59 protein-coding genes (1 of these 59 cut by a window edge) are annotated in these 55,093 nt (G+C 66.5%); 30 read left to right on the top strand and 29 right to left on the bottom strand.

The window, feature by feature from the left end; genetic code table 11:
- The 11 genes from AC2FNJ_RS10910 to AC2FNJ_RS10960 all read left to right on the top strand — a co-directional run.
- The coding region (locus AC2FNJ_RS10910) for an NnrU family protein (RefSeq protein WP_496764261.1) at positions 1-444 on the top strand (444 nt) is incomplete at its 5' end.
- Positions 445-455: 11 nt separating this feature from the next.
- Positions 456-662, top strand: coding sequence for a DUF1737 domain-containing protein (locus AC2FNJ_RS10915; protein ID WP_496764262.1), 207 nt, complete (start codon positions 456-458; stop codon positions 660-662).
- Positions 662-1,690 carry a MaoC family dehydratase gene (locus AC2FNJ_RS10920; RefSeq protein ID WP_496764263.1) on the top strand — a complete coding sequence of 343 codons (1,029 nt, stop codon included), beginning with the start codon at positions 662-664 and terminating at the stop codon, positions 1,688-1,690. The genes AC2FNJ_RS10915 and AC2FNJ_RS10920 overlap by 1 nt, the downstream gene beginning before the upstream one ends.
- Before the next feature lie 80 nt (positions 1,691-1,770).
- The gene (locus tag AC2FNJ_RS10925) at positions 1,771-2,433 is read left to right on the top strand and encodes a DUF1194 domain-containing protein (protein WP_496764264.1); all 663 of its coding nucleotides are present in this window, start codon (positions 1,771-1,773) and stop codon (positions 2,431-2,433) included.
- Positions 2,434-2,646: 213 nt separating this feature from the next.
- The gene (sdhC, locus tag AC2FNJ_RS10930) at positions 2,647-3,033 is read left to right on the top strand and encodes a succinate dehydrogenase, cytochrome b556 subunit (RefSeq protein ID WP_496764265.1); all 387 of its coding nucleotides are present in this window, start codon (positions 2,647-2,649) and stop codon (positions 3,031-3,033) included.
- 12 nt (positions 3,034-3,045) lie between these two features.
- On the top strand, positions 3,046-3,417 hold the full coding sequence (gene sdhD, locus AC2FNJ_RS10935; RefSeq protein WP_496764266.1) for a succinate dehydrogenase, hydrophobic membrane anchor protein: 372 nt from the start codon (positions 3,046-3,048) through the stop codon (positions 3,415-3,417).
- A 19-nt stretch (positions 3,418-3,436) separates the two neighbouring features.
- The gene (gene sdhA / locus AC2FNJ_RS10940; RefSeq protein WP_496764267.1) at positions 3,437-5,242 is read left to right on the top strand and encodes a succinate dehydrogenase flavoprotein subunit; all 1,806 of its coding nucleotides are present in this window, start codon (positions 3,437-3,439) and stop codon (positions 5,240-5,242) included.
- Positions 5,243-5,254: 12 nt separating this feature from the next.
- Positions 5,255-6,034, top strand: a complete 780-nt coding sequence (locus AC2FNJ_RS10945; RefSeq protein WP_496764268.1) for a succinate dehydrogenase iron-sulfur subunit — start codon at positions 5,255-5,257, stop codon at positions 6,032-6,034.
- Positions 6,035-6,209: 175 nt separating this feature from the next.
- The gene (locus AC2FNJ_RS10950; protein WP_496764269.1) at positions 6,210-6,356 is read left to right on the top strand and encodes a hypothetical protein; all 147 of its coding nucleotides are present in this window, start codon (positions 6,210-6,212) and stop codon (positions 6,354-6,356) included.
- Positions 6,357-6,455: 99 nt separating this feature from the next.
- Complete coding sequence (locus tag AC2FNJ_RS10955; protein WP_496764270.1) at positions 6,456-6,647, top strand: hypothetical protein; 192 nt, start codon at positions 6,456-6,458, stop codon at positions 6,645-6,647.
- A gap of 91 nt (positions 6,648-6,738) precedes the next feature.
- On the top strand, positions 6,739-7,593 hold the full coding sequence (locus AC2FNJ_RS10960; RefSeq protein WP_496764271.1) for an urea carboxylase-associated family protein: 855 nt from the start codon (positions 6,739-6,741) through the stop codon (positions 7,591-7,593).
- 176 nt (positions 7,594-7,769) lie between these two features.
- On the opposite strand, the gene deoD is transcribed toward AC2FNJ_RS10960, so the two are convergent.
- From deoD to AC2FNJ_RS10975, 3 genes are all read right to left on the bottom strand, one after another.
- A complete protein-coding gene (gene deoD / locus AC2FNJ_RS10965) occupies positions 7,770-8,486 on the bottom strand; it encodes a purine-nucleoside phosphorylase (protein WP_496764272.1) in 717 nt (238 codons plus the stop codon).
- 18 nt (positions 8,487-8,504) lie between these two features.
- Complete coding sequence (locus AC2FNJ_RS10970) at positions 8,505-8,822, bottom strand: H-NS histone family protein (protein ID WP_496764273.1); 318 nt, start codon at positions 8,820-8,822, stop codon at positions 8,505-8,507.
- A 104-nt stretch (positions 8,823-8,926) separates the two neighbouring features.
- Positions 8,927-10,909, bottom strand: coding sequence for a protein meaA (locus AC2FNJ_RS10975; protein WP_496764274.1), 1,983 nt, complete (start codon positions 10,907-10,909; stop codon positions 8,927-8,929).
- Between the two features lie 129 nt (positions 10,910-11,038).
- On the opposite strand from AC2FNJ_RS10975, the gene AC2FNJ_RS10980 reads away from it, so the two are divergent.
- The 6 genes from AC2FNJ_RS10980 to AC2FNJ_RS11005 all read left to right on the top strand — a co-directional run bounded on the left by AC2FNJ_RS10980 (position 11,039) and on the right by AC2FNJ_RS11005 (position 17,962).
- On the top strand, positions 11,039-12,409 hold the full coding sequence (locus tag AC2FNJ_RS10980) for a 1-acyl-sn-glycerol-3-phosphate acyltransferase (protein WP_496764275.1): 1,371 nt from the start codon (positions 11,039-11,041) through the stop codon (positions 12,407-12,409).
- Positions 12,410-12,546: 137 nt separating this feature from the next.
- Positions 12,547-13,833 (top strand): crotonyl-CoA carboxylase/reductase, encoded by a 1,287-nt coding sequence (gene ccrA / locus AC2FNJ_RS10985; protein ID WP_496764276.1) that lies wholly within the window; start codon positions 12,547-12,549, stop codon positions 13,831-13,833.
- Positions 13,834-14,202: 369 nt separating this feature from the next.
- Positions 14,203-14,922: a helix-turn-helix transcriptional regulator gene (locus AC2FNJ_RS10990; RefSeq protein WP_496764277.1), complete on the top strand. Its 720-nt coding sequence runs from the start codon at positions 14,203-14,205 to the stop codon at positions 14,920-14,922.
- A gap of 82 nt (positions 14,923-15,004) precedes the next feature.
- Positions 15,005-15,643, top strand: coding sequence for an acyl-homoserine-lactone synthase (locus AC2FNJ_RS10995; RefSeq protein WP_496764278.1), 639 nt, complete (start codon positions 15,005-15,007; stop codon positions 15,641-15,643).
- Between the two features lie 61 nt (positions 15,644-15,704).
- Entirely contained in the window at positions 15,705-17,237 is a 1,533-nt protein-coding gene (locus tag AC2FNJ_RS11000; protein ID WP_496764279.1) for an ATP-dependent DNA helicase, read from the top strand.
- Entirely contained in the window at positions 17,234-17,962 is a 729-nt protein-coding gene (locus AC2FNJ_RS11005; protein ID WP_496764280.1) for an SDR family oxidoreductase, read from the top strand. The genes AC2FNJ_RS11000 and AC2FNJ_RS11005 overlap by 4 nt, the downstream gene beginning before the upstream one ends.
- On the opposite strand, the gene AC2FNJ_RS11010 is transcribed toward AC2FNJ_RS11005, so the two are convergent.
- From AC2FNJ_RS11010 to AC2FNJ_RS11070, 13 genes are all read right to left on the bottom strand, one after another.
- Entirely contained in the window at positions 17,959-18,723 is a 765-nt protein-coding gene (locus AC2FNJ_RS11010; RefSeq protein WP_496764281.1) for a TIGR02186 family protein, read from the bottom strand. The genes AC2FNJ_RS11005 and AC2FNJ_RS11010 overlap by 4 nt on opposite strands.
- 2 nt (positions 18,724-18,725) lie before the next feature.
- A complete protein-coding gene (locus AC2FNJ_RS11015) occupies positions 18,726-19,649 on the bottom strand; it encodes a sulfite exporter TauE/SafE family protein (RefSeq protein WP_496764282.1) in 924 nt (307 codons plus the stop codon).
- Positions 19,650-19,739: 90 nt separating this feature from the next.
- Positions 19,740-20,705, bottom strand: a complete 966-nt coding sequence (locus AC2FNJ_RS11020; RefSeq protein WP_496764283.1) for an ABC transporter permease — start codon at positions 20,703-20,705, stop codon at positions 19,740-19,742.
- Positions 20,705-21,799, bottom strand: coding sequence for an ABC transporter permease (locus tag AC2FNJ_RS11025; protein ID WP_496764284.1), 1,095 nt, complete (start codon positions 21,797-21,799; stop codon positions 20,705-20,707). The genes AC2FNJ_RS11020 and AC2FNJ_RS11025 overlap by 1 nt, the downstream gene beginning before the upstream one ends.
- A 1-nt stretch (position 21,800) precedes the next feature.
- Entirely contained in the window at positions 21,801-23,330 is a 1,530-nt protein-coding gene (locus tag AC2FNJ_RS11030; protein WP_496764285.1) for an ABC transporter ATP-binding protein, read from the bottom strand.
- 129 nt (positions 23,331-23,459) lie between these two features.
- Complete coding sequence (locus AC2FNJ_RS11035; RefSeq protein WP_496764286.1) at positions 23,460-24,458, bottom strand: BMP family lipoprotein; 999 nt, start codon at positions 24,456-24,458, stop codon at positions 23,460-23,462.
- A 160-nt stretch (positions 24,459-24,618) separates the two neighbouring features.
- Positions 24,619-25,032, bottom strand: coding sequence for a GNAT family N-acetyltransferase (locus tag AC2FNJ_RS11040; protein ID WP_496764287.1), 414 nt, complete (start codon positions 25,030-25,032; stop codon positions 24,619-24,621).
- Positions 25,029-25,619 carry a tRNA (adenosine(37)-N6)-threonylcarbamoyltransferase complex dimerization subunit type 1 TsaB gene (tsaB, locus tag AC2FNJ_RS11045; RefSeq protein WP_496764288.1) on the bottom strand — a complete coding sequence of 197 codons (591 nt, stop codon included), beginning with the start codon at positions 25,617-25,619 and terminating at the stop codon, positions 25,029-25,031. The genes AC2FNJ_RS11040 and tsaB overlap by 4 nt, the downstream gene beginning before the upstream one ends.
- On the bottom strand, positions 25,609-26,172 hold the full coding sequence (locus AC2FNJ_RS11050) for a NifU family protein (RefSeq protein WP_496764289.1): 564 nt from the start codon (positions 26,170-26,172) through the stop codon (positions 25,609-25,611). The genes tsaB and AC2FNJ_RS11050 overlap by 11 nt, the downstream gene beginning before the upstream one ends.
- A gap of 69 nt (positions 26,173-26,241) precedes the next feature.
- A complete protein-coding gene (locus AC2FNJ_RS11055; RefSeq protein ID WP_496764290.1) occupies positions 26,242-26,835 on the bottom strand; it encodes a 2-hydroxychromene-2-carboxylate isomerase in 594 nt (197 codons plus the stop codon).
- 9 nt (positions 26,836-26,844) lie between these two features.
- Entirely contained in the window at positions 26,845-27,300 is a 456-nt protein-coding gene (locus AC2FNJ_RS11060; RefSeq protein ID WP_496764291.1) for a universal stress protein, read from the bottom strand.
- 70 nt (positions 27,301-27,370) lie between these two features.
- Complete coding sequence (locus AC2FNJ_RS11065) at positions 27,371-28,234, bottom strand: branched-chain amino acid aminotransferase (RefSeq protein ID WP_496764292.1); 864 nt, start codon at positions 28,232-28,234, stop codon at positions 27,371-27,373.
- Between the two features lie 63 nt (positions 28,235-28,297).
- A complete protein-coding gene (locus tag AC2FNJ_RS11070) occupies positions 28,298-28,756 on the bottom strand; it encodes an Lrp/AsnC family transcriptional regulator (protein ID WP_496764293.1) in 459 nt (152 codons plus the stop codon).
- A 130-nt stretch (positions 28,757-28,886) separates the two neighbouring features.
- Here AC2FNJ_RS11070 and AC2FNJ_RS11075 point away from each other — a divergent pair, with 130 nt between their 5' ends.
- From AC2FNJ_RS11075 to AC2FNJ_RS11085, 3 genes are all read left to right on the top strand, one after another.
- Positions 28,887-29,936 (top strand): Glu/Leu/Phe/Val family dehydrogenase, encoded by a 1,050-nt coding sequence (locus AC2FNJ_RS11075; protein ID WP_496764294.1) that lies wholly within the window; start codon positions 28,887-28,889, stop codon positions 29,934-29,936.
- 183 nt (positions 29,937-30,119) lie between these two features.
- A complete protein-coding gene (locus AC2FNJ_RS11080) occupies positions 30,120-30,608 on the top strand; it encodes a peptidase associated/transthyretin-like domain-containing protein (protein ID WP_496764295.1) in 489 nt (162 codons plus the stop codon).
- A 5-nt stretch (positions 30,609-30,613) separates the two neighbouring features.
- The gene (locus tag AC2FNJ_RS11085) at positions 30,614-31,246 is read left to right on the top strand and encodes a ferric reductase-like transmembrane domain-containing protein (RefSeq protein WP_496764296.1); all 633 of its coding nucleotides are present in this window, start codon (positions 30,614-30,616) and stop codon (positions 31,244-31,246) included.
- A 21-nt stretch (positions 31,247-31,267) separates the two neighbouring features.
- Here the strand turns inward: AC2FNJ_RS11085 and trpS are convergent, their stop codons facing one another.
- The gene (gene trpS, locus AC2FNJ_RS11090; RefSeq protein WP_496764297.1) at positions 31,268-32,290 is read right to left on the bottom strand and encodes a tryptophan--tRNA ligase; all 1,023 of its coding nucleotides are present in this window, start codon (positions 32,288-32,290) and stop codon (positions 31,268-31,270) included.
- Between the two features lie 89 nt (positions 32,291-32,379).
- On the opposite strand from trpS, the gene AC2FNJ_RS11095 reads away from it, so the two are divergent.
- Positions 32,380-33,066, top strand: coding sequence for a rhomboid family intramembrane serine protease (locus AC2FNJ_RS11095; RefSeq protein ID WP_496764298.1), 687 nt, complete (start codon positions 32,380-32,382; stop codon positions 33,064-33,066).
- A gap of 17 nt (positions 33,067-33,083) precedes the next feature.
- On the opposite strand, the gene AC2FNJ_RS11100 is transcribed toward AC2FNJ_RS11095, so the two are convergent.
- From AC2FNJ_RS11100 to AC2FNJ_RS11120, 5 genes are all read right to left on the bottom strand, one after another.
- Positions 33,084-33,275 carry a YgaP family membrane protein gene (locus AC2FNJ_RS11100; protein ID WP_496764299.1) on the bottom strand — a complete coding sequence of 64 codons (192 nt, stop codon included), beginning with the start codon at positions 33,273-33,275 and terminating at the stop codon, positions 33,084-33,086.
- A gap of 72 nt (positions 33,276-33,347) precedes the next feature.
- Positions 33,348-33,932 carry a Crp/Fnr family transcriptional regulator gene (locus AC2FNJ_RS11105; protein WP_496764300.1) on the bottom strand — a complete coding sequence of 195 codons (585 nt, stop codon included), beginning with the start codon at positions 33,930-33,932 and terminating at the stop codon, positions 33,348-33,350.
- Complete coding sequence (gene murJ, locus AC2FNJ_RS11110) at positions 33,929-35,470, bottom strand: murein biosynthesis integral membrane protein MurJ (RefSeq protein ID WP_496764301.1); 1,542 nt, start codon at positions 35,468-35,470, stop codon at positions 33,929-33,931. The genes AC2FNJ_RS11105 and murJ overlap by 4 nt, the downstream gene beginning before the upstream one ends.
- Complete coding sequence (locus AC2FNJ_RS11115; protein WP_496764302.1) at positions 35,467-38,283, bottom strand: [protein-PII] uridylyltransferase; 2,817 nt, start codon at positions 38,281-38,283, stop codon at positions 35,467-35,469. The genes murJ and AC2FNJ_RS11115 overlap by 4 nt, the downstream gene beginning before the upstream one ends.
- Complete coding sequence (locus AC2FNJ_RS11120; RefSeq protein ID WP_496764303.1) at positions 38,243-39,415, bottom strand: penicillin-binding protein activator; 1,173 nt, start codon at positions 39,413-39,415, stop codon at positions 38,243-38,245. Before AC2FNJ_RS11120 ends, AC2FNJ_RS11115 begins: the two co-directional genes overlap by 41 nt.
- A gap of 87 nt (positions 39,416-39,502) precedes the next feature.
- On the opposite strand from AC2FNJ_RS11120, the gene rsmI reads away from it, so the two are divergent.
- The 3 genes from rsmI (at position 39,503) to gshB (ending at position 41,727) form a co-directional block, all read left to right on the top strand.
- Entirely contained in the window at positions 39,503-40,360 is an 858-nt protein-coding gene (gene rsmI / locus AC2FNJ_RS11125) for a 16S rRNA (cytidine(1402)-2'-O)-methyltransferase (RefSeq protein WP_496764304.1), read from the top strand.
- 1 nt (position 40,361) lies between these two features.
- Positions 40,362-40,733: a YraN family protein gene (locus tag AC2FNJ_RS11130; protein WP_496764305.1), complete on the top strand. Its 372-nt coding sequence runs from the start codon at positions 40,362-40,364 to the stop codon at positions 40,731-40,733.
- A gap of 61 nt (positions 40,734-40,794) precedes the next feature.
- Positions 40,795-41,727, top strand: a complete 933-nt coding sequence (gshB, locus tag AC2FNJ_RS11135) for a glutathione synthase (protein ID WP_496764306.1) — start codon at positions 40,795-40,797, stop codon at positions 41,725-41,727.
- Here the strand turns inward: gshB and AC2FNJ_RS11140 are convergent.
- From AC2FNJ_RS11140 to cobU, 4 genes are read right to left on the bottom strand one after another with little or no spacing between them, the layout of a single operon-like run.
- Entirely contained in the window at positions 41,724-43,238 is a 1,515-nt protein-coding gene (locus AC2FNJ_RS11140) for a YifB family Mg chelatase-like AAA ATPase (RefSeq protein WP_496764307.1), read from the bottom strand. The genes gshB and AC2FNJ_RS11140 overlap by 4 nt on opposite strands.
- Before the next feature lie 47 nt (positions 43,239-43,285).
- Positions 43,286-44,008 carry a glutathione S-transferase gene (locus AC2FNJ_RS11145; RefSeq protein ID WP_496764308.1) on the bottom strand — a complete coding sequence of 241 codons (723 nt, stop codon included), beginning with the start codon at positions 44,006-44,008 and terminating at the stop codon, positions 43,286-43,288.
- 58 nt (positions 44,009-44,066) lie between these two features.
- Positions 44,067-44,645 (bottom strand): histidine phosphatase family protein, encoded by a 579-nt coding sequence (locus tag AC2FNJ_RS11150; protein WP_496764309.1) that lies wholly within the window; start codon positions 44,643-44,645, stop codon positions 44,067-44,069.
- Positions 44,642-45,163 (bottom strand): bifunctional adenosylcobinamide kinase/adenosylcobinamide-phosphate guanylyltransferase, encoded by a 522-nt coding sequence (gene cobU, locus AC2FNJ_RS11155; RefSeq protein WP_496764310.1) that lies wholly within the window; start codon positions 45,161-45,163, stop codon positions 44,642-44,644. Before cobU ends, AC2FNJ_RS11150 begins: the two co-directional genes overlap by 4 nt.
- A gap of 101 nt (positions 45,164-45,264) precedes the next feature.
- Here cobU and AC2FNJ_RS11160 point away from each other — a divergent pair, with 101 nt between their 5' ends.
- The 5 genes from AC2FNJ_RS11160 (at position 45,265) to AC2FNJ_RS11180 (ending at position 49,796) form a co-directional block, all read left to right on the top strand.
- Positions 45,265-46,143: an RNA polymerase factor sigma-32 gene (locus AC2FNJ_RS11160; protein ID WP_496764311.1), complete on the top strand. Its 879-nt coding sequence runs from the start codon at positions 45,265-45,267 to the stop codon at positions 46,141-46,143.
- Complete coding sequence (locus tag AC2FNJ_RS11165; protein ID WP_496764312.1) at positions 46,140-46,970, top strand: ChaN family lipoprotein; 831 nt, start codon at positions 46,140-46,142, stop codon at positions 46,968-46,970. Before AC2FNJ_RS11160 ends, AC2FNJ_RS11165 begins: the two co-directional genes overlap by 4 nt.
- Before the next feature lie 78 nt (positions 46,971-47,048).
- Complete coding sequence (gene coaBC, locus AC2FNJ_RS11170) at positions 47,049-48,245, top strand: bifunctional phosphopantothenoylcysteine decarboxylase/phosphopantothenate--cysteine ligase CoaBC (RefSeq protein WP_496764313.1); 1,197 nt, start codon at positions 47,049-47,051, stop codon at positions 48,243-48,245.
- A 52-nt stretch (positions 48,246-48,297) separates the two neighbouring features.
- A complete protein-coding gene (gene dut / locus AC2FNJ_RS11175; RefSeq protein WP_496764314.1) occupies positions 48,298-48,753 on the top strand; it encodes a dUTP diphosphatase in 456 nt (151 codons plus the stop codon).
- The gene (locus tag AC2FNJ_RS11180) at positions 48,753-49,796 is read left to right on the top strand and encodes a HesA/MoeB/ThiF family protein (protein WP_496764315.1); all 1,044 of its coding nucleotides are present in this window, start codon (positions 48,753-48,755) and stop codon (positions 49,794-49,796) included. The genes dut and AC2FNJ_RS11180 overlap by 1 nt, the downstream gene beginning before the upstream one ends.
- A 72-nt stretch (positions 49,797-49,868) precedes the next feature.
- On the opposite strand, the gene AC2FNJ_RS11185 is transcribed toward AC2FNJ_RS11180, so the two are convergent.
- Entirely contained in the window at positions 49,869-51,080 is a 1,212-nt protein-coding gene (locus AC2FNJ_RS11185; protein WP_496764316.1) for a trans-sulfuration enzyme family protein, read from the bottom strand.
- Between the two features lie 141 nt (positions 51,081-51,221).
- On the opposite strand from AC2FNJ_RS11185, the gene AC2FNJ_RS11190 reads away from it, so the two are divergent.
- Positions 51,222-53,237 (top strand): M3 family metallopeptidase, encoded by a 2,016-nt coding sequence (locus AC2FNJ_RS11190; protein WP_496764317.1) that lies wholly within the window; start codon positions 51,222-51,224, stop codon positions 53,235-53,237.
- Positions 53,238-53,309: 72 nt separating this feature from the next.
- On the opposite strand, the gene AC2FNJ_RS11195 is transcribed toward AC2FNJ_RS11190, so the two are convergent.
- The gene (locus tag AC2FNJ_RS11195; RefSeq protein ID WP_496764318.1) at positions 53,310-54,242 is read right to left on the bottom strand and encodes an NAD(P)-dependent oxidoreductase; all 933 of its coding nucleotides are present in this window, start codon (positions 54,240-54,242) and stop codon (positions 53,310-53,312) included.
- Between the two features lie 16 nt (positions 54,243-54,258).
- On the bottom strand, positions 54,259-55,093 hold the 3' portion of the coding sequence (gene rodA, locus AC2FNJ_RS11200) for a rod shape-determining protein RodA (protein WP_496764319.1). 305 nt of this gene lie beyond the right edge of the window; 835 of the gene's 1,140 nt are visible here — the last part of the coding sequence; its start codon lies beyond the right edge, outside the window; it ends in the stop codon at positions 54,259-54,261.

The raw sequence follows: 55,093 nt of genomic DNA on the forward strand, positions 1-55,093 counted from the left end.
GTCGCGGGCGCGCTGGCCGTGTCGATCCTGCTGATGATCTTCGGCTATCGCATGACCGACAGCGTCTTTGTCTGGGCGCCGCCCTATTTCCTGATCCACGTCAACAACCTGCTGGTGCTGATCGCCATCTGGATGCTCAGCCCCGCCGGAACCAAGGGCCTGCTTCTCAACCGGATGCGCCACCCGCAACTGACCGGCTTTGCGCTGTGGGCCTTCGCGCACCTGCTGGTGAACGGCGATCTGGCCTCGATCATCCTGTTTGCGGGCCTGCTGGTCTGGGCGCTGGTGGAAATGGTCGTCATCAACCGCGCCGAACCCGACTGGACACCGGGCGAGCCGGGCACGCTGGGCAAGGACGCGATGTTCTTTGCCGTCTCCATCGTTCTGTTCGGCATCATCGGCTATATCCACGGGCTGGTCGGCCCGTCCCCCTTCCCGACGTAAGGAACCGCACCATGTCCACACTCTACCGCCTCCTGACCGAGGAGGACACGTCGGCCTTCTGCCACAAGGTGTCCGAGGCGCTGGCCAAGGGGTGGGAACTGCACGGCTCTCCGGCCTATGCCTTTGACGCCGCCAACGGGGTGATGCGCTGCGCCCAGGCCGTGACCAAGGAGGTCGAGGCGCCATATTCACCCGACATGAAACTGGGACAGCAATGATGGCGAAAACCAATCCGGGCCGGTTCTTCGAAGACTATTCGGTGGGCCAGATCCTGCACCATGCGGTGCCGCGCACAGTGACCGTGGGCGAACGCGCGCTCTATCACGCGCTCTATCCCGCCCGCCACGCGCTCTATTCCTCGGACGAATTCGCGCGCAATTGCGGCCTGCCGCAAAGCCCGATCGACGATCTGGCCGCGTTCCACGTGGTCTTCGGCAAGACCGTGCCGGACATCTCGCTGAATGCCGTGGCCAATCTCGGCTATGCCGAAGGGCGCTGGCTGCGACCGGTCTATCCCGGCGACACGCTGCGCTCGGAATCCGAAGTGATCGGGGTGAAGCAGAACTCCAATGGCAGGACCGGCGTCGTCTGGGTCCGCACCCGCGGCCTGAACCAGCGCGACGAGGTGGTGATCGAATACGTCCGCTGGGTGATGGTGCGCAAATCGGACCTCGACGCGCCCGCGCCCGAGACCGTGGTGCCCGATCTGAAACCGGCGGTGGACCCGCAGGATCTGGTGGTGCCCGAGGGCCTCGATTTCTCGCGCTACGATTTTGTACAATCCGGAGAGTCGCACCGCTGGGATGCGTACGAAACGGGAGAAACGATCGATCACGTCGATGGCGTGACCGTGGAAGAGGCCGAGCACATGCTCGCCACCCGCCTCTGGCAGAACACCGCCAAGGTGCATTTCGACCTCACCTTCCGCCCCGACGGCCGCCTGATCTATGGCGGCCACGTCATCTCGATGGCCCGCGCCCTCTCCTTCAACGGCCTCGCCAACGCGCAGATGATCGTCGGTCTCAACGGCGGCGCCCACGCCAACCCCTGCTTCGCCGGCGACACGATCAAGGCGTGGAGCGAGGTTCTGGACAAGGCCGACACCGCCGCGCCCGGCATCGGCGCCATCCGCCTGCGCCTTGTCGCGACCAAGGGCTCAGAGCCCTTCAAATTAAGGACGGAAGACGGCAAATACCGGCCCGAAGTGCTGCTGGATCTGGACTATTGGGCCTTGATGCCCAAGTGACCCAGGGGACGGATCCGCGCGCCCCGGCGGCCTGACAGTCATTTGATTGCCGGAGGTATTTTTGGTGCTACTCTTGCGTCATGAACCTCTTGCGCTGTCTTGCCTTCAGTGTCGTTCTGGCGCCGCCCGCCGCGGCCTGCGATCTGGCATTGGCGCTGGCCGTCGATGTCTCGGGATCGGTGGACTCCAACGAATTCCGCATCCAGATGGACGGCCTCGCCGCCGGCCTGCGCGACCCGCTGGTTTCCGAAGCCCTGGTGCGCGGACAGTCGAAACTGATGCTGATCCAATGGACCGGCGCATCCCGCCAGCAGGTCACCATCCCCTGGACCACCATCGACAGTTTCGAGGCGCTCGACGCCTTCGCGCATTCGGTGGCCAAGGATACCCGCGTCTGGCGTAACTTTTCCACGGCCATCGGCGAGGCGCTGGAAGCGACGATGGCGAGATTCGCCGAAGTGTCGCACTGCGCCCGTCTGCTGATCGACATTTCCGGCGACGGGGTGTCCAACGAGGGGATAGAACCGAACAGGCTTCACGGCGCCTTGCGCGAACTTGGCATAACGGTCAATGCCATCGCCATCGAGGAGAGCGAACCGGACCTGACCGCGTATTTCTTTGAGAACGTGATCGTGGGCGAGGGGGCGTTCGTGGTGTCGGCGGCCGGGTTTCGCGACTACCCCGAGCGCATTCGCAGAAAATTGCTGCGCGAAGTGACGCGGCAGACCGCATCGCGCAAATGACGGTTCAGATTCGTGATCACAAGCCAGGTCGTTTGATAACGCTCACAAGGGGTTGCGCGCGAAGCCCCTGTGATCACGCAGTTCCGCGCTGTGATCACAAACCTGATTTTTCTGACGCTTTGCACAGTTTTTCCGTCTTTTTTGCACCTGCAGCGCGTGACAGAGTTGGAAAATGCGGTAAAAACTTCCCCAGCCAACCGGAAAGGAGCCACCATGGCCGATGTCAATCGGGGCAATCGCCCGCTTTCACCGCATCTGACGATCTATCGTCCGCAGCTGACGTCCGTCACCTCGATCCTGACCCGCATCACCGGCAACGCGCTGATCGTGGCGGCCCTGCTGATCGTGTGGTGGTTTCTGGCTGCCGCGACCTCGCCCGAGGCCTTCGCCCGCGCCGACTGGTGGATCACCTCGCTGCTGGGCGATCTGGTGATGGCGCTGTCGCTGTGGGGCCTGTGGTATCACATGCTGGCCGGCATCCGTCATCTGATCTGGGACAACGCCATGGGCCTTGACCTTCCGGTTGCGGAAAAACTGGGCTGGGCCGTGGTGATCGGCTCGTTCGTCCTGACCCTCATCACCCTGCTGATCGTCGCATAACGGAGGCCCATGATGCGTTATCTCACCGACCGCAAACGCGCCGTTGGCCTGGGCTCGGCCAAAACGGGAACCGCGCATTTCTGGGCCATGAAGGTCAGTTCGGTGGCGCTGCTGATCCTCGTGCCGCTGTTCGTGTTCACCTTCGGTCCGATGCTCGGAGAGCCGCACGATGCGGTGCTGGAGTACTTTTCCCGTCCGTTCCCGGCCATCGTGACCGCGCTGACGCTGCTTGTCGGTTTCAAGCATTTCGCCGACGGCGCCCAGGTGATGATCGAGGATTACGTGCACGGAACGATGCAGAAGGTTCTGATCATCGGCGTCATCTGCCTTTCCTATGCCGCAGCCGCGACCGGCGTTTTCGCCATCGCGCGCATTGCCCTCTAACGACCGGAGCTGATCGAACATGGCTGCTTACGAATATGAAACCCATGACTATGACGTGGTCGTTGTCGGCGCCGGCGGCGCCGGTCTGCGGGCGACGCTGGGCATGGCCGAACAGGGCCTGCGCACGGCCTGCGTGACCAAGGTTTTCCCGACCCGTTCGCACACCGTGGCGGCACAGGGCGGCATCGCCGCATCGCTGTCGAACATGGGCCCCGACCACTGGCAGTGGCACATGTATGACACCGTCAAGGGTTCGGACTGGCTGGGCGACACAGACGCGATGGAATACCTGGCGCGCGAGGCGCCCAAGGCTGTGTACGAGCTTGAACATTACGGCGTGCCCTTCAGCCGCACCGAGGAAGGCAAGATCTATCAGCGCCCCTTCGGCGGCCACACGACCGAGTTTGGTGAAGGCCCGGCGGTACAACGCACCTGCGCCGCCGCCGACCGGACGGGTCACGCGATCCTGCACACGCTCTATGGCCAGTCGCTGAAGAACAACGCGGAATTCTACATCGAGTATTTCGCGATCGACCTGATCATGTCCGAGGACGGGCAGTGCCAGGGCGTCGTCTGCTGGAAGCTGGACGACGGCACCATGCATGTCTTCAACGCCAAGATGGTGGTGCTGGCCACGGGCGGCTATGGCCGCGCCTATTTCAGCGCGACCTCGGCCCATACCTGCACCGGCGATGGCGGCGGGATGGTGGCCCGCGCGGGTCTGCCGCTGCAGGACATGGAATTCGTGCAGTTCCACCCGACCGGCATCTACGGCTCGGGCTGCCTGATCACCGAAGGCGCGCGCGGCGAGGGCGGATACCTGACCAACTCGGAAGGCGAGCGGTTCATGGAGCGCTACGCGCCCCAGTACAAGGATCTGGCCCCGCGCGATTACGTCTCGCGTTCGATGACCATGGAGATCCGCGAAGGGCGCGGCCATGGTGAAGAAGGCGATCATATCCACCTGAACCTCAGCCATCTGCCACCCGAAGCCCTGGCCGAGCGTCTGCCGGGCATCTCGGAATCGGCGCGGGTCTTTGCGGGCGTGGACGTGACCAAGGAACCGATCCCGGTTCTGCCGACCGTTCACTACAACATGGGCGGCATCCCGACCAACTATTGGGGCGAGGTGCTCAACCCCACCGCCGACAACCCCAACGCCGTGGTGCCGGGCCTGATGGCCGTGGGCGAGGCCGGCTGTGCCTCGGTACACGGGGCCAACCGTCTGGGCTCGAACTCGCTGATCGACCTGGTGGTGTTCGGCCGCGCCGCCGCGATCCGCGCGGGCAAGGTCGTGGACCCCGCGGCGCCGAACCCCGAGCTGAACAAGGCATCGGTGGACAAGGCGCTGGACCGGTTCGATGCGCTGCGCAATGCCAGCGGATCGGTGCCGACCGCCGATCTTCGGCTTGAGATGCAGAAGACCATGCAGGACGACGCCGCCGTTTTCCGCACCGCCGAAACGCTGGCCCAGGGCGTCGGGAAAATGACCGCGATCGCGGCCAAGATGGACGATCTGAAGGTCTCGGACCGCTCGCTGGTCTGGAACAGCGACCTGATGGAAACCCTGGAACTGACCAACCTGATGCCGAACGCCCTGGCCACCATCGTGGGGGCCGAGGCGCGCAAGGAATCCCGCGGCGCCCACGCGCACGAGGATTTCCCCGAGCGCGACGACGACAACTGGCGGGTGCATACCGTGGCCCGCGTCGATGGCAACAAGGTCGAACTCAGCTACCGCCCGGTGATCACCGACCCGCTGACAACCGAAGAGCAGGGCGGCATCAGCCTTGCAAAGATCGCGCCCAAGGCGCGGACCTTCTAAGGAGAGGAACCCATGGTCCAACTGACCCTCCCGAAGAATTCGCGCATCACCACGGGCAAGACCTGGCCCAAACCCGACGGCGCGACCAACATCCGCAAATTCCAGATCTACCGCTGGAACCCGGAAGACGGGCAGAACCCGCGCGTGGACACCTATTTCGTCGACATGGACACCTGCGGCCCGATGGTTCTGGACGCGCTGATCAAGATCAAGAACGAGATCGACCCGACCCTGACCTTCCGCCGGTCCTGCCGCGAAGGCATCTGCGGATCCTGCGCGATGAACATCGACGGGATCAACACGCTGGCCTGCATCTACGGCATGGACGAGATCAAGGGCGACGTGAAGATCTATCCGCTGCCGCACATGCCGGTGGTCAAGGATCTGATCCCGGACCTGACCCATTTCTATGCCCAGCATGCGAGCATCATGCCCTGGCTGGAAACCAAGACCAACCGACCGGCCACGGAATGGAAGCAGTCGATCGAGGACCGCAAGAAGCTGGACGGATTGTATGAATGCGTGATGTGCGCCAGCTGTTCCACCGCCTGCCCCAGCTACTGGTGGAACGGCGACCGGTATCTGGGCCCCGCCGCGCTGCTGCATGCCTATCGCTGGATCATCGACAGCCGCGACGAGGCCACCGGCGAGCGTCTGGACCAGCTTGAGGATCCGTTCAAGCTCTATCGCTGCCACACGATCATGAACTGCACCAAGACCTGTCCCAAGGGTCTGAACCCGGCCAAGGCCATTGCCGAGATCAAGAAGATGATGGTCGAACGCACGGTTTGACGCCTGCAGACCGCACATGCCACCCGGGTCGCAACCGACCCGGGTTTTTTTGTCGGGTCGCCAGTCTCATGCACGGGGCGCATGTCCAGATTGCAAAAGGATCGGGTGAAATCCGGCGCGTCCGGTTCTAGCTTCCTGGCAGGGAGGGATCGAACGCCAGAATCGGGTGACGCTCATGCAATCCGCTGACAGGAAACAGAAAATCTCGGCCGCCGAGGCCCTGAAACTGCTTGAACAGGCTTGGGCCTACTACTTGCCGGAACCCAAGCCTTCCGCCGCCGGGCGCGAACCCGGGCTGTTCGACTACGCGAACGCAGCCTAGCGACTCGGCCCCCGATGACCGGTGTTCCACGATCGGACCCTCGGGTGTGGAACACCGGAAACGCTTGCACTCGACGGTGGCGCCGGCACATCCTCGGCTATGCCCGCCCTGATCCTGATCCTCGCAATCGGTGTCTTTGCCTATTTCGCCTGGCGCGCCCGGACCGGATCGCGGACCCGCGAATGCCGCTGGCGCCAGCACAAGGCCGAGGGCTGCTGGACCTGCGCCTATTGCGGTGCGCGTAGGGAGGGAGCCGACGCGCCGCGGCGTTGCCTGCGGTCGCAGACCTGAGAACCGGGTTGTGACCGGTGCGCGAACGCCGGCCTCTTTCCCTGCCGGGCAATCGGTGCCAATCTGCGCGCAGATGCCACAGAGACCGACCATGACCACCAGACATCCGCCCCAAGATGCCGCCGCGCGCCGCGCGGCCGCCCCGGTTATCTGCTATCCCACGGATACGCTGCCCAAGCCCGATCTGGCGTTGCTGGGCGCGGCGCGGCAGACCGTCACCAAGACCGGTGAGGTTCTGGTCCCGCCGCGCGACGCGCGGTGTTTCGAGGTGCCGGCCGGGCATTTCTTTCGCATCACCTCGGTCGAAGGCCCGCAGGTGGGCGATCTGAACCTGTGGAACCTGAACGATCTGTCAGAACGGTTCTACTCGGGCAAGACGCGCGCCTTGCACGGAACCCACGTCACGACCGGCGACCGCCTGTGGTCCAGCTTTCCCCATCTGCGGCCAATGGCAACCATCGTCGAGGACACGCTGGACTGGTATGGCATCGACCCGTTCGGCGGGTCCGTGCATGACGTGATCGGCACCCGGTGCGATCCCTATACCGTCAACCTGCTGGCCGGGACGCAGTACCACCAGTGTTGCCATTCGAACCTGACCCGTGCGCTGGCGGACCGGCTTGAAATGCCAACGGCCGAGGCCGAATCGTACGTGCATGACGTGCTCAACGTCTTCATGTGTACGGGCTTCACGCGCGATACCGGGCAGTATTTCATGAAAGCTTCGCCGGTGCGCCCGGGAGACTTCCTCGAATTCTTCGCCGAGATCGATCTTCTGGGCAATCTCAGCGCATGCCCGGGCGGCGACTGCTCCTCCGAGCATTCGTCGGACGTGGCCGCCTGTTTTCCTCTATTGGTAGAAGTATTTGCACCGAAAGGCCGTGCGCTGGAAGGCTGGAAACGTCCCGAGCCGAACGGCTACGATCGCAGCCATGGCAGAAAATAGGGGCGCTGCCCCTCTTGCCCTTCGGGCAATTCACCCCGGGGTATTTCGGACCAGAAAGAAGCCGGGGTTTCGCTTTCCTGCTTCTTTCTGGTTTCAAATACCCCAGGGAGTTTGAGGGACAGCGTCCCTCAACAGAAAATTGATAATGCGCGCCGAAGGCGCTCGAATGGAATGGATTATCCGGCCGTATCCGGAAACGCGGTGTGCAGGGCGATCTCGACCATGTCGCCAAAGCTTTTTTCTCGGTCCTGCGGGGTCAAAGCGGCACCGGTCAGCAGGTGGTCGGACACGGTCAGTATCGCCAGGGCACGGCATTTGTGGCGGGCCGCAAGGATGTAGAGCTCGGCTGCCTCCATCTCGACCCCGAGGATGCCGTGGCGCACCATCTGCTCGTTGAGGTCGGGGCGTTCGTCATAGAAGACATCCGACGAATAGATCCCGCCGACATGCGTCGGCGAACCTTTGGCCTCCGCGGCGCGCGCCGCCGATTGCAGCAGGCTCCAGTCGGCGCAGGGGGCGAAGTTGAGTTCCCGCAGGATGCCACGGGATGGCGTGCTGAGTGTGGTCGATGTCATCGCCAGGATGATATCGCGCAGTTTCACGCTGTCCTGCATCGCGCCGCAGGAGCCGATGCGGATCAAGGTATTCACCCCGAAGTCCCGGATCAGCTCGTTGACGTAGATGGAAAGCGAGGGCATGCCCATTCCGCTTCCCTGAATGCTGACCCTGTTGCCGTTCCAGAAGCCGGTAAAGCCCAGCATGCCGCGAACATCGTTGACCTGCCGGATGTCGGTCAGAAAGGTCTCTGCCGCCCATTTGGCCCGATAGGGATCGCCGGGCAGCAGTACGGTTTCCGCATAGTCGCCCTTGCTTGCGCCGATGTGAATTGTCATCCCGTGCCGTCGCCCCGGTCAGATTTCCAGGTCGGAGATGTCGGCGCCGGCCTTGAGCGCATCGTGGATCCATTGCGGTTTGCGGCCGCGTCCGGTCCAGGTTTGTTCGGGATTGGCCGGGTTGCGGTATTTGGCCCTGGCCTTGGCGCCTTTGCCGCCGCGCCGGGTTTCGCCCGACAGTTCGGACAAGGAAAAACCGTATTGCGCGGCCGCCCGTTCCGCCGCTTCCAATGCTTCCCGGCGTTCCTTCTGCTCGGCTTCTTTCAGGGCAATTTCGATTTTGTCGCGCAATTCCGTCAATTCCTTGCGCGACATCTTTTTCAGGTCGATTGCCATAAGGTCTCCGTTTCGGCGCAGGCCGATCATCGTGGTGAGTGGTGCCCCACGTACATACGGAGTTTCTTTTTTTCCGGCCAGCAAAATTTGCGGGGAAAAGAAATCTATTCCGCCGCAATTTCGCGCGTTTCCACAAGAGCGACCAAATCGCCTATTATGGCGTTCAATTCGAAATTCTTTGGCGTATAGACTTTCGCGACCCCGAAGGATTTCAGTTTCTCCGCGTCTTCGTCCGGAATGATTCCGCCGACGACGACGGGGATGTGACCCAGGCCGGCGGCGCGCAGGCGCTGCATGACCTCCTCGACCAGCGGAATGTGGCTGCCCGACAGGATCGACAGCCCGATCACATGCGCCTGTTCCTCGAGCGCCGAGGCGACGATTTCCTCGGGCGTCAGGCGGATGCCGTCATAGGTGATGTCCATGCCGCAATCGCGGGCGCGGAAGGCGATCTGTTCGGCTCCGTTGGAATGGCCGTCGAGCCCCGGCTTGCCGACCAGGAACTTCAGGCGGCGACCCAGCCGGTCGCTGACCGCGTCCACCGCGGCGCGCAGATCGTCCAGACCTTCGGTCTTGTTCGATACCGAGCCGGACACGCCGGTCGGACCGCGATAGGTGCCATAGGCCTTGCGCATTTCCTCGGCCCATTCGCCGGTGGTCACCCCGGCCTTGGCCGCGGCAATGGAAGCCTCCATGATGTTGGCGCCGGACTGGGCCGCCTCCCGCAGCCCGGCCAAAGCCGCCGCCACGGCCGCATCGTCGCGCTGCGCGCGCCAGTCGTTCAGGCGGGCGATCTGTTCCTGCTCGACCGCCGGATCGACGACCATGATGCCGCCATCGCCGGTCTGCAGGGGCGAAGCTTCGCCTTCGGTCCATTTGTTCACGCCGACCACGATGGTTTCGTTGCGCTCGATCCGGTTGAGGCGTTCGGCATTGGAGTCCACCAGCCGCGACTTCATGTAGTCGATCGCCGCGACCGCTCCGCCCATCGAGTCCAGATTGGCCAGCTCGGCCCGGGCGCCCTGCTTCAGTTCCTCGACCTTCGCGTCCACCACCGGGTTGCCGTCGAACAGGTCGTCGTGTTCCAGCAGGTCGGTCTCATAGGCCAGGATCTGCTGCATCCGCATCGACCATTGCTGATCCCACGGGCGCGGCAGGCCCAAGGCCTCGTTCCAGGCCGGCAGTTGCACCGCCCGGGCGCGCGCCTTTTTTGACAGGGTCACGGCCAGCATCTCGATCAGGATGCGGTAGACGTTGTTTTCCGGCTGCTGCTCGGTCAGACCCAGCGAGTTGACCTGAACGCCATAACGGAATCGGCGGAACTTGGGGTTATCGACCCCATAGCGTTGTTGCAGGATTTCGTCCCAAAGATCGACAAAGGCCCGCATCTTGCACATTTCGGTGACAAAGCGGATGCCCGCATTCACGAAAAACGAGATGCGCCCGCAGAGCGCCGGAAAGTCCTCGGCCGGGACGCGGGGGCGAAGCTCGTCCAGCACGGCGATGGCGGTGGCCAGCGCATAGGCCAGCTCCTGCTCGGGCGTCGCGCCGGCCTCTTGCAGGTGGTAGGAACACACGTTCATCGGGTTCCATTTCGGCACGTTCGAGTAGCAGTACTCGGCCACGTCGGCGATCATTTTCAGCGAAGGCTTGGGCGGGCAGACATAGGTGCCGCGGCTCAGGTATTCCTTGATCAGGTCGTTCTGCACCGTGCCCTGCAGCCTGGACACGTCGGCGCCCTGTTCCTCGGCCACCGCGATGTAGAGCGCCAGCAACCAAGGGGCGGTGGCGTTGATCGTCATCGACGTGTTCATCTGTTCCAGCGGGATCTGGTCGAACAGCACCCGCATGTCGCCCAGATGGCAGATCGGCACGCCCACCTTGCCGACTTCGCCGCGCGCCAGCGTGTGGTCGCTGTCATAGCCGGTCTGGGTCGGCAGGTCGAAGGCCACGGAAAGGCCCGTCTGACCCTTGGCCAGATTGCTGCGATACAGCTCGTTCGAGGCTTTGGCGGTCGAATGTCCGGCATAGGTCCGGATGAGCCAGGGGCGATCTTTCTGCGTCTGCGTCATGACATGGCCTCGCACTAGGTGGGCAATAATATTTCACAATAGCGTTCTAAATCGCAATTTTCGGGATATGTCAATTCGCTGCGTTGCGGCATCGCGGGTTTTCTTGCGATTGTGACGTGGCGCGATTGGTGGCAGGGTGCAGCAATGACGCGAACGGTGGAACTCCCGCTTTGGTTATTCGTGCTGATCCTGCTGTTCGCGGCGGTCACCTTTGCCTCGCATTTCCTGTTTCCCTCGGTGCGTTGGTTCTTTCGACGACGGCTCGAACGGGCGGTGGCGCGGCTCAACATGAAGCTGCAGCGCCCGATCCAGCCGTTCAAGCTGGCCCGCCGTCACGACATGATCCAGCAACTGATCTATGACCCGCAGGTGGGCCGCGCGGTGCAGCAGCACGCCAGGGAAACCGGCATGCCCGAGGCCGTGGCCTTTGAAACCGCGCGCAGGTACGCGCGGGAAATCGTGCCGTCCTTTTCCGCCTTCACCTATTTCAGCTTTGCCATCCGGGCCGCGCGGCTGCTGAGCAACGCGTTCTACGATGTGCGGCTGAGCTACGAGGACCAGAAGGCCATCGCCGAGATCGACCCGGACGCGACGGTCGTCTTTGTCATGAACCACCGCAGCAACATGGACTATGTGCTCGTCACCTATCTGGCGGCCGAACAGTCCGCCCTGTCCTATGCGGTCGGCGAATGGGCGCGGGTCTGGCCGCTCAGCCGCCTGATCCGCGCGATGGGCGCCTATTTCATCCGCCGCAAGTCCGGCAGCGATCTCTATCGGCAGGTTCTGGCCTCGTATGTGCGCCACGCGACTGAAGCCGGCGTGACCCAGGCCATGTTTCCCGAGGGCGGGCTCAGCCTGACCGGGGGATTGGGGCGGCCAAAGCTGGGTCTGCTGAAATACATCATCGACAGCGTGGAGCAGGGCGACAAGGACGTGGTGTTCGTGCCGGTCGCCCTGAACTATGACCGGGTGCTGGAGGATACGATCCTCACCTCGGCCGCCAAGGCCAACGGCCGGCGGTTCGAGGCGCGGATCGGCGTGGTATCTCGGTGGTTTCTGCGGCAGATCTGGCGGCGGGTGATCGGCAAGTACCAGCGGTTCGGCCTGGCCTCGGTGCGCTATGGCCTGCCCCTGTCGCTGCGGGCCTTCGGCGCGGATGGGTCGAAGGACATGACGACGGATCTGGCGCGCGAGCTGATGGCCCGTATCGGCCGGGCGGTGCCGCTTGTCCCCGGACCCCTGGCCTGCTGGCTGTTGCTGAAGAACGGCGGCATGCCCGAGGCGGAACTGACGGCGGCCGTCGCCGACGTTATGGCGGCGCGGGGCATGACGGCGCGGGACGAAGGCGAGGCCATCGCATTCGCGGTGCGCCAACTGGTCGAACGGCGCATCCTGCTGCGCCAGAACGGCGTGCTGGTGCCATCGGTCGACCGGCGCGATCTGGCCGAGTTCTATGCCCGCTCGGTTGCACATCTTTTCGGAGGGGGGGGACGGGATGCTGCGGCAGCAAAGTAGATTTCTGCACTCGCTGGGTTATAAAATTTCAAAAACCGGTCGAAAATCTATTGCATTGTTGCTCGGCGGCGAATATCTCATCCGATGAGATCCGCGATTCTGCATTGCGGCAAGAGCTTTGAACGAAGGAGGCCAGCATGGCTTTGGATACGGACAGCGGCATAGCGTCTTACGAAGCGCCCGAAAAAGACCTCTACGAGATGGGGGAAATCCCGCCGATGGGCTATGTGCCCAAGCAGATGTACGCTTGGGCGATCCGCAAGGAACGCCATGGCGAACCCGACACCGCGATGCAGCAGGAAGTCGTCGATGTCCCGCAGTTGGACAGCCACGAGGTGCTGGTCCTGGTGATGGCGGCGGGCGTCAACTACAACGGCGTCTGGGCGTCGCTGGGCAAACCGATCAGCCCCTTCGACGGGCACAAGGCCCCGTATCACATCGCCGGGTCCGATGCCTCGGGCATCGTCTGGGCCGTGGGCGACAAGGTGAAGCGCTGGAAAGTCGGCGATGAGGTCGTGATCCACTGCAACCAGGATGATGGCGACGACGAGCACTGCAATGGCGGCGATCCGATGTATTCGCCCAGCCAGCGCATCTGGGGTTACGAGACGCCGGACGGCTCGTTTGCCCAGTTCACCAACGTGCAGGCGCAACAGCTGATGCCGCGCCCCAAGCACCTGACCTGGGAAGAAAGCGCCTGCTACACGCTGACGCTGGCCACTGCCTATCGGATGCTGTTCGGGCATGAACCGCATGACCTGAAGCCGGGCCAGAACGTCCTGGTCTGGGGCGCGTCGGGCGGTCTGGGATCCTATGCGATCCAGTTGATCAACACGGCGGGCGCCAACGCCATCGGCGTGATCTCGGACGAAAGCAAGCGCGATTTCGTCATGGGTCTGGGCGCCAAGGGCGTCATCAACCGCAAGGACTTCAACTGTTGGGGTCAGTTGCCCACGGTCAACACGCCGGAATATGCCGAGTGGTTCAAGGAAGCCCGCAAGTTCGGCAAGGCGATCTGGGACATCACCGGCAAGGGCGTGAATGTCGACATGGTGTTCGAACATCCGGGCGAAAGCACGTTCCCGGTCTCGACCTTCGTGGTCAAGAAGGGCGGCATGGTGGTGATCTGCGCCGGGACCACCGGGTACAACCTGACCTTCGACGTGCGTTACATGTGGATGCACCAGAAACGTCTGCAGGGCTCGCACTTTGCGCATCTCAAACAGGCGTCGGCCGCCAACCAGCTGATGATCGAGCGTCGCCTGGATCCGTGCATGTCCGAAGTGTTCTCGTGGTCCGACCTGCCCGAGGCGCACATGAAGATGATGCGCAACGAGCACAAGCCGGGCAACATGTCGGTTCTGGTGCAGTCCCCGCGCACGGGCCTGCGCACGCTCGAAGAGGTTCTGGAAGCGCGCGGCTGAGCCGGGCGGATTTCAACGCACAAGGCAAGACCCGCGAATCACGACGGTGGTTCGCGGGTCTTTGCGTCCGAGAATCCACCCTGAGCGGTTTCAATCGCTTAGCGCCGGCGGCCTCGCTGTTTTTGGGGAGTGGAAACCGGCGAGTATTCTCAACAAATGGCCACATGCTATGGTTGTATTAACCCTTCGTTAACCGTTTCGGAGAGAGGCTGATGCCACATAACGAGTGGATACTGGACGTTCTCTCGGACCTTAAAACCTTCGCCTCGGCGAATGGGCTGAGGACGCTGGCCGAACAGCTTGACGATGCCAGGCTGATCGCCGCGGCCGAGATCGCGTCCAAGAACGAAGAGGCGAAGACGCCCGCGAATGGGAACGAAGGTCGATTTGAACCATATCCTCGAGGCATTGGAAGACAGCAGCACGCTTGAGGATCTCGAAAGGGTTGCCATCTCGCTCAGGGACATTCTGGGCATCGATCACATAATCTATCACTGGGTTGACAGCGCGGGCGACCAATACGGGTGCACCACCTATCCCGATGCCTGGGCGGAACGCTATCTCGACCGCAACTATCACCGCATCGACCCGGTCATTCTGGGGTGTTTTCAGCGTTTCCATCCCGTGGACTGGAAAAAGCTGGACTGGTCCGGCAGGGCCGCAAAGGCGTTCCTCAAGGACGCCCTCCAGCACGGGGTGGGCAATCAGGGCTATTCGATCCCGATTCGCGGCCCGAACGGGCAATTCGCCCTGTTCACCGCCAATCACGCCTGCGACGACGAAACCTGGGCCGGTTTCACCCAGACCTACGGGCGCGACCTGATCCTGATTGCGCATTTCTTCAACCGCAAGGCGCTGGAGTTTGAATCCGGACGCCAGCCCGAGGTGAGCCGGACCCTCTCGCCACGGGAAATAGATGCGATGACGCTGCTTGCGCTCGGCTACAGCCGGGCGCAGGTCGCGCATTCGCTGTCGATCTCGGAACATACGCTCCGGGTCTATATCGAAAGCGCGCGGTTCAAGCTCGGCGCGCTCAACACCACCCACGCCATCGCCACCGCGATGAGCCGCGGATTAATCGTGGTTTAACGCCCGAACGGCCCGCTGACCGGAAATTAACCATCGCTCCGTACCCCCTTTGTTCCAGTTTGGACGACGAGGGGACCACACCATGCTGCGCTATGTCTATGCGGACGAATTGCACAAATACCCGAAACTTGCCGACGGGATGTTCCGGGACCGGGCCGACCAGTTCAAGACCCGGCTGGGCTGGGATGTGCAGGTCAATGCCAAGGGGGAGGAACGGGACAAGTACGACGATCTGAACCCGCTCTACGTGATCTGGCAGGAAGAGGATGGCAGCCATGGCGGTTCCATGCGCATCCTGCCGACCACCGGGCCGGTGATGATCAACGAGGTATTCGGGCATCTGACCGGCGGCGCGCCGATCCGCAGCCCCCTGATCTGGGAAGTCACCCGGTTCTGCCTGTCCCGCAATGCAAGCCCCCGAATCGCCGGGGCGATCATGCTGAGCGGGGGCGAGGTGATGGAGGGGTTCGGGCTGACCCATATCGCCGGCGTGTTCGATGCCCGCATGGTGCGCATCTACCGCCTGATCGGGTCGTCGCCCGAGATCCTCGGGTCGCAGGGCACGGGCCGTGACCAGATCTCGGTCGGGCTGTGGCCCTATTCCCCGGCGGATTGCGCGCGGGTGGCGGAACGGGCGGGCATCCCGCGCGAACTGTCGCGGATGTGGTTCAATGCCGCGTTCGGCAAGGCCGCGCGTCCCCGCTTCGCGCGCAGCGCGTGAGGCGGACGAAAAGGTGAAGGGGCATCTGGCGACCGGCGGCGCGGCCCTGTAGGGTCGCGCCATGTCCCTGCCGCAAGTCACCTTTTCCGACGATCAGGCCGCCGCCTTCGACCGCATTGCCGAGATGCTGCGGACGGCAGGCGTCGATCTGGACGACGAGGCTCTGCTCAAGTCTCCGGGCGACGGCGCGTCCGGCGTGATCGCGGTTATCGGAAAGGCGGGATCGGGCAAGACCCTGTTGCTGGCCGAATTGCACAGGGCGCTGGCGGCCGCGGGCGTCCATGTCGTGTCGGGCGACTACGAAAGCCGCAAGGCGCGCGACAGGCGGAGCCTGGCGATCCTCGCCCCCACCAACAAGGCGGCCAGCGTGCTGCGCCTGCGGGGCGTTCCGGCGACGACCATCCACCGCATTCTCTACACCCCCGTCTACGACCCGGAATACGAACGCATTGCCGAATGGCTGGCCGGCACCGGCGAGCGCCCCGAGATCGAGGGGCTGACCGACGAGGCGCTGGACCGCGCCGCGGCGTTCTACGAGCGCAACAAGTCCATCCCCGGCGCCCTCGCGGCCGCCGGACTGCGCGGATCGGACTTCATCACCGGCTGGAAGCGCCGCGACGAGCCGCTGGATATCGGCTTCGTGGACGAGGCGTCGATGCTGGACGACCGGCAGTTCGAGGATCTGAAAGAGATCTTCCCGACGCTCCTGCTGTTCGGAGACCCGGCCCAGCTGGCGCCGGTCAACCAGTCCGGTTCGATGGTGTTCGACGCCTTGCCCGAGCCGCGCAAGCTGACGCTGAGCCGCATCCACCGGCAGGATGCCGACAACCCGATCCTCGATCTCGCGCATGCCCTGGCCGATCCGCAACTGGGCTTCGAAGAGTTCGAACGCATGGTCGAACAGACCGCCCGCCGCGACGACCGGGTGGTCTGGGGCCAGCGGGTCGAGGTCGATCTGATGGCGCGCAGCCCGGTCCTGGTCTGGCGCAACGCGACTCGCATCCGGCTGATCCACGCCTTCCGTCACGTGCACGGCGCGCCCGAGACCGCGCTGCTGGAAGGCGAGCCGCTGATCTGCGACGGCATCGAACTGCCACTCAAGCACCGCAAGAAGCGGCTGGACCTCGAAGCGCGGGGGCTGATCAAGGGCGCACAGGTGATCTATCTGGGGCCGGGCCGCAAGCCGGGCTTTTCGCGCCTGCACGTCATGGGGGCCGAGGATCCACAGGTCAGCGCCGCCTCGATCGTCAAGATCGAAAAGCCCGACGAGGACGAACCGTTCATTCCGTTTGCGGCGCGGATGGGCGCGACCTTTCTGCACGGCGCGGCGGTGACGATCCACAAGGCGCAGGGGTCGCAATGGGACACGGTGCAGGTCTTTGCGCCCGACATCTACGCCGCCGCCCGGATGGGCCGCAGCGAGGCGGGACAACCCCTGTGGAAGCGGCTGGCCTATGTGGCGATCACCCGCGCGCAGGAGCGGCTGATCTGGGTCGTGCGCAACCGGCTGTCGAAACCCACCCATGACCTGCGGGTGGACGACCTGCGCCGTGCGGCGGCGCCGGAACTCACGTTGGAGGCCGAGGAGACATGAAGACGATCATCGTGACCGGCGCCAGCTCGGGCATCGGCCGGGCCACCGCCGAACTGTTTCTGGACCAGGGTTGGCGCGTGGGGCTGCTGGCGCGCCGGGGCGAACTGCTCCGGGACATGGCCAGGGATCGGCCCCATGCGATCCCGCTGATTGGCGACGTCACCGAGCCGGACTCGGTCCGCGCCTGTTTTCGGGCGTTTCTGGATCAGGCCGGGCGGCTGGATGTCCTGTTCAACAACGCGGGCATCTTCGCGCCGGGCGGCACCATCGACGAGATCGCGCTCGAGGACTGGTATCAGACCGTCAGCGTGAACCTGAACGGAATGTTCCTGTGCGCGCGCGAAGCCTTTGCCGCCATGCGCGCGCAGTCTCCGCAGGGCGGCCGGATCATCAACAACGGCTCGATCGCCGCCCATGTCCCGCGCCCGAAATCGGTGCATTACACGGCGACCAAGCACGCCATCACCGGGCTGACCCGCAGCCTGTCGCTGGACGGGCGGGCGTTCGGCATCGCCTGCGGCCAGATCGACATCGGCAACGCCCGCACGCCGATGGTTCAAGGCCTCGTCGAGACCCAGCTTGCCAAGGGGGACGCGCCAGACCCGACCATGGCGGTCGAGGATGCGGCGCGCTCGGTCCTGCACATGGCGAGCCTGCCGCCCGAGGCAAACGTGCAGTTCATGACGGTGATGGCGACCACCATGCCCTATATCGGCCGCGGCTAGGTGTTGCGCAGCATGCGGAACGCGGTCGATGCGCCCCAACCGGCGGCAATCGCGATAGCCAGCGACATCAGCCCGTACAGGAACGGCTGCTCGCGCGACATCGAATAGAGAATGCGCTCCAGCCCGACCTTGCGCACGTCGATGGTGGTATCCAGATCCGAGATGACCTGGCCGCCGCGGGTCAGAAAGATGCGGGCAACGTAGACGCCCTCGGTCAGATCCGCCGGCATCGCGATCGAGGTCCGGAACAGGGTCTGTTCGTCCACTGCCACGGTGTTTTCCCGGATGGAGTAAAGCCCCGCATTCTCGCGGATGCGCACCACGGCATCGGCAAAGGCCTGCGCGCCGCGGATATGCATGGCGGCTCCGACCGAGCGGATGGCGCGTTCGATCGAGATGCGGTGCCGCAGATCCTCGGTATCGGTGATGATGTCGTCGAAGGGCGCGCTGGTCGCGACCGCATAGAAGCTGGGGGCGGAATCCACCAGCACGCTGTCGGTGTTCACCCAGATTCCGAACCGGCGCTCCTTGCGCCGCACCATCACCGGCTCGGACGGCCCCGAGACCGCGACGATGACCTGCAGCGGATCTCCGGTCGGGATCGGGGTTTCGCGCTTGACCGCGCCGAAGATCAGGATCTCCGATCCGGTGAAATCGGCGGTGATCGCCACCCGGTCCTGGCTCAGCCCCAGCACCACGGTTTCCTCGGCGGCGCCGAGCGGAGAGGCAACCAGCAACAGGGCCGCAACGAGGCGCAGCATGATCAATGCCCCCCGCTGTCGCCGAGCGAGAACAGCTCGGCCGGTTGCAGCAGAAGGTCCAGCGCCAGCTTGCCGCAGACAACCAGAACCATCAGCGCCAGCAGGATGCGCAACTGTTCGGCCTTCATGCGCGCGCCGATCATCGTACCGAACTGCGCCCCGACCACGCCGCCGACCAGCAGCAGCACCGCCAGCACCACATCGACGGTATAGTTGGTCGTCGCGTGCAGCATGGTGGTGAAGCCGGTGACGAAGATGATCTGGAACAGCGAGGTTCCGACCACGACCTTGGTCGGCATCCCCAGCAGATAGATCATTGCCGGCACCATGATGAACCCGCCGCCCACCCCCATGATGGCGGCCAGCACGCCGACGAACAGGCCGACGACCAGAGGCGGGATCACCGAGATATAGAGGCCCGAGGTGCGGAACCGCATCTTGAACGGCATCGCGTGAATCCAGCCGCGCTGGCGGCGCTTGGGCGCCGGGCTGCCGCCTGCCTTGCGCGACTTGCGCAGGGCGTTGAGGCTTTCGACGAACATCAGCCCGCCGATCACGCCGAGAAAGACGACATAGCAGAGCTTGACCAGCAGATCGACCTGACCGAGGCTTTTGAGATAGTTGAACAGCACCACGCCAAGCGCGGCGCCGATCAGGCCGCCGGTCAGCAACACGGTGCCCATCTTGAAATCCACCGTTCGCCGCCGGAAATGCGCCAGAACCCCGGAAAAGGACGAGGCGACGATCTGGTTCGCCTCGGTCGCCACGGCGACCGCCGGAGGGATGCCGATGAAGAACAGAAGCGGGGTCATCAGAAACCCGCCGCCCACGCCGAACATGCCCGACAGAACGCCGACCAGACCGCCCAACCCCAGAAGGAGAAAGGCGTTCACGGACACTTCGGCGATGGGAAGGTATATCTGCATACCCTCTTAGAACCGCTGCGGAATGCAAAATCAACTGTCCATGCCGCCGCGCAGCGAACAGGACCGATCTTCGGTCCCGATCTGGTCTTATCAGCGTTCCTTGACGTAGGGTTCGCCACCGGCGCGCGGCGGGATGGCCTTGCCCACGAAACCCGCGAGAATCACCACCGTCAGGATGTAGGGCAGGGCGTCCATGACCTGCACCGGAATGACGATGCCGCCCAGATCGATGTTCTGGAACCGCAGCGCGACCGCCTGCAGCAGGCCGAACAGCAGACAGGCCCACATCGCGTGCCAGGGCCGCCACTTGGCAAAGATCAGCGCCGCCAGCGCGATGAAGCCGCGCCCCGCGGTCATGTCCTTGACGAACCCGGCCTGCAGGGCAGTGGCCAGATAGGCGCCGGCGATGCCGCACAGCACGCCGCAGATCGCCACCGCCGCATAGCGCAGCCCCACCACCGAAACGCCCGCCGTATCGACGGCCGCCGGGTTCTCGCCCACGGCGCGCAGGCGCAGGCCAAAGCGCGTGCGGAACAGGATCCACCAGGTGGCCGGGACCATCAGAAAGGCGACATAGACCAGGATCGAGTGACCCGACAGAAGCTCGGCATAGATCGGGCCGATCACCGGCACGTTTCCAAGGGTGTCGGCAAAGGGAAACTCGATGGGGCCGAACCGGCCGCCCGCGAACAGGGACGGCGTGCGCCCGCCTTGCTGGAACCAGTCCTGCGCCACCAGCACGGTCATGCCGGCCGCCAGAAAGTTGACCGCCACGCCCGAGATCAGCTGATTGCCCCGGAAGGTGATCGAGGCCAGCCCGTGCAGCCCGGCCAGCACCAGCGACGAGGCGATGCCCGCCAGCAGCCCGAGCCAGACCGACCCGGTGAGCGCCGCCACCGCGGCCGAGAAAAACGCCGACATCAGCATCTTGCCTTCCAGCCCGATGTCGAAGATGCCCGCGCGCTCGGAATAGAGCCCCGCGAGACAGGCCAGCAGCAGCGGCGTGGACAGGCGGATCGTCGAATCCAGGATCTGGATGATCGTCAGGAAATCCATCAGGCCGATCCTTTCCGGAAGCCGAGGAACAGCTTTTCGAGCGGCATCCGCACCATGTTGTCGAGCGCCCCGGTGAACAGGATCACCAGCGCCTGGATCACCACGATCAGTTCACGCGGGATCGACGTCCACAGCGCCAGTTCCGCGCCGCCCTGATAGAGGAACCCGAACAGGATGGCGGCAAGGAACACGCCGAAGGGGTGCGACCGGCCCATCAGCGCCACGGCGATGCCGATGAATCCCGCGCCTTCGGTCGAGTTGAGCACCAGCCGCTCGGCCTCGCCCATGACGTTGTTGATCGCCATCAGCCCCGCCAGCGCGCCCGAGATCAGCATGGCGACGATGGTGATCCGCACCGGCGAGATGCCGGCATACAGCGCGCCGGTCTCGGAATGCCCGTAGGCCCGGATCTCGTATCCCAGCCGCGTGCGCCAGATCAGCGCCCAGACCACGATGCAGGCGATGATCGCCACGATCAGCGAAATGTTCGCGGGCGCGGCCTTGGAAAAGTTGATCCCGATGGGAGCCAGCAACTCGTGCAGGGTCGGCAGATGCACCGCCTCGGGGAACCGTTCGGTCGCCGGGTCCATCGACCCTTCGGGCCGCATCACGTTCACCAGCATGTAGTTCAGGAAGGCCGCCGCGATGAAGTTGAACATGATCGTGGTGATCACGATATGGCTGCCGCGCTTGGCCTGCAGATAGGCCGGGATCGCTGCCCAGGCCGCCCCGAACAGCATCGCCCCCGCGCAGGCCGCCAGCAGCGCGACGGTCCAGTGCGGCCAGGGTACGTACAGGCAAACCATCGCCACGCCCAGCCCGCCCAGCATCGCCTGGCCCTCGCCGCCGATGTTGAAGAGGCGGGCGTGAAAGGCCACCGCGACGGCCAGGCCAGTGAAGATGAAATTGGTGGCGTAATAGAGCGTATAGCCCCAGCCATAGGTGGACCCCAGCGCGCCGGAAATCATCAGCTGAACCGCGGCGATCGGGTCTTCGCCGATACCGAGGATCACCAGCGCCGACAGCAGCGCCGCCAGGATCAGGCTGATCAGCGGAATCAGGACCACATCGGCCCATTTGGGCATCTTTTCCATATTATGCGGCCTCCCCCGAAACGCCGGCCATCAGCAGGCCCAGTTCCTTTTCATCGGTCTCATGCGGCAGGCGTTCGCCCATGATATGGCCGTCGAACATCACCGCGATCCGGTCGGAAAGCGAAAAGATCTCCTCCAGTTCGACCGAGACCAGCAGGATCGCCTTGCCCTGATCGCGCAGCGCGACGATCTGCTTGTGGATGAACTCGATCGCGCCGATATCGACGCCGCGGGTCGGCTGGCCTACCAGCAGCAGATCGGGATTGCGCTCGATCTCGCGCGCCACGACGATCTTCTGCTGGTTGCCGCCCGAGAAATTCTTGGCCGCCAGCCAGCCATCGGCGGGCCGGACGTCGAACTTTTCGATCTTGCGCTCGGTGTCGGCGCGCAGGGCGGCGTTGTCCATGAACAGCCCGCGCTGATAGGCCGGGTCGCGGTGATAGCCGAAGGCCACGTTTTCCCAGGCGTGAAACTCCATGATCAGACCTTCGCGCTGCCGGTCTTCGGGCACATGGGCGATGTGCCGGGCCCGCCGCGCCTGCCCGTCGGCGTCGTGGCCGCTCAACGCCAGCGGCTGACCGTTCAGCCGGATGCTGCCGGTTGCCGGGCGCATCCCGCCCAGAACCTCCAGCAGTTCGGACTGGCCGTTGCCCGCGACACCGGCAATGCCCACGATCTCGCCCGCGCGCACCGTCAGGTCGATGCCCTTGACCCGCTCGACCCCGGCTTCGTCCGTCACCCGCAGGTTCTCGATCTCGAGCACCGGGTCGCCGGGCCTGGCCGGGGCCTTGTCCACCCGCAGCAGAACCTTGCGGCCCACCATCAGCTCGGCCAGCTGCTCCGGGTTGGTGTCCGCGGTCTTGACCGTGGCCGTCATCTCGCCGCGCCGCATGACCGACACGGTGTCGGTCGCCTCCATGATCTCGCGCAGCTTGTGGGTGATCAGGATGATCGTCTTTCCCTCTTCCCGCAGCCGGTGCAGGATGCGGAACAGCTGATCCGCCTCGGCGGGCGTCAGCACGCCCGTGGGTTCGTCCAGGATCAGAATCTCGGCCTTGCGGTAGAGCGCCTTGAGGATCTCGACCCGCTGCTGCGCGCCCACGCCGATCTCGTCGATGCGCTTGTCGGGATCGACGAACAGTTCGTATTCCTCTTCAAGCTCTTTCAGCTCCTTGCGCGCCTTCGCCAGCGACGGCGCCAGCAGACCCCCGTCCTCGGCGCCGAGGACGATGTTTTCCAGCACCGTGAAGTTCTCGACCAGCTTGAAATGCTGGAACACCATGCCGATCCCGGCGGCGATCGCGGCCTGGCTGTCGGGAATGTCGGTCTTTTGTCCGTTGATCCAGATTTCGCCCGTGTCGGCCTTGTAGAAGCCGTAGAGAATGCTCATCAGCGTGGACTTGCCCGCCCCGTTCTCACCGATGATCCCGTGGATCGTGCCGGGGGCGACGCGGATGGAAATGTCCTTGTTTGCTTGGACCGGCCCAAAGGCCTTGGAAATCCCTTTGAGCTCGATGGCGGGGACGGTCATGTCTTGTCCTCAATGGCCGAAAGAGCCGCCCAACCGCCGGTCCGGTCGTTTCGCAGCGAAAGCCACCTGGATCGGCGCGATGGGCGACGCATCACAGGCGGGACGGGGTGGTCCCCGTCCCGCGCGACATCAGAAGTTCAGAACCGGGCAGCTGTCATTGTCGTAATAGCTGACAACTTCCAGCTCGCCGTCGATGATTTTCTGCCGGGCGTCGTCCACGGCGGCCTTCATGTCGGGCGAGATCAGCGTTTCGTTGTTTTCGTCCAGCGCATATCCGACCCCGTCCTCGGCCAGGCCAAGCACGAAGACGCCGGTTTCCACGTCGGCCCCGGCCTTCATCGCCTCGTACACTGCCACGTCCACGCGCTTGAGCATCGAGGTCAGAACCTTGCCGGGATGCAGGTGGTTCTGGTTGCTGTCCACGCCGATCGACAGAACGCCCTCGTCGGCGGCGGTCTGCAGAACGCCGACGCCGGTGCCGCCCGCGGCGGCATAGATCACGTCAGCCCCCTGGCTGATCTGCGCCTTGGTCAGTTCCGACCCCTTGACCGGGTCGTTCCAGGCTGCCGGGGTGGTGCCGGTCATGTTGGCAACCACTTCGATTTCCGGGTTGATCGCCTTGGCGCCCTGCGCATAGCCGCAGCCGAAGTGGCGGATCAGCGGCACGTCCATCCCGCCGATGAAGCCGACCGTGCCCGATTTCGAGGCCATGGCCGCCAGCATGCCGACCAGATACGAACCTTCGTGCTCGGCAAATCCGACCTGGCGCACGTTCGGCGCATCAAGCCAGGTTACGTCCACCACGACGAACTTGGTGTCGGGGTAGTCCGGTGCGACGGTGCTCAGCGGATCGGCCATGGCAAAGCCCATGGTGATCACCGGGTTCGCGCCCGCTTCGGCGAAGCGGCGCAGGGCCTGTTCGCGCTGGGCTTCGGACTGAAGCTCGATCTCGCGGAAGCTGCCGCCGGTTTCCTCGGCCCAACGCTGCGCGCCGTTGAAGGCGGCCTCGTTGAACGACTTGTCGAACTTGCCGCCCAGATCGAAGATCAGGGCCGGTTCGGCGAGCACCGCACCGGCGGACAGGGCGACGGCGGCTGCGGCACCCATCAGGGATTTCATCAGGGTCATGTTTTACTCCCGTTGGTTATTGTCGTTCCGAGGCAGGCGGTTTCCCGAAAGCCCCGCACAAAGCGAGCAGAACTGCTGTGGTGCTGGCAATTAAGGCCGCTTGAAAAGGCGGCGGTCAACCGCTTTTTGACCATCTGGTTTGAAAATCGACGCGCTTCCGTCAGGGCAGGCGGCGTTCCATCACCATCGCATCCACATTCGTTCCGTCCGCACGCCGGTAGTAGCCCCGGCGCAGGCCGCAGGGCGCATAGCCGCAAACCTGGTAGAGCGCAATGGCCGCGGCATTGTCGGCGGCCACGTCCAGGAAAGCCCGGTTTGCGCCCAGGCGCACCGCCTCGGCCTGCCACCGGTCCATGCAGGCCCGGGCCAGACCCTGGCGCTGCCGATCCGGCCGGGTGGCGATGGTGAGCAGTTCAGCCTCGTCCGCGATCACGCGATACACCGCGAAACACCGGGCGTCGCCCAGGACATGGGTGTGCGGATTGGCCAGCAGCGCGGCAAACTCCGCCGCGCTCCAGGGCCGGGATTGGGTGAAGGCCGCCGCATGGGCCGCGGCCATCTCCGCGGGCGTCATTCGTCCAGCAGGACCGGCGGCACGTCGCGCGACGGCGCGGCATCGGCCGGACGGGCATAAAGCGGGGCCGGGGGCTCGGTCACAGCCTGCCACCGCGTCGCCGCGATCCGGGCGACGTTTTCGGCCAGCATTTTCGGATCCGGCGCCAGAAACAGCGGGCCAAGCGCCTCGGCATCGGGCCGGGGCAAAAGGGCGGGCGTCGCATCCGGGCGTGGCACATAGACCTGATCGCGCGGCGCCGGGATGGCCGGAAGGTGGCCGGCAGGCGCATCCAGGGCCAGCGCCTCGAACCCGGTGACGCCGACCGCCGGGACGCCGAGGCCCAGGGCCAATCCGCGCGCCGCCGCAACCGAAATGCGCAGGCCGGTGAAATTGCCGGGGCCGACACCCACGCCGATGGCGTCCAGATCGCGCCAGGTGACGCCGCAGCCCGCCAAAAGCTCTTCGAGCAGCGGCATCAGCCGTTCGGCCTGACCGCGCGCCATGGTTTCCGCCGTGGACGCGACGATGCCCTGCCCGCGCAACAAAGCGGCCGCGCAATGCGCGGCCGATGTGTCGAAACCGAGGATCAGAGGGTCAGACCGCAACCGGGCGCACCTCGGTCACTTCGGGAATGTAATGGCGCAGCAGGTTCTCGATCCCCATCTTCAGCGTCAGCGTGGACGACGGGCAACCGGCGCAGGCCCCCTGCATGTGCAGATAGACGACACCGCGATCGAACCCGTGAAAGGTGATGTCGCCGCCATCCTGCGCCACGGCGGGGCGCACGCGGCTGTCCAGCAACTCCTTGATCTGGTTGACGATCTCGGCATCCTCGCCGCTGTGTTCAGCATGGCCCGAGGCGGTTTCGGCACCCGCGCCCATCACCGGCTGGCCGGACTGGTAATGCTCCATCACCGCGCCCAGGATGGCGGGTTTGATGTGGTCCCACTCGACACCGTCGGTCTTGGTGACGGTCACGAAGTCATTGCCGAAGAACACGCCGGACACGCCGTCCACCGCAAAGATGCGCGCGGCCAGCGGCGATTTCTCGGCCGCTTCGGCCGATGGGAAATCCGCGGTGCCGGCTTCCAGAACCGTCTGGCCGGGCAGGAATTTCAGGGTGGCCGGATTCGGGGTCGATTCGGTCTGGATGAACATGGCAGCACTCCATTTCGCTTGTCCCTGATATGCGGCCAGGCGGGGGAGAAGTCAATATTTGGAACCGTTCTAAATCGACGCGGCAAAGTCCAGCGCCTGATCCAGCCGGTCATCGCCCCAGAACAGCTCGTCGCCGACGACAAAGCTGGGCGCGCCGAACAGGCCGCGCGCCTTGGCCTGCGCCACCTGATCGAACAGCCCCGCCTTGATCGCGGGATCCTGCACCCGCTCCACCAGCGTTTCCGGCAGGCCCGCCGCCGCCAGACAGGCGGTCAGAACCGCCGTGTCCGCGATGTTCTGCCCCCGGCCGAACTCGGCATCGTAGACCGCGCGCACGAACGGTGCGACCGGCCCCGCCTCGCGCGCGGCCAGCGCCAGCCGCGCCGCCGTCAGGCTGTTCTGCGGAAACGGATCGGGCTGGCGCAGGGGCAGACCCCGCGCGGCACACAGCCGCTCCATGTCGCGCCACATGTAGCGCCCCTTGACGGGATAGAGGTTGAACGGCGAGGTGTCCCACCCCTGATCCGCGAAGATCGGCCCGAGCAGGAACGGATGCCATTCGACCGCCACGCCGTGACCGGCGGCGGCCTCCTCGACGCGCATGGCGCTGAGATAGGAATAGGTCGAGGCGAAATCGAACCAGAATTCCAGAGTTTTGCCCATGTCCCGTCCTCAGGTGATTTCTTCGAGCTTTTCCTTGCTCAGATCGCCCGGCACGATGGTGATCGGGATCGGCAGGCTGCCGGAATTGCGGGTCAGCTGCGTCACCAGAGGTCCGGGGCCTTTCTTGTCGGTGCCCGCGCCCAGAACCAGCACGCCGATTTCCGGGTCCGACTGCACATGGGCGATGATTTCCGGCACCGCCTCGCCCTCGCGGATCGCCAGTTCGGGCTCGATCCCCTGCTTGTCGCGCATCCACTTGGCGAACACCTCGAAATGCGCGTGAATCCGTTCGCGGGCCTCCTCGCGCATCACCTCGCCGACGCCGATCCAGTGGTTGAATTCGTCGGGCGGGATGACCGACAGGATGGTCACGCCGCCGCCGGTATTCGCGGCGCGCATGGCCGCAAAACGCATGGCATTCAGACACTCGCGACTGTCATCGAGGACAACCAGGAACTTCCGCATGGACCACCTTTCCGTTTGCCGGGATCATGCATGACCGCGCGGCCGCTGGCAACCGAGACCGCGGGCCGGATCACCGGTTCGACGCGGCCCAGTCCCAGTACAACTCGCGCGCGCGCCGCGCGATAGGTCCAATCTGATATTGCGTGTCGTCCAGTGCAGTCACCGGCGTCACCTTGTTCATGTTGCCGGACATGAAGACCTCGTCCGCGTCATGGAAATCGTCAAAGGTCAGAACGGTTTCATGCACTTTCACGCCATCCTCGCGCAGGTTCCTGATGTGGCGTGCGCGGGTGATGCCGGCCAGAAAGGTGCCGTTCGGGATCGGCGTGAAAACCTCGCCGTCCTTGACCATGAAGATGTTCGCCGTGGCGGTTTCGGCCACATGCCCCATCACGTCGGTCACGAGCGCGTTCGAGAACCCCTTGGACCGCGCCTCGCGCAGCATCCGGGCGTTGTTGGGATACAGGCACCCAGCCTTGGCGTTGACCACCGCGTTTTCCAAGACCGGGCGGCGGAACCGGGTGGTGGTGAGCGTGGCCGAGGCCGCCGCCGGTGCCATCGGGATCTCCTCCAGACAGACCGCGAAACCGGTGCTGTCCTGCTGCGGCACGATCGCGGTCACGTCGCCGTCGATTCCCCAATACATCGGGCGGATATAGATCGCCTGGTCGGGCGCGTAGGCTTCCAGCCCCTCGCGGATGATCTCGACCATCCGTTCGGTCGGGACCGTGGGCGTCAGCATCATCGCTTCGGCCGAGCGGTTGGTGCGGGCGCAATGCGCGTCCAGGTCCGGCGCCAGCCCGTCGAAATACCGCGCCCCGTCGAAGACCGACGAGCCCAGCCAGGCCCCGTGATCGGCGGCGCGCATGATCGGGGCGTTGCCGTCGTGCCATCGGCCATCGAAATAGGTGCGGATATTGGTGCCGGTCGCCATCGCTCTCTCCCTCGGATTTTCGCCGAGGGTAGGGGCAGGTGGGTCAGAGGTCCAGACCTGTCTTCAATCCGGCATGGGCAGGACTTCGCGCTTGACCATCGTGCGCAGGGCAAAGTTGGACCGCAGGTTGCGGATGCCGGGAATCTGCATCAGGCGGTGCTCCAGAAACGAGTCAAAGGCCGACAGGTCCGCCGCCACCACCCGCAGCAGGATGTCCCGCGACCCGGTCATCAGATAGCACTCCATCACCTCCTCGCAGCGCTGGATCGCGCGTTCGAAGGCGTCGATGGCCGACCGGTCCTGTTTTTCCAGTTCCACCGAGACAAAGATCGAAACCCCCAGCCCCAGCTTCGCGGGATCGACCTGCGCCGCATAGCCGGTGATCACGCCCTCCTTCTGCAACCGTTCCAGCCGCCGGGCGCAGGGGGTGGCCGAAAGCCCGGCCTTTTCCGCCAGTTCGGTGATCGTCATGCGCCCGTCGCGCTGCAGGGCGCGCACGATTCTGCGGTCGATGTGATCCATTGGAGGAATCCTCTAACTGGCCCTTCAATTTAGGCGAAAACCACTAACACAGGTCTTTGCCTCAGGCAATCTTGGTGAAAATCCCCCCGATCTTCATGCCAAGAATGGAATCAATCATGGGAGATTTTGCATGAAGCTTACGACGGTCGATGCGCCTGACCACGAACAGGTCGTTCAATTCGAGGATGCCCAGAGCGGGCTGAAGGGATATATCGCCGTTCATTCGACCCAGCTGGGACCGGCCGCGGGCGGGGTGCGGATGCGCCCCTATGGCCACAGCGCCGAGGCCCTGGACGACGCGCTGCGCCTGTCGCGCGGCATGACCTACAAGAACGCGGCGGCCGACCTGCCCCTGGGCGGCGGCAAGGCCGTGATCATCGGCGATCCTGCCGTGGACAAGACACCGCAGCTTCTGCGCGCCTTCGGACGGGCGGTGCAAAGCCTCGGGGGCCGCTACTGGACGGCCGAGGACATGGGCATGACCCCCGCCGACATGGCGATCATCCATCAGGAAGCGCCCTTTGTCGCCGGTCTGCCCGACGGACCCTTCGCCAGCGGCGATCCGTCGCCCATCACCGCACAAGGGATCTTCAACGCGATCCGCACCACGGCGCGGCACCGGTTCGGTACCCCGGACCTGACGGGCAAGACCGTGTCGGTGCAAGGGCTTGGCCATGTCGGGCACCACCTGTGCCGGCTCCTGAGCGAGGCCGGCGCAAAGCTCATCGTCACCGATATCGACACCGCACAGGTGTCGCGCGTCGCCACGGAATTCGGCGCCACACCGGTCGCGCCCGACGCGATCTATGCGGCCGAGGCCGACATCTTCGCGCCCTGCGCCATCGGCGCCATCCTGAACGAAACCAGCATCCCGCTGCTCAGGGTCGGCGCGGTTGCAGGCGGGGCCAACAACCAACTGGCCACCGAAGACGACGGCCAGCGTCTGCACGACCGCGGCATTCTCTACGCCCCGGATTTCGTGGCCAATGGCGGCGGCATCATCAACGCGGCGACCGAGATCCTGCAGATCGCCGACCGCGCGGACTGGGTGGCGGCCAAGCTCGAGGCGCTGGACCGCACGATGGACCGGATTCTCACCCGCGCCATCGCCCAGTCGGTCAGCCCCAACGACGTGGCCGAGGCGATCGTGCACGAGATCCTGCACCAAAAGGCCGCCTGAGGCGCACCGGAGCGCCGGGCGAGGATCCGGGCAGGGCATGTTCACGAAACTTTGAGCGTGCCTTGCCGCGTCTTTCCGCGCCCGGTACTCGGAATTCCCGCAGACGTGCTATCATCAAGGGAAACTCCGGCGCGACCGGTCCCGTCCGGCCGCGCAACCGCCCGTTCGACAGGAGACCTCACGATGCAGACCGCCCTCTTCACCCGCCGTTCCCTTCTGGCCACCGGTGGCGCCCTTGTCGCGACCGGTGTCTCGGGCCACCTGGTTCCCGCCCGCGCCCAGGGTCTCGCGCCGACGCCAACGATGCGGGGCGGGGCCAACAACTATCTTCCGGGCGCGCCGATCGTGGATCGGATCGGGGGCGGGGGGTTCTGGATGATGGGGACCGTGCGCCGCGCCGGCGATGGCGCGCCGCTTGCCGGGCAGAGAATCCAGATCTGGGCGCACACGACCGAAGGCCACGAACGCGAACCGCGCAGCCACGGCGCCACGCTCACCGACGAGCACGGGGTGTTCCGGCTGGAAATGCCGCAGATCGTTCCCGCCTTCGGCCAGCCGCACGGTCATCTGGCCTATGACAGCGGCGAATACGAAACCGTATTCCTGCGCCCCATCATGCCAAGCGCCAAAGACACCAGCCTGACCGCGCATTTCGTGCTGCAGCCCATCTGACCGGGGTGCCGTCCAAGGGAGCAGGCCGAATCCGCGCGATCCTGATCTGGGGCGCGCTCGCGGTGGTGCTGGGCGTGCCGCTGGCCGCCGCGGCCCTCAGCCCTCTGCTGGCCTGGCGCAGCCCGATCTACATCGCGGCCGGGTTCGCCGGTGTCGTCGCGATGGGCCTGCTGCTGGTGCAGCCTCTGCTGGCGGGCGGTTTTCTCCCGGGCCTGTCCCGATACGCAAGCCGGCAGGTGCATCGCTGGGTCGGCATCTGCCTGGTCACGGCGGTGGTGGTTCATGTCGCCGGTCTGTGGCTCACCAGCCCGCCGGATGTGGTCGATGCCCTGCTTTTCGTGTCGCCGACGCCCTTCTCGGCCTGGGGCGTCATCGCGATGTGGGCGGTGTTCGCCGCCGCGCTTCTGGCCGCGCTGCGGCGGCGTCTGCGTATCCGCTGGCGCCGCTGGCGGCTCGGTCACACCGCCTGCGCGGCGGTGGTGGTCGTCGGTAGCATCGTGCATGCCCTGCTGATCGAGGGCACGATGGAGGGGCTGACCAAGGTCGCGCTCTGCGGGCTGGTCCTGGCCGCCACGGTCAAGACCTTCACCGATCTCAAGGTGTGGTCGGCCCGGCCCCGCCGCGACCCGGAACCATGAACCCGAACACCGCCGCGCGCCTCACGCCGCGCCGACCATCCCGACGATCTCATAGGTCTTGCGCAGGATCGGGACCGAGAGTTCGCGGGCGCGCTCGGCGCCGCGCGCCAGGATGCGGTCGATCTCGGCCGGGTCGTCCCGCAACCGCGCCATTTCCTGCGAAATCGGCGACAGCTTGGCCACCGCCAGATCGGCCAGCATCGGCTTGAACTCACCGAACTGCCGCCCCCCGACCTCGGCCAGAACCGCATCCACCGACTGATCGCTGAGCGCGGCATAGATGTTGACCAGATTGCGCGCCTCGGGCCGGTTCTCCAGCCCCTCGGCCTCCGAGGGCAGGGCATCGGGGTCGGTCTTGGCCTTTCGGATCTTCCGGGCGATGGTGTCGGCGTCATCGGTCATGTTGATCCGGCTCATGTCCGAGGGATCGGACTTCGACATCTTCTTGGAGCCGTCGCGCAGGCTCATCACGCGGGTCGCCGCGCCTTCGATCACCGGTTCGGTGATGGGAAAGAAATCGACGCCGTAATCGTTGTTGAACTTGATCGCGATGTCGCGGGTCAGCTCCAGATGCTGCTTCTGATCCTCGCCCACCGGCACATGGGTGGCGTGATAGATCAGGATGTCCGCCGCCATCAGCGAAGGATAGGCGAACAGCCCCAGCGAGGCGTTCTGCTGGTTCTTGCCCGCCTTGTCCTTCCATTGGGTCATCCGCTGCATCCAGCCCATGCGCGCCACGCAGTTGAAGATCCAGCCCAGCTGCGCATGTTCCGGCACCTGGCTCTGGTTGAACAGGATCGACTTTTCCGGGTCGATGCCCGCGGCGATGAACCCGGCGCAGAGTTCGCGGGTGTTGCGGGTCAGTGCGTCGGGGTCTTGCCAGACGGTGATCGCGTGCAGATCGACCATGCAATAGATGGTCTCGAATTCCGGCCCCTGCATATCCACAAAGCGTTTCATCGCGCCGAGGTAGTTGCCCAGCGTCAGCCCGCCCGAGGGCTGGATGCCGGAAAACACGCGCGGCGTGAACTTGGTTTCGGCCATCGAAGGCAACTCCCGTCTGGAAAAATGAGCCCCCGTCGCTTACCCATGAGGTCAGGTGAGGTCAACAGGCGCAGGAAAGGCCAAAGCCCATGAGCAGTCAGCACTACACACCCGCCGTGAATCCGTTGCCGCCGGTCGTGGTGGCGCTGGTGCTGTTCATCATGGGCATCGAACTGGCCTTCACCCTCGGCGCGCGCGGGCTGGTCGGCGGCCCCGACGCGGTGGGCTGGCGGCTGGCGGCGATCCAGTCCTATGCCTTCTCCGCCGACATCTTCGACTGGATGCGCGAAACCGGCCGCTGGCCGCTCGACCACCTGATCCGGTTCGTCACCTATCCCTTCGTGCATGGCAGCTTCACGCAGGCGCTGTTCGTCTGCGTCTTCGTTCTGGCGATGGGCAAGATGGTGGCCGAGGTGTTCGGCAGCGTCGCGATGCTGGCGATCTTCGTGCTTTCGGGGATCGGCGGGGCGCTGGCCTATGCCGTCTTCCTCGACCCCCGCTATCCGCTGGTCGGAGGCTTCCCGCCGGTCTACGGGCTGATCGGCGCGTTCACCTGGCTGCTGTGGCGCAAGCTGTCGCTTGTCGGCGAGAACCAGATGCGCGCCTTCTATCTGATCGCGGTGCTGATGGGCCTGCAACTGATGTTCGGGCTTCTGTTCGGCGGCACCGGCGACTGGGTGGCCGACCTCGGCGGTTTCGCGACCGGATTCGGGCTGTCCTTCTTCTTCGCGCCGGGCGGCTGGGCGCGCATCGTCGGCCGGATGCGCCGGGACTGACCCGGCGCAACGCCGCGCTATTTCTCCAGCGGGCAGGTGCTGAGGCCCAGGATCCGGTAGACCGGGCAATGGCCGGCCAGTCCCGTCACCAGCGGCACGAGTCCGACCAGTCCCCACAGGGTCTGCGGGCCGATGACGGTCAGCGACAACAGGATCAGGCCCAGAATGACACGGGCAGCCCGGTCGAGCGTGCTTTCGTTGCGGATCATGACAGTTCTCCGTTCAGACTTGCGTTGATGGCGCCAGTCTGACCCTGACGGCCAGCCCGGTCGGTGACAGTGTCACCGTCCGTCTGCGGCAAGTTGTTCCAGGCCCGCGCGGTCCAGCAGGGTGATCCGCCCGCGCGCCGGTTCGACCAGCCCCAGCCGCGCGAATTCGGCCAGCCGGCGGCTGACAAAGGCCCGGCCCGAGGCGGTCTCGACCGCCAGCGCGTCATGGGTGGCCCGGACCACGTCGTTCACGGCAAGCCGCAGCAAGGCCCGCGCCAGGCGCGCGTCGAACCCGGTCAGCGCCACATCCTCCACCAGCTGTTCGTAATCGGCAAAGCGGCGGGCGACGGCGGCCAGCACTTCGGCCCGAAAGGATTCGTCCCGCGCCAGCGCCGCCTGAAACGCCGCGTGCGGCATGATCTCGCCCGAGATATCGGTCTCGGCAACGCCCTCGGCACCATAGCTGCGCCCGTCGGTGAGGCAGGCAAAGGTCTGCAGGCACACGTCGCCGGGCCCGACCCGGTACAGAACCACTTCGCGCCCGTTCGGCGCGGTCAGCGTGACGCGCACCGTGCCGCGGCTCAACCGGACGAAACCGGGGCACTCCTCGCCGGGGCGGAACAGGACCGTGCCTGCGGGAAGGTCGAGCTTGCTCATGTTCTGCGCAATGCCTGTCTGAATTCCGACACCTGGAACGCGCCCAGCACGTGCCCCAGGAAGAAGTATGAGGCCGCCGCGACCTTGATCAAGGCGATCAGCGCCAGATACCGCCAGCCGCCCATGTCCAGCATCCAGCCGAACAGATAGACCGCCAGCCAGATCACCACGCCCATGCCGACCGAGGCCAGGGCGATGCGCCACGCGCGGCGATGGAACCGGTCGTCGAACCGCGCGACCTCGCCCATGCGCCGGGCGCCCATGGCCAGAAGCCCCACCATCGCCCAGCCCGCCGCCGAGGCGGCGATCGCCGGGGCCACCCATCCCACGATCGGGTAGAGGCCAAAGGCAAGAACCGCGTTGACCGCCATGGCAACCAGCGCATAGCGGAACGGCGATGTCGTGTCCTCGCGCGCGAAATAGAGCGGCTGCAACAGCTTTTGCAGCATGAACGCCGGCAGCCCGATCCCGTAGATCGCCACCGCCAGCGCCGTGGCGGCGGTGTCTTCGGGGCCGAATTGCCCGCGCTGGAACAGCACCGACACCAGCGGCGCGGGGATCACCAGAAACGCAACCGTCGAGGGCAGCGTCAGCAACAGCGTAAACTCGCCCGCGCGCGAAAAGGCGTTTCGCGATCCGGCCGCGTCCCCGGCGCGCAGGCGGCGCGACAGGTCGGGCAGCAGGACGATGCCCACCGCGATGCCCACCACGCCCAGCGGCAGCTGATACAGCCGGTCGGCGGCGAACAGCCAGCTCACCGCCTTTTCGGTCTTCGAGGCGACAAGCTGCCCGACCACCAGATTGACCTGCGTCACCCCCATGGCCAGCGCCGCCGGCACCGCCACGCGGACCATGTGGCGCATCTCGGGCGTCAGCCGCGGGCGGCCGGGCCGGATGCGGATGCCCGCCCGCTCGGTCGCGATCCAGACCAGAGTCAGCTGCGCGATGCCCGCGAAGGGTATGACCCAGATCAGCCACTGGATCACCTCGCCGCCCGACAGTGCCCCGGCGATCAGCGCCGTGCAGGCGAACACGTTCAACAGCACCGGCGCCGCCGCCGCCGCCGCGAACCGCCCGGTCGCGTTCAGCACGCCCGAGAACAGCGCGGCGAGCGACATGAACAGGATGTAGGGAAAGACGACATAGCCGTAATCCACCGCCATGTCGAAACGCGCGTCGCCATAGAACCCCTCGGCGGTGATCCAGACCAGCGCCGGCATGAACACCATCGCCAGCCCGACCAGGGCGAGCACGGCAAAGCCCAGCAGGTTGAAGGCGTCGCGCGCAAACCCCTGCGCATCCTCGCCGGCCTCGAACCGCTTGGAAAACATCGGCACGAAGGCCGCGTTGAACGCCCCTTCGGCAAAGAACCGGCGGAACATGTTGGGCAGCCGGAACGCCGCCACAAAGGCGTCCATCACCGGGCCGGGTCCAACATAGGCGGCCAGCAGGATCTCGCGCAGGAACCCCAGGATGCGGCTGGCAAGGGTCCAGAATCCGACCGTGAACAGGCCCGAAATCAGTCGGATCGGCTTCATGAGGCCGCGCGCTCCGCGCCTTCGGCGATGGCCTTGCGCAGTTTGGCCTCAAGCGTCCGCTGCTTGGCCTCGGAATGGTATTTCAGACCGAACATGTCCTTGACGTAGAAGGTATCGACCACCTGCTCGCCATAGGTCGCGATCACCGCGTTGGCGATATAGACATTGGCCGCCGCCAGCGTCCGCGTCAGATCATACAGCAGGCCGGGCCGGTCGCGGGTGTCCACCTCGATGATCGTATAGATTTCCGACCCGTCATTGTCGAAGGTGATGTGCGTGGGCACGTTGAACGCCTTTTCCCGCTTCTTGATCTTGTCGCGGCTCTTCAGCGCCTCGCGGGCCACGACCTCGCCCTTGAGCGTCTTGTGGATCATCTGGGTCAGGCGCGGCAGGCGCGCGGTTTCAAACGGATGTCCCTCGGCATCCTGGATCCAGAAGGCGTCGGTGACGTATCCATCCTTGGTGGTATAGCTGCGGGCATCGACCACGTTGGCCCCGACCAGCGCCAGCGCGCCGGCGATGCGGGCAAAGATGCCCGGGTGGTCGGCCATGGCGAAACAGGCGCGGGTGGCGTCGCGGTCCAGGTCCGGTTCCAGCCGGATTTCGACGGCGCCGGGATCCGCACTTTCATCCAGCGCCCGCAGCATCTCGGCGAACTCGACATGCGTCGACAGGTTGACCCCCTGCCAGTACGGGTCGTAATGCCGGCCGGTCTCGGTCTTGAGATCGCCTGCCGACCATCCCGCCAGCGCCTCGCGCAGCGCCTTTTTCGCCTCGGCCCCGCGATTGGCGCGGTTGAGGTCTTCCATCCCGGTTTCCAGCGCCCGCTTGGTTTCGGCATGCAGGGCGCGCAGCAGCGTCGCCTTCCAGTTGTTCCAGGTATGCGGCCCGACGCCGCGAATGTCGCAGACGGTCAGAACCGTCAGCAGGTCCAGCCGCTTGACGGTCTGCACCAGCTTGGCAAAGTCGCGCACCGTGCGGGGGTCCGAGATGTCGCGCTTCTGCGCCATGTCCGACATCAGCAGGTGATAGCGCACCAGCCATTCGACCGTCTCGCAGTCGGCCTTGTTCAGGCCCAGGCGCGGCGCCACCTTGCGCGCGATCCTGGCCCCCAGGATCGAATGATCCTCGGGCCGGCCCTTGCCGATGTCGTGCAGCAGCAGCGCCACGTACAGAACCTTGCGGTTCACCCCCTCCTTCAGGATCGAAGAGGCCAGCGGCAGCGCCTCGACCAGTTCGCCCTTTTCGATCTGCGCCAGGTTCACGATGCACTGGATGGTGTGCTCGTCCACCGTATAGCTGTGATACATGTTGAACTGCATCATCGCGACGATGGGTTCGAACTCGGGCAGAAAGGCCGACAGGACGCCCAGCTCGTTCATGCGGCGCAGCGCGCGTTCTGGGTTGCCATGCTTGAGCAGCAGATCGAGGAAGATCCGCTGCGCCTCGCGGTCGTTGCGCATGTCCTCGTCGATCAGATGCAGGTTCGCCGTCACCAGCCGCATCGCGTCCGGATGGATCAGCATCCCGGTCCGCAGCCCTTCCTCGAACAGCCGCAACAGGTTCATCTTGTCGGCCAGGAACTCGTCGGGCTCCGCCACGGCCAGCCGTCCGTGCACCTCCTTGTAACCCGGCTTCAGACGCCGGCGGCGGCGGAAGATGCGCTGCAACAGCGGCGCGCTCTTCATGTGCAGGGCTTCCAGCTTGGTCAGGAAGATGCGCGTCAGCTCGCCCACCCGAGTGGCCTGGCGGAAATATTTCTGCATGAAGATCTCGACGCCGCGCCGCCCGGCGCGGTCCTCGTATCCCATGCGCTCGGCCACCTCGACCTGCAGATCAAAGGTCAGCTGCTCGCTCGCCCGGCCCGTCACCAGATGCAGGTGCGAGCGGACCGCCCACAGGAAATCCTCGGCCTGAACGAAGGTGTCGAACTCGTCCTGCGTGAACAGGCCCAGGGGCACCAGCTCGGCCACGTCCTCGACATCGTAGATGTATTTCGCGATCCAGTAGAGCGATTGCAGGTCGCGCAGGCCGCCCTTGCCCTCCTTGACGTTCGGCTCGACCATGTAGCGTTCGCCCTGCTTGACGTGGCGCGCGTCGCGTTCGTTCAGCTTGGCTTCGATGAAGTCGCTTTCGGACCCCTTGAACAGGTCAGACCTGAGGCGCTTGGCAAGCTCCCGCGCCAGCGGCGCGTGACCGGCGAGAAACCGGTGCTCCAGCATCGCGGTCCGGATCGTGAAATCGTCCGCGCCGAGGCGCAGGCAATCCTTGATGGTGCGGGACGAATGGCCGACCTTCAGGCGCAGATCCCACAGCATGTAGAGCATGGATTCGATCACGCTTTCGGCCCAGGCGGTGATCTTGTAGGGCGTCAGGAACAGCAGATCGACATCCGAAAACGGCGCCATCTCGCCCCGGCCGTAACCGCCGACGGCCAGCACCGCGATGCGTTCGCCCTGCGTCGGGTTGGCCAGCGGGTGCAGGATGTCCGCGGCCACGTGCAGCGCCGTGCACACCAGCCCGTCGGTGAGATAGGTGTAGGAGCGCGTCAGCGGCCGAGCGGCAAAGGGATGCATGGCAAAGGCGGCGGCGATGGCGGCGCGTCCCTCTTTCTGCACCTCGCGCAGTATCCGCACCACCTCGGCCCGCAGGGCGGTGTTGTCGTCGCAGCCGTCGCGCGCCTCCGCGATGCGGGCGCGCACGGCGTGATGATCGAAAATCGTTTCCGGCGGGCAGATCAGCTCGCCTGTCGGCGGGACCAGGACGACCGGATCAGAATCCGGCGCCAGTGAAGCTTTGTGGGGCAGGGTCAATCACAACCACCTGTTTGTTCTGGATCGTGGCCACGGCCAATCCCCGTTCATTAGTGCCATCCGGGCGCAGACGGAAGATGCCGCCGACCCCCTGAAAGCCCGCGTTCTGCGTCAGCGCCGCGCCGGTCAGGGCGTCGGACTTGCCGGCGGCGACCAGCGCGCCGATGGCGGCGATCCCGTCATAGGCCAAGCCGCCGATCGGATGCGGCGCCCCGCCATAGGTCGCCTGATAGCGCGCCCGGAACGCCTGCGCCTTGGCCGGATCGGGCAGCGCGAACCAGCCGCCCTGAACCCCCGGCAGCTCCAGCGTCTGCGCCGGGATGTCCCACCGGGTCAGGCCGATGAACTGGACGACCTCGTTCGATACGCCCGCCTCGGGCAAAAGCTGGCTGTAGAGCGGCAGCGCGCCCGCCGTCGTCGCGGTGAGAAAGATCGAATCGGCGCCCGAGGCCTCGACGGTGGCCTTGACCGTCGGCACCGAGTCGATCACGCCCTGCTGCGACCGCTCGTAGGCCACATCGCCCGCCTTGCGCACGCTGCTGCGGCCGATGGCGTTGTCGATCGCGGCCTTGCCCAGCCGGCCGGCCTCGTCATTGCTGTAGACGACGACCATGTTGGTCCGGCCCTGACGCCCGGCATAGTTGGCCAGCCGGTTCGCGGTGTTGTCGAAGGTCGGGCCGAGCACAAAGACGTTGCCGCCCGCGATGTTGGTGTTGTTGGAAAAGGACAGCACGTTCACGTTGTCGTTCAGCACCGCCAGCCCGGCGGCATTGGCGGCCTGCGCATAGACCGGCCCGAGGATGATCTTTGCCCCCTCGTCCACCGCCTGCTGGGCGACCGCCGCGGCGGTGGTGGCGTTGCCCGCGGTGTCATAGACGCGCAGATCGATCTGGACGTTGGGAAGATCGGCGATGGCCAGCCGGGCCGAGTTTTCCAGGCTCTGCGCCAGCACCGCATCGCCCGATTGCGGCGATCCGCGCGGCACCAGCAGCGCGACCGGCACCGGCTGCGAGGTGTTGATCGATGGCCCGCCCGTGACCGAGACCGGGTCGCAGGCCGACAGGATCGCGGCCGCGGCGAGGGCGAGGGCGGAAAGGGCCAGTCTGCGGCCGGGCTTGAAAAGGCTGAACATCTGAATCAAAACTCCCTGATCTGGCGGCCCGGTCAACCGCGTCCTGTTGGGCCGCGATAATAAACGTCACGCAGAAGGGGTCCAGCGTTGAATTTCCAAAAGACCAGCCTGGCGCCGGGGCTCTATTTCGTGGCCACACCGATCGGAACCGCGCGCGACATCACGCTGCGGGCGCTCGACATTCTGGCCTCGGCGGATGTGATCGCGGCCGAGGACACCCGCAGCCTGCGTCGCCTGATGGACATTCACGGCGTACCGCTGGAAGGGCGGCGGATCCTGGCCTATCACGACCACAGCGGCGCGGCGGCGCGGCAGAAACTGCTCGACGCGCTGTCCGAAGGCCGGTCGGTGGCCTATGCCTCCGAGGCCGGAATGCCGCTGATCGCCGATCCGGGCTATGACCTGGGGCGGCAGGCGGCCGAGGCAGGGCACGCCGTCACCTGCGCGCCGGGACCGTCGGCGGCGCTGACCGCCCTGACGCTGGCCGGCCTGCCGACGGACGCGTTCTTCTTTGCCGGTTTCCTTCCCGGCAGCGCGGGGGCGCGACGGACCCGGCTGGAGGCGCTGCGCGACGTTCCCGGCACGCTGGTGTTCTACGAGTCCCCCAAACGCATCGCCGCCAGCCTTGCCGACATGGCCGACGTGCTGGGCGCCGAGCGTCCCGCCGCGCTGTGCCGGGAACTGACCAAGAAATTCGAGGAGGTGCGCCGCGGCACCCTGCAGGATCTCGCCGTGGCCTTTGCGGCGGGCCCGGTCAAGGGCGAGGTGGTTCTGCTCGTCGATCGCGCCCGTTCACCGGACGTTAGCGAGTCGGACATAGACCAGGCCCTGCGCACCGCGCTGGCCTCCCATTCCGTCCGGGATGCGGCGGATCTGGTGGCCCGGATGTTCGACCTGCCGCGCCGCCAGATCTATCAGCGGGCGCTGGAACTGGGAAAGGGCTGACATGCAACGACGCGCCGCGCGCGGAACCGCCGCCTATCACGCCGGTCTGGCGGCCGAAAACCGGATCGCCGCCGAATACGAACGGCGCGGCTGCCGCGTTGCCTGCCGGCGATGGCGCGGACCCGGCGGCGAGATCGACCTGATCCTGCGCGACGGCGCCACCGTGATCTTCGTCGAGGTCAAGCAAAGCGCCAGCTTCGGCCAGGCCGCCGAACGGCTGACCCGCCGGCAGATGGACCGCATCGCCGCCTCCGCCAGCCAGTTCCTGGCGGGCGAACCCGGCGGGCAGCTGACCGACATGCGCTTCGATGTGGCCCTCGTGGATGGCGCGGGGCGGTTCCGGATCATCGAAAACGCCTTTGATGTGACCTGATCGCCATTGCACCCCCGGTCGCGCTGCGCCATGTATCGGGCGACGACACGAGGGATGCGCCATGAAGATCGCCTTTCAGATGGACCCGATCGGGGCCGTGGACATCAACGCGGACAGCTCGTTCCGCCTCGCCGAAGAGGCGCAGGCGCGCGGGCATGACCTGTTCTTCTACCTGCCCGATCACCTCGCCTATCAGGAAGGGCGCGTGACTGCGCGCGGCCACGACATGACCGTGCAGCGGGTGGCGGGCGACCCGGCGGTTCTGGGCCCCGAGCGCGAGGTCGATCTGGGCGACTACGATGTGGTCTGGCTGCGCCAGGATCCGCCCTTCGACATGCACTACATCACCTCGACCCATCTGCTCGACCGGCTCCGGGGGCGGACGCTGGTGGTCAACGATCCGTTCTGGGTGCGCAACTATCCCGAAAAGCTGCTGGTGCTCGACTTCCCCGACCTGACGCCGCCCACCACGATTGCCCGCGATCTGCAGACCATCAAGGCGTTCAAGGCGCGCCACGGCGACATCATCCTCAAACCGCTCTACGGCAACGGCGGCGCGGGGGTGTTCCGGCTGGACGAAAACGACCGGAACCTGTCCTCCCTGCACGAGCTGTTCACCGGCTTTTCGCGCGAGCCGCTGATCGTGCAGAAATTCCTGCCCGCCGTGCGCAACGGCGACAAGCGCGTGATCCTGGTGGATGGCGAGGCGGTGGGCGCGATCAACCGGGTGCCGGCCGAGGGCGAGACACGCTCGAACATGCATGTGGGCGGCCGCCCGGAAAAGGCGGGCCTGAGCGCGCGCGACAGGGAAATCTGCGCCAGGATCGGGCCGCTGCTCCGGGAAAAGGGACAGATCTTCGTCGGGATCGACGTGATCGGCGACTACCTGACCGAGATCAACGTCACCTCGCCCACCGGGATCCAGGAACTGGAACGGTTCGACGGGGTGAACGTCGCCGAGAGGATCTGGCAGGCCATCGAGGCGCGGCTCTAGGCGCCGACCTTGGCGCTCAGGCGGAAACTCAGCGCCTCAGCCACGTGCGTGCGCTGCACCTCCTCGGCGCCCTCCAGATCGGCGATGGTGCGCGCCACCCTGAGGATGCGGTGATAGGCGCGGGCCGACAGCCCGAACCGGTCCGCCGCCTTGAGCAGCAGCGCCTTGCCCTCCGCGTCGGGGGTGGCGACCTCCTCCAGCGCCTTGCCCTCGGCATCGGCATTCTGGCGGATCGACGGATGATCGCGAAACCTCCGCGCCTGGACCTCGCGCGCCGCCGCCACCCGCGCCGCCACCGTGGCCGAGCTTTCGCCCGTCGGCGGCAGGTCGAGATCGGTGAACTCCACCGGCGGCACCTCCAGCCGCAGGTCGAACCGGTCCATCAGCGGGCCGGAAATCCGGCCCAGATAGTCCTCGCCGCAATTGGGCGCGCGGGTGCAGGCGCGGGCGGGATCGGACAGGTATCCGCATTTGCAGGGGTTGGCCGCCGCGACCAGCATGAAGCGGCAGGGGTACTTCACATGGGCGTTGGCCCGCGCCACCATGACCTCGCCGGTCTCGATCGGCTGCCGCAGGGTCTCCAGCACCGTGCGCGGGAACTCCGGAAACTCGTCCATGAACAGAACGCCATTGTGCGCCAGCGAGATCTCGCCCGGCCTGGCCCCCTTGCCGCCGCCCACGATGGCCGCCATCGAGGCGGTGTGGTGCGGCTCGCGAAACGGCCGCGTGCGGCTGATCCCGCCCTCGTCCAGCAGCCCGCACAGCGACTGGATCATCGAGGTTTCCAGGGCCTCGGCGGCGGTGAGCGGCGGCAGAATGCCCGGGATGCGCGCCGCCAGCATGGATTTGCCCGACCCGGGCGTGCCGATCATGATCAGGTGATGCCGCCCCGCCGCGGCGATTTCCAACGCGCGCTTGGCCCGCTCCTGCCCCTTCACGTCGCGCAGGTCGCGCGGGCAGGGCGCAAGATCGACCTCGCCCGGCTGCGCGTCGGGCAGGGGCGACTGGCCGGAAAAATGCCGCACCACCGCACCCAGCGTCTCGGCGCCGATCACCTGCGTAGCCCCGACCCAGGCCGCCTCGGCGCTCGAGGCGCGGGGACACAGCAGGATCCGGCTGTGCTCGGCGGCGGTCATGGCGGCGGGCAGGGCGCCGACCACCGGCACCAGCGATCCGTCCAGCGACAGCTCGCCCAGGGCCACCGCGCCTTCCACCGCGTCCGGCGGCACGATCTCCAGCGCCGCCAGCAGGGCCATGGCGATGGGCAGGTCGAAATGGCTGCCCTCCTTGGGCAGATCGGCGGGCGACAGGTTGATGGTGATGCGTTTCGACGGCAGCGCGATGGCCATCGCACTCAGCGCGCTGCGCACCCGGTCCCGCGCCTCGGACACCGCCTTGTCGGGCAGGCCCACGATGGAAAAGGCCGGCAGGCCCGGCGTCACGGCGCATTGCACCTCGACCGGGCGGGCCTCGACCCCCTGGAACGCAACGGTGTGGGCGCGGGCGACCATGCTGCTCCTGCTCGTGGTAAACAGAAGCTTGCTAGCGCGGCGGCGGTTTAAGAAGGGTTAACGCTCCCCGCGCGCTGCGCGTCCGCCGTGAATTCGGGCCAGGGGTCCGCCGGCAGGTCCATCGGGTATGGAAAGGGGTCGTAACGGACCTTCAGCGCCTCCGCGCGCCACGCCAGAACGGCGGGCCGGGACAGCAGGTAGCCGCAATAGGCCCGCGCCTCGGGCGACACCGGCAGGCCGTATCCCACGATCCGCGCCGCCACCGGCGTATAGAACACGTCGGCCAGGCAATGGGCGCCGAAGAGCGGCCCCGCCCCGGACCCCGACACCGACCGCGCATGCGCCCACAGGGTCTCGATCCGTGCCAGATCGGCGCGCGTGCCGGGCGACGGGTCGAACCCGCGATGGCACCGCAGCAACTGCATCGGGCATTCCCCGCGCAGGGCGTGAAACCCGGCCGCCATCTCGGCGCAGAGCCACCGGGCCGTGGCCCGCGCCGCGGCGTCCCGGGGCCACAGGCCCGCATCCGGGTGGCGTTCGGCCAGGGTTTCGGCCATGGCCAGGCTTTCGCCCACCACCGTGCCATCCGGCAGGCGCAGCGTCGGGACCAGCCGGGCCGGCGCCAGCGGCGCCATGTCCGCGGCCATGGTACCGGAATAGAGGCCGATCATATGCGTGCGGCAGGGGAGGCCGAACTGTTCCAGCATCAGCCATCCGCGCAGGGACCAGCTGGAAAACAGCCGGTCGCCGATGAAAAGGTCATAGGTCATGCGCGCAGGTTAGGCGCCATGCCGGCCCACGGGAAACGATCAATTGTGCGCCCCGCCATCACGGCAGGTGATTGATGCGCGCCACCGACCAGCCGGTCTTCAGCCGGACGATCTCGGTGACCGACAGATTGTCGATCCGGTGGCCAAAGGCCTGCTCGGCGTCCAGTTCCAGCGCCCGCTGCACCTGGGTCAGGATCACGCCGAAATGCGCCACCACGATCAGGTCGCGCCCGGCATGGGCCTCGATCAGCGCGTCGATCGCCCGATCCACGCGGGCGCGCACCTGGTTCCAGCTTTCGCCCTGCGGCGGGCGCACCTCGCCGGGATTGTCCCAATAGGCCCGCGCCAGTTCGGGGTCTTCCGCCTCGATCTCGGCAAAGGGGCGCAGTTCCCAACGGCCAAAGTTGATCTCGCGGAGATCGGCGTGATGCGGCAGCCGCGCCCGCGCGCCCTGGATGGCGGTCGCGGTATCCGCCGCGCGCGCCTGATCCGACGAGATGACCAGCGCGTCGGCGGGCAGATGCGCCGCCAGCCGCGCCAGCGCCGCGCGGTCGCTCAGATCGGCGGGCAGGTCGGACCAGCCCACCATGGTGCGCGCATGGGTCGGGCCGTGCCGGACCAGGTGCAGCCGGGTCACGGCAACCGCCCCTTCAACACCAGCGGCAGACCGGCCGTCACCTGAACCACCAGATCGGCCTCGGCCGCCAGCGCGATGTTCAGCCGCCCCTGCGCCTCGCGAAACCGCCGCGCCAGCGCGTTTTCGGGCACGATGCCCTGGCCCACTTCGTTGCTGACCACCACCACCTGCGCCGGGCAGGCGCGCAACTGGGCAAGCAAGTCTCCGGTCGCCCGGTCCGGATCGCCCTCGGCCAGCAGGTGGTTGCTGAGCCACATCGTCGCGCAGTCGATCAGACAGATCCGGTCGCCGGACAGACCCGACAGGGCCGGGCCCAGATCCATCGGCGCCTCGATCGTGGTCCAATCCGGCCCCCGCCGCGCCATATGCTGCTCAATTTTCAGGCGCATTTCCTCATCAAACACTTGTGATGTGGCGACATAGACGCGCGATTTTCCAGAAGAAACAACAAGTTGCTCGGCAAACGCCGATTTTCCCGAGGCCGCGCCGCCAAGAATCAAGGTTAAACTCGGGGGCACATTCATTACCTTTCTGGTGATCCACCCTGTTTTGCCCTGCGTATCGACAGCATCAAAGCAAGGCAAGCCCGGCCACGCGCCTGCAAATTGGGGAGAGATGCATGGCACTGGACAACCCGCAAGACCTGTCGATGTCGCGTCAGGCCATGAAGGCGGAACTGCTGGACGCGGAAACCGAACTGCGTCTGGCCTATGCATGGCGGGATGACAGGGATGTGGAGGCCCTGCACCGTCTGATCAACGCCTACATGCGGCTGGCGATTTCCATGGCCGCCAAGTTCCGGCGCTATGGCGCACCGATGAACGATCTGATTCAGGAGGCCGGACTGGGCCTCATGAAAGCCGCCGACAAGTTCGACCCCGACCGCGGCGTGCGGTTCTCGACCTACGCGGTCTGGTGGATCAAGGCGAGCATTCAGGATTACGTGATGCGCAACTGGTCGATGGTGCGCACCGGCTCCACCTCGTCGCAGAAATCCCTGTTCTTTAACATGCGTAGGGTGCAGGCCCGGCTGGAACGCGAGGCCGCCAGCGACGGTGTGGATCTGGACAAGCACCAGCTCCACCAGATGATCGCGGCGGAGATCGGCGTGCCGCTGCGCGATGTCGAGATGATGGAGGGGCGGCTGTCCGGTTCGGATTTCTCGCTCAACGCCGTGCAGTCCTCCGAAGACGAAGGGCGCGAATGGATCGACACGCTGGAAGACGACAGCGAACAGGCCGCCGAATCGGTCGAACACCGGCACGACACCGAACAGCTGCGCGAATGGCTGCTCTCGGCGATGCAGGCGCTCAACGACCGCGAACGGTTCATCGTGCGCGAACGCAAGCTGCGCGAACCGTCCCGGACGCTCGAAAGCCTCGGGCAGGAACTGGGCCTGTCCAAGGAGCGCGTCCGTCAGCTCGAAGCCGCCGCATTCGTCAAGATGCGCAAGAGCCTTGAAGCCCAGTCGCGCGAGGTGCAACACTTCTTCGCATGAGACATCTCGCGATTCAGCTTGTCGCCTGCGTGGCGATCCTGGCCGCTCCGCTCGGGGCGGCTTCTGAGTCCGGGGCGATCCCTGCGGATGTGCTGGAGCAGATGCGCGCCTCCGACGTGATCCTTCTGGGCGAAACCCATGACAACAGCCATCACCACCTGGTGCAAGCCGCCGCGGTCGAGGCCATCCAGCCCTCGGCGATGGTCTGGGAAATGCTGACCGAGGAAGGCGCGGCGCGGATCACGCAAAAGGCGATCTCGGATCCGGAGACTCTCGCGGTCACGTTGAAATGGGCCGAGCTTGGCTGGCCGCCGCTGGCCATGTACCTGCCGGTGTTCAAGGCGTCCGCCGGGGCGCCGGTCTATGGCGCCCTGGTCCCGCGCGAGGCCGCGCGGGTGGCGATGGAACGCGGCGCGGCAACCGCCCTCGGGGCCGATGCGGCGCGCTATGGGCTCACGATTCCGCTCTCGCCCGAGGAACAGGCCGCGCGCGAGGCCGATCAGCAGGCCGCCCATTGCGACGCGATGCCGCCCGAGATGCTGCCCCAGATGGTCGCGATCCAGCGGCTGCGCGATGCCGTGCTGACCCGCGCGGTGCTGCAGGCGCTCGAGGATACGGACGGGCCGGTGGTGGTGATCACCGGCAACGGGCACGCCCGCAAGGATCGCGGCATCCCCACCTTTCTGTCGCGCATGCGGCCTGGGTTGCGGGTGTTTGCCCTGGGCCAGTCCGAAGCGGGCCAGATCTCCGGCGACTTCGACGCGGTGATCGACAGCCCGGCGGTCGACCGCGAAGACCCCTGCCTCGCCTTCCGGAAACAGGACTGAGTCCGCCCGATAATCCACTGGCGCATGGCCCGGCTCTTGCCTAATGTCGGGGCGGTCCGGAATCCGAGAGGGGCTCACATGCTGGCGTCCAAACGCATCCTGCTGATCGTCGGCGGCGGAATCGCCGCCTACAAGGTGTTGGACCTGATCCGCCGGCTGCGGGAACGCGGCGCGGCGGTGACGCCGGTCCTGACCTCCGCCGCCGAGGAATTCGTGACGCCGCTATCGGTTTCGGCGCTGGCCGGCGAAAAGGTCTATCGCGATCTCTTCGACCTGACGGACGAGGCCGAAATGGGCCATATCCAGCTCTCGCGCTCGGCCGATCTGGTGGTGGTCGCACCGGCCACCGCCGACCTGATGGCCAAGATGGCGGCGGGTCTGGCGAACGATCTGGCCTCGACCCTGCTGATGGCCACCGATACGCCGGTTCTGATCGCGCCCGCGATGAACGTGCGGATGTGGAACCACCCGGCCACCCGCCGCAACCGCGACCGGCTGGCCGCCGACGGCATCCGCTTCGTCGGCCCGAACGAGGGCGACATGGCCTGCGGCGAATACGGGCCGGGCCGGTTGGCCGAGCCGATGGAGATTCTCGCCGCTATCGAAACGGCGCTGGGCGACGGCCCGCTTCGCGGCAGGCGCGTCCTCGTCACCTCCGGCCCGACCCACGAACCCATCGATCCCGTCCGCTACATCGCCAACCGCTCCTCGGGCGCGCAGGGCGCCGCCGTGGCGCGGGCGCTGGCGGCGCTGGGGGCCGAGGTGGTGTTCGTCACCGGCCCCGCGCAGGTGCCGCCGCCCGCAGGCGTTCAGGTCGTGGCGGTGGAAACCGCCCGCGAAATGGCCGAGGCGGTCGAGGCCGCGCTGCCCGTCGATGCCGGCGTGTTCGCCGCCGCGGTGGCGGACTGGCGCGTCGCCAGCGCCTCGGACCGCAAGCTCAAGAAAAGCCGCGAAGGGCTGCCGGTGCTGGACTTCGCCGAAAACCCCGACATCCTCAGGCGCGTGTCGCAGATGGAGACCGGGCGGCCCCGCCTGGTGGTCGGCTTTGCCGCCGAAACCGACAACGTGATCGAACACGCAACCGCCAAGCGGGCGCGCAAGGGCTGCGACTGGATCGTGGCCAACGACGTGAGCCCCGCCACCGGCATCATGGGCGGCGCCGAGAACGCGGTGGTGCTGATCACCGCCGACGGTGCCGAGGAATGGCCGCGCATGGGCAAGGACGACGTGGCCGCGCGCCTGGCGCAGCGGATCGCGGCGGCCCTGGCCGGATGACGCGCGCCCTGGGCGGGACAGGCAGGACAGCGAACAAGCGGGGGACAAGCGCATGGTGGCGATCCGGGTGATCCGAGAAGACTGGGCCGATCCCGGCGTGGCCCTGCCGTCCTATGAAACGGCGGGCGCGGCGGGCGCGGACGTGCGCGCCTGCTTTCCCGACCGCGGGCCGGTCACGCTCGACCCCGGCCAGCGCCTGCTGGTGCCCACCGGATTGCGCGTCGAGATACCGGCGGGCTACGAGGTGCAGGTGCGGCCGCGCTCGGGCCTGGCGCTCAGGCACGGCATCACCCTGCCGAACACGCCCGGCACCATCGACAGCGACTATCGCGGGCCGCTGGGCGTGATCGTGCTGAACGCCGGGCAGGAGCCGTTCGTGATCGCCCATGGCGACCGGATCGCGCAGCTTGTGGTCGCGCCGGTGCTGCAGGCCCGGTTCGAACTGGCCCAGGGGCTCACCGAGACCGCGCGCGGCGGCGGCGGCTTCGGCTCGACGGGGCGCGGCTGATGCTGCTGGTCCTCGTCCTCGCGGCCGCGCTCTGGGGGCTCGGCTATGCCATGGGCGTGTCGCGCACGGCCCGGCTGATCCCGGTCGCCGTGCTGTTCGCCGGCGTGCTGCTGATCCAGTTCCTGCTGCCCGACGGCCATGCCCTGCGCGAGGCCACCGGCCGCTCCCCGGCCCTCTGGCTGATCCTGGCCGGGTTCGTGCTGCTGGGGCTGCTCTATTCCCGCCTGCTGGCCGCGCTGCGGCGGCGTGCGGCGGGCCGCGAAGCGGAGGATCGACCGATGACGCAGGACCGGTTCTCGGAAACCGAGCTGGACCGCTACGCCCGCCACATCGTGCTGCGCGAGATCGGCGGGCCGGGGCAGCGGCGCCTGAAACAGGCGCGCGTGCTGGTGATCGGGGCCGGGGGGCTGGGCGCGCCGGCGCTGCAATACCTGGCCGCGGCCGGGGTCGGCACGATCGGGGTGATCGACGACGACGTGGTCGAAAACGCCAACCTGCAGCGGCAGGTGATCCACCGCGACGCCGACATCGGCACGCCCAAGGTGTTCTCGGCCCAGGCCGCGATGCTGGCGCAGAACCCCAACGTGACCGTCCGCCCCTATCACCGCCGCCTCACCGACGAGATCGCCGCCGACCTCTTCGCCGACTATGACGTGATCCTCGACGGCACCGACAATTTCGACACCCGCTACCTGTCGAACCGGACCGCCGTCGCGGGCGCGAAACCTCTGGTCTCGGGCGCGCTGGCGCAGTGGGAGGGGCAGCTGAGCGTGTTTCACCCGGCCCGGTCCGGCCCCTGCTATCAATGCATCTTCCCCGAGGCCCCGGCTCCCGGCCTCGCCCCGTCCTGCGCCGAGGCCGGGGTGATCGGGCCGCTGCCGGGGGTGGTGGGCTCGATGATGGCGGTCGAGGCGGTCAAGCTGATCACCGGCGCCGGGCAGCCGCTGGTGGGCGAGATGCTGATCTATGACGCGCTTTATGGCGAATCCCGCAAGATCACTCTGGGCAAGCGCGCGGATTGCCCGGTCTGCGGCGCGCCCTGATCGCGGGCGCAGCCGCCGCGCGCCGCCGCGCGCGGCCCGGCCCAACCCCGCAAGGGGGCGGGAGCAGCCCGGTCATCCCAGCGCGCGGTCGAGATCGGCGATGATGTCCTCGGCCTCCTCCAGCCCGACCGACAGGCGAAAGATCCCGTCCCCGGCATAGGCGCGGTAGGCGTCGCGCTGCGCGCCCTGCAGCTTGAACGAGCTTTCCATCAACCCCTCGGTTCCCATCCAGAAGATCAGGCTGCGGTGATGGCCCAGCGACACGGCATAGTGGACGATCTCCAGCCGTTCGATCATCTGCTGCGCGATGCGTTCGCCGGTGGCCGCGTCGCCCACCTGGAACGAGATCATGCCCGAGCTGTTCCGCATCTGCCGCGCGGCCAGGTCCGCCTGCGGGTGCGACGGCAGGCCGGGATAGATCACGCGGGTCACGCGCGGGTCCGACTCCAGCCATTCCGCCACCGCCTGCGCCCCGGCCTGGTGCGCCTTCATCCGCAGGGGCAGGGTCGCCGCGCCCCGCGCGATCAGCCAGGCATTGAACGGCGACAGCACGGCCCCGTGATGGATCGCCGCCTCGGCCCGCATCCGGGCCACCAGATCGGCCCGGCCTGCCACCGCGCCGCCCACCGCATCGCCATGCCCGCCGATGTACTTGGTGGTCGAATGCATCGTCAGATCGACGCCCAGCCCGACCGTGTCCATGCCCAGCGGCGAGGCAAAGGTCGCATCGCAGCTCAGCAGCGCCCCGGCCTGCCGCGCCAGTTCGGCCACCGCCACCAGATCGGTGAGCCGCCCGATCGGGTTCACCGGCGTTTCGGTGTGGATGAGCCGCGTCTCGGGCCGGAGCGCGGCGGCGACCGCCGCCGGGTCCGCCATGTTCACCGGGCTCACCGCGATTCCCATCCTCGGCAGGGTCTCGCGGGCCAGTTCCGCCACGCCCGCATAGGACACGTCCGAGATGATCAGGTGATCGCCGGCGGACAGGAAGGTGAAAAAGATCGCCGCCGCCGCCGCCATGCCCGATGCCGTGGCCAGACAGGCTTCGGTCCCCTGCAGGGCGGCGATCTTGGTCTCCAGCCCGGCCACGGTCGGGTTCGCCCAGCGGGTATAGGTATAGGGGCTGTCCGGCGTCAGGTCATGGGCCGAGAACCCGGCCACATCGTCCATCAGATAGGTCGAACTCATGTGGATCGGCGGTGTCGAGGCGTTGGTCGCCGGATCGGGCGGGTCGCCCGCATGGATGGCGGTGGTCATCGGGCCGGTGCGGCGGTTCGGTCTGGTCATGTCCTGTCTCCCTTCGCGGCCGACCCTGCGGGCAGGCCGGGGCGGGCGCAAGTGGGATTCCGTCAGGATCCGTCGTTTTGCGCCCGGCGCCTCTGGACCATTGCCGGCCCCGCTCCTAGCTTGACCGCAAAGGAGACCCGCATGACCAACCCGATCCTTGCCGACTGGCAGACCCCGTTCGAAATCGCGCCGTTTTCGCAGATTGCCGACGACGATTTCGCCCCGGCGATGGAACAGGCGCTGGCGGCCCACGCGGCCGAGATCGACGCCATCGCCGGCAATCCCGAACCGCCGAGCTTCGCCAATACCGTCGAGGCGCTCGAGGCGGCGGGGGCGCAGCTGGAAAAGGTCATCGCGGTGTTCTTCACCGTCGCCGGTGCCGACAGCAACCCCGAACGCGAAGCCCTGCAACGGGAATTTTCGCCCAAGCTCGCCGCGCATTTCGCCGACATCTACGCCAACAAGGCGCTGTTCCGCCGGATCGCCGCGGTCTGGGAGCAGCGCGACGCGCTGGACCTGACCGACGAACAGCAGCGCGTCCTGATGCTGTCGCATCGCGGCTTCGTCCGCGCGGGCGCGGCGCTGGAAGGCGCGGCCGAAGCGCGGATGAAGGAGATCAAGGCGCGGCTGGCGGAACTGGGCACCGCCTTCATGCAGAACCTTCTGGCGGATGAACGCGACTGGTTCCTGCCGCTGGCCGATGGCGATCTGGACGGCCTGCCGCAATTCGTGATCGACGCCGCCCGCGAGGCGGGCCGGGAAAAGGGCGCCGATGGTCCGGTCGTCACCCTGTCGCGCTCGCTGATCGTGCCGTTCCTGCAATTCTCCCCGCGCCGCGACCTGCGCGAGACCGCCTATCGCGCCTGGACCGCCCGCGGCGCGAAGGGCGGCGAGACCGACAACCGCGCCATCGCCGCCGAGATCCTGAAGCTGCGGGCGGAACGCGCCAGGCTGCTGGGCTACGCCAGCTTCGCCGACTACAAGCTGGAAACCGAAATGGCCCGCACACCGGACCGGGTGCGCGACCTGCTGATGCAGGTCTGGGAACCGGCCCGGGCGCGCGCCGAGGCCGATGCCGAGGTTCTGACCCGGATGATGCAGGCGGATGGCGTCAACGGGCCGCTGGAACCCTGGGACTGGCGCTACTACGCGGAGAAGCGGCGCAAGGCCGAGCACGATCTGGACGAGGCCGAGCTGAAACCCTACCTGCAGCTCGACCGGATGATCGAGGCCGCCTTTGCCTGCGCCAACCGCCTGTTCGGGCTGGAATTCCGCCCGCTCGACGTGCCGCTCTATCACCCGGACTGCCGCGCGTGGGAGGTGACGCGCGGGGGGCGGCACGTGGCGGTCTTCATCGGCGACTATTTCGCCCGCAGCTCGAAACGCTCGGGCGCCTGGTGCAGCGCCATGCGGCAGCAGGCGAAATTCCCCGGCCGCAAGACCCCCGTCGTCATCAACGTCTGCAACTTCGCCAAGGGCGACCCGGCGCTTTTGTCCTATGACGACGCGCGCACGGTGTTCCACGAATTCGGCCACGCGCTGCACCAGATGCTGTCCGACGTGACCTATGAAAGCATTTCCGGCACCTCGGTGGCGCGCGATTTCGTGGAACTGCCCAGCCAGCTCTACGAGCACTGGCTGGAAGTGCCCGAGGTGCTCGCCGAGTTCGCCACCCATGCCGGGACCGGTGCGCCGATGCCGCGCGCGATGCTGGACAAGGTTCTGGCCGCCGCCAGGTTCGACATGGGCTTCCAGACCGTCGAATACGTCGCCTCGGCGCTGGTCGATCTGGCCTTTCACGACGGACCGGCCCCGGCCGACCCGATGGCGAAACAGGCCGAGGTGCTGGCCGGGATCGGCATGCCCCATGCCATCGGCATGCGCCACGCCACGCCGCATTTCGCCCATGTCTTCGCCGGCGACGGCTACAGCTCGGGCTATTACAGCTACATGTGGTCCGAGGTGATGGATGCCGACGCCTTCGCCGCCTTCGAGGAGGCGGGCGGCGCCTTCGACCCGGATCAGGCCCGCGCGCTGGAGCGCAACATCCTGTCCACCGGCGGCTCGCGCGAGGCCGAGGATCTGTACCTGGCGTTCCGCGGGCGCTTGCCGGGGGTCGAGGCGCTGCTCAGGGGGCGCGGGCTGGTGGCGGCCTGAGCGCCGGATTGCGCCTGCGGCGCACGCCTCCGGCGGGAGTATTTCCGGCAAGATGAAGGGGCGCGGGCCTTTTCAGTAGCCCAGGGCGCGGTCCACCAGATGCAGCAGGGGTTCGCCCGCCTCGCCCCGCCGGATGTTCTCGACGATCACCCGGGCCGCCGTCTCGGGGCGGGTTTCCGAGGCGATGTGCGGCGTGACCGTCACCCTGGGATGCGCCCAGTAGGGATGGCCGGGCGGCAGCGGCTCGGTCCGGAACACGTCGAGCGTGGCATGCCCGATCCGGCCCGCGTCCAGCGCCGCCAGCAGCGCCGCGTCGTCGATCAGCGTGCCGCGCCCCGGATTGAGCAGGCGCGCCCCCCGGGGCATCAGCGCCAGGGTTTCGGCGTTCAGCAGGTTCTCGGTGGCGGGCGTGTCCGGCAGCAGCAGGACGGCGATCTCGGCCGCCGCCAGCGCCGCGCGCAGCCCGTCGCGCCCGTGCAGGCAGGTCACGCCGGGCACCGCCCTGGGCGACCGGCTCCAGCCGGTGACGCGGAAATTCAGCGCCGCCAGCGCCTGCGCCGCCGCCGCGCCGAGCGCGCCCAGGCCCAGCACCGCGACCTGCCGGTCCCGCGCCAGCGGCGGCGGCTCGGGCCGCCATTCCCCCGTCTGGTCCAGAACGTGCCGGTCGGTGCCGAGGTGATAGCGCAGCACATGGCCCACCACCCATTCGGTCATCCCCTCGGTCAGCCCGTGATCGACCATCCGCGCCAGCGGCACGGTCAGGGTTTCGTTGCCGACGATGCTCTCGACCCCGGCCCAGAGGCTCAGCACCGCCTTGAGCCGCGTCATCGGGGTGAAATCCCGCAGCCCGCCATTGGGGGCATAGACCACGTAATCGACCTCGGCCGGGTCGAACGCGGTGCCCAGTTCGAAGGCCAGGCCGGTTTCGGCCAGGCAGCCCCGCAGAAGCGGCTCGTAGACCGGCCAGAGCGCCGGGCGCGCGGAAAACAGCACATTGATCGTCATGGGCGGGGGATCGTCCTTATCGGGGGCGGTGGATATGGGCGCTCTGCACGATGCCGAAGGCGGCCATCAGCACCAGCATGGCCGAGCCGCCATAGCTCACCATCGGCAGCGGCACGCCGACCACCGGCGCCAGGCCCATCACCATCGACATGTTGACGGCGAAGAACAGGAAGAAGTTGAGCGCGATGCCCAGCGTCACCAGCGACGAGAACCGGTCCTTGGTGGCCAGCGCCGTGGCGGTGCAGAACAGCAGGATCAGCGTGTAGAGCAGCAGCAGCGAGACCCCCCCGACGAAGCCGAATTCCTCGGCCAGGGTGGTGAAGATGAAGTCGGTGTGCTTTTCCGGCAGGAAGTTCAGCCGCGACTGGGTGCCCTGCATGAATCCGCGTCCGCTCCAGCCGCCGGATCCCAGTGCGATCTTGGACTGGGTGATGTGATACCCCGCGCCCAGCGGGTCGGTCGAGGGGTCCAGAAAGGTGTCGATGCGCCGGAACTGGTAATCCTTGAGCAGTTGCCAGTCGGTGCCCCGGCTTCTGAACACCGTGGTGATCAGGCCCAGGCCTGCCGCGACCACCGCCGCGAAATAGGCCCAGTGGACTCCGGCCAGAAACATCAGCCCGCCCCCCGCCGCCAGCAGCAGGATCGCGGTGCCCAGATCCGGCTGCTTGAGCACCAGCGCGGTGGGGATCAGGATCATGACGACCGGCAGCAAGACCCAGAGCGGGCGCGAGATCTTCTGTTCCGGCAGCCAGTCGTAATAGGCCGCCAGCAGCATCACCATCGTGACCTTCATCAGCTCCGAGGGCTGCAGCCGCATGAAGCCCAGGTCGATCCAGCGCTGCGCGCCCATG

Source organism: Ruegeria sp. BHSB196, assembly GCF_059613135.1.

Bases quoted from the DNA above. Each gene is read 5' to 3' on its own strand.
- trpS (WP_496764297.1), bottom strand. From the start codon at position 32,290: ATGGCCGAAACCAAGTTCACGCCGCGCGTGTTTTCCGGCATCCAGCCC.
- sdhC (WP_496764265.1), top strand. From the start codon at position 2,647: ATGGCCGATGTCAATCGGGGCAATCGCCCGCTTTCACCGCATCTGACG.
- AC2FNJ_RS11105 (WP_496764300.1), bottom strand. From the start codon at position 33,932: ATGAGCAAGCTCGACCTTCCCGCAGGCACGGTCCTGTTCCGCCCCGGC.
- AC2FNJ_RS11165 (WP_496764312.1), top strand. From the start codon at position 46,140: ATGAGACATCTCGCGATTCAGCTTGTCGCCTGCGTGGCGATCCTGGCC.
- AC2FNJ_RS11130 (WP_496764305.1), top strand. From the start codon at position 40,362: ATGCAACGACGCGCCGCGCGCGGAACCGCCGCCTATCACGCCGGTCTG.
- coaBC (WP_496764313.1), top strand. From the start codon at position 47,049: ATGCTGGCGTCCAAACGCATCCTGCTGATCGTCGGCGGCGGAATCGCC.
- murJ (WP_496764301.1), bottom strand. From the start codon at position 35,470: ATGAAGCCGATCCGACTGATTTCGGGCCTGTTCACGGTCGGATTCTGG.
- AC2FNJ_RS11095 (WP_496764298.1), top strand. From the start codon at position 32,380: ATGAGCAGTCAGCACTACACACCCGCCGTGAATCCGTTGCCGCCGGTC.
- AC2FNJ_RS11055 (WP_496764290.1), bottom strand. From the start codon at position 26,835: ATGGGCAAAACTCTGGAATTCTGGTTCGATTTCGCCTCGACCTATTCC.
- AC2FNJ_RS11100 (WP_496764299.1), bottom strand. From the start codon at position 33,275: ATGATCCGCAACGAAAGCACGCTCGACCGGGCTGCCCGTGTCATTCTG.
- AC2FNJ_RS11190 (WP_496764317.1), top strand. From the start codon at position 51,222: ATGACCAACCCGATCCTTGCCGACTGGCAGACCCCGTTCGAAATCGCG.
- AC2FNJ_RS11180 (WP_496764315.1), top strand. From the start codon at position 48,753: ATGCTGCTGGTCCTCGTCCTCGCGGCCGCGCTCTGGGGGCTCGGCTAT.
- AC2FNJ_RS10955 (WP_496764270.1), top strand. From the start codon at position 6,456: ATGCCCGCCCTGATCCTGATCCTCGCAATCGGTGTCTTTGCCTATTTC.
- ccrA (WP_496764276.1), top strand. From the start codon at position 12,547: ATGGCTTTGGATACGGACAGCGGCATAGCGTCTTACGAAGCGCCCGAA.
- AC2FNJ_RS11195 (WP_496764318.1), bottom strand. From the start codon at position 54,242: ATGACGATCAATGTGCTGTTTTCCGCGCGCCCGGCGCTCTGGCCGGTC.
- AC2FNJ_RS11015 (WP_496764282.1), bottom strand. From the start codon at position 19,649: ATGCAGATATACCTTCCCATCGCCGAAGTGTCCGTGAACGCCTTTCTC.
- AC2FNJ_RS10925 (WP_496764264.1), top strand. From the start codon at position 1,771: ATGAACCTCTTGCGCTGTCTTGCCTTCAGTGTCGTTCTGGCGCCGCCC.
- AC2FNJ_RS11000 (WP_496764279.1), top strand. From the start codon at position 15,705: ATGTCCCTGCCGCAAGTCACCTTTTCCGACGATCAGGCCGCCGCCTTC.
- AC2FNJ_RS11120 (WP_496764303.1), bottom strand. From the start codon at position 39,415: ATGTTCAGCCTTTTCAAGCCCGGCCGCAGACTGGCCCTTTCCGCCCTC.
- sdhA (WP_496764267.1), top strand. From the start codon at position 3,437: ATGGCTGCTTACGAATATGAAACCCATGACTATGACGTGGTCGTTGTC.
- gshB (WP_496764306.1), top strand. From the start codon at position 40,795: ATGAAGATCGCCTTTCAGATGGACCCGATCGGGGCCGTGGACATCAAC.
- AC2FNJ_RS11050 (WP_496764289.1), bottom strand. From the start codon at position 26,172: ATGTTCATCCAGACCGAATCGACCCCGAATCCGGCCACCCTGAAATTC.
- AC2FNJ_RS11070 (WP_496764293.1), bottom strand. From the start codon at position 28,756: ATGGATCACATCGACCGCAGAATCGTGCGCGCCCTGCAGCGCGACGGG.
- AC2FNJ_RS11185 (WP_496764316.1), bottom strand. From the start codon at position 51,080: ATGACCAGACCGAACCGCCGCACCGGCCCGATGACCACCGCCATCCAT.
- AC2FNJ_RS11080 (WP_496764295.1), top strand. From the start codon at position 30,120: ATGCAGACCGCCCTCTTCACCCGCCGTTCCCTTCTGGCCACCGGTGGC.
- deoD (WP_496764272.1), bottom strand. From the start codon at position 8,486: ATGACAATTCACATCGGCGCAAGCAAGGGCGACTATGCGGAAACCGTA.
- AC2FNJ_RS11010 (WP_496764281.1), bottom strand. From the start codon at position 18,723: ATGCTGCGCCTCGTTGCGGCCCTGTTGCTGGTTGCCTCTCCGCTCGGC.
- AC2FNJ_RS11160 (WP_496764311.1), top strand. From the start codon at position 45,265: ATGGCACTGGACAACCCGCAAGACCTGTCGATGTCGCGTCAGGCCATG.
- AC2FNJ_RS11060 (WP_496764291.1), bottom strand. From the start codon at position 27,300: ATGCGGAAGTTCCTGGTTGTCCTCGATGACAGTCGCGAGTGTCTGAAT.
- AC2FNJ_RS11140 (WP_496764307.1), bottom strand. From the start codon at position 43,238: ATGGTCGCCCGCGCCCACACCGTTGCGTTCCAGGGGGTCGAGGCCCGC.
- sdhD (WP_496764266.1), top strand. From the start codon at position 3,046: ATGCGTTATCTCACCGACCGCAAACGCGCCGTTGGCCTGGGCTCGGCC.
- AC2FNJ_RS11065 (WP_496764292.1), bottom strand. From the start codon at position 28,234: ATGGCGACCGGCACCAATATCCGCACCTATTTCGATGGCCGATGGCAC.
- dut (WP_496764314.1), top strand. From the start codon at position 48,298: ATGGTGGCGATCCGGGTGATCCGAGAAGACTGGGCCGATCCCGGCGTG.
- AC2FNJ_RS11020 (WP_496764283.1), bottom strand. From the start codon at position 20,705: ATGGATTTCCTGACGATCATCCAGATCCTGGATTCGACGATCCGCCTG.
- AC2FNJ_RS10970 (WP_496764273.1), bottom strand. From the start codon at position 8,822: ATGGCAATCGACCTGAAAAAGATGTCGCGCAAGGAATTGACGGAATTG.
- AC2FNJ_RS11075 (WP_496764294.1), top strand. From the start codon at position 28,887: ATGAAGCTTACGACGGTCGATGCGCCTGACCACGAACAGGTCGTTCAA.
- AC2FNJ_RS10960 (WP_496764271.1), top strand. From the start codon at position 6,739: ATGACCACCAGACATCCGCCCCAAGATGCCGCCGCGCGCCGCGCGGCC.
- AC2FNJ_RS11025 (WP_496764284.1), bottom strand. From the start codon at position 21,799: ATGGAAAAGATGCCCAAATGGGCCGATGTGGTCCTGATTCCGCTGATC.
- AC2FNJ_RS11005 (WP_496764280.1), top strand. From the start codon at position 17,234: ATGAAGACGATCATCGTGACCGGCGCCAGCTCGGGCATCGGCCGGGCC.
- AC2FNJ_RS10995 (WP_496764278.1), top strand. From the start codon at position 15,005: ATGCTGCGCTATGTCTATGCGGACGAATTGCACAAATACCCGAAACTT.
- AC2FNJ_RS10920 (WP_496764263.1), top strand. From the start codon at position 662: ATGGCGAAAACCAATCCGGGCCGGTTCTTCGAAGACTATTCGGTGGGC.
- AC2FNJ_RS11030 (WP_496764285.1), bottom strand. From the start codon at position 23,330: ATGACCGTCCCCGCCATCGAGCTCAAAGGGATTTCCAAGGCCTTTGGG.
- AC2FNJ_RS10980 (WP_496764275.1), top strand. From the start codon at position 11,039: ATGACGCGAACGGTGGAACTCCCGCTTTGGTTATTCGTGCTGATCCTG.
- AC2FNJ_RS10990 (WP_496764277.1), top strand. From the start codon at position 14,203: ATGGGAACGAAGGTCGATTTGAACCATATCCTCGAGGCATTGGAAGAC.
- AC2FNJ_RS10915 (WP_496764262.1), top strand. From the start codon at position 456: ATGTCCACACTCTACCGCCTCCTGACCGAGGAGGACACGTCGGCCTTC.
- AC2FNJ_RS11145 (WP_496764308.1), bottom strand. From the start codon at position 44,008: ATGACCTATGACCTTTTCATCGGCGACCGGCTGTTTTCCAGCTGGTCC.
- AC2FNJ_RS10950 (WP_496764269.1), top strand. From the start codon at position 6,210: ATGCAATCCGCTGACAGGAAACAGAAAATCTCGGCCGCCGAGGCCCTG.
- AC2FNJ_RS11035 (WP_496764286.1), bottom strand. From the start codon at position 24,458: ATGACCCTGATGAAATCCCTGATGGGTGCCGCAGCCGCCGTCGCCCTG.
- AC2FNJ_RS11040 (WP_496764287.1), bottom strand. From the start codon at position 25,032: ATGACGCCCGCGGAGATGGCCGCGGCCCATGCGGCGGCCTTCACCCAA.
- AC2FNJ_RS10945 (WP_496764268.1), top strand. From the start codon at position 5,255: ATGGTCCAACTGACCCTCCCGAAGAATTCGCGCATCACCACGGGCAAG.